We start from the raw sequence: 47,048 nt of genomic DNA on the forward strand, positions 1-47,048 counted from the left end.
ATGGTGACAGCATTTTCGAACGTTGCGGAACTGTATGGCATTGCCAATTTATATAGCGACCCTTCGCAATATATGCAGATATGGAATTACACCAATACCCATGCTCTTTCCGATGAAGAACAGACTGTTCCCGGCGTTGTTTTGGGCGGAACGCCGATATCAACCTGTGCAACGGGGTTTACAAATTACTGCGCAAGCAGAGGAAGTACTCTTATCGCCCGCACTGTCTCCTCTCCGGCTATCGCGAGCATTCAAAATGAGATTAACTCTAATAGACCGAATGTTTTACATGCGAGTTTGTACAACGGATCAGCCCATTCTGTAACAGCGGAGGCTTACGCCACACTTACTGGTAAGAAAACTGGAGAGACAAGGCAGATGATTGGCATAGCGGACGGCTGGAATTCATCTTTATCCTTCCTGAAGTATGATCAGAGCTATTATGCGTGGACTTATGGAACGACTTTTTCGAAGTAGGGCGATTCGTCTAGCTCTGTCTTTGGTGCTGATGGCTTCATTGGTGGGCTGTTCAACAAAGGAAGAGATATCGCGCGGAGGTTCCGGAGAAGTGACTGCGACAGACTCAGGTTCATTAGAAATAGCTGGCGGGCATGCCGATGTGATGTTACAAGGAAAAGGCGTGCTTAGGTCGATTGATGCTGAAGACGCTGTCTGCTCAATAGAGGATTTGAAGACAGGTGAAACTGCATCGTACCGAGTTTCAGATAATGCTGCGAATATGATTGAGTCGATACCGACTGGAGCGCAGGTTTCTTTTAGATACTTTGCTCCGCAACTTGAGGATGAGCTTGCTTCTCTGGTGTCTATATGCGCCGATGACAACTAAAAGGCCTGAATTCAAACGGCCTCGGATGGTCAATTGGCTATCCGAGGCCGTTTTTTACTCGACCGGGGCTTCGACCTTGTCGATGGCCCAGGTGGCTCCGAGGCCGCCGGTGGTGTTGCGGCGAATGCGTACGGTGACTTCGTGGCGTTTGCCGGCCTGTGTGTAGCGCAGGGGGAAGCTCGCGCGGTTACGGCCAGCCTCGATGGTACCGCGCTCGCGAGCGATCCAGTAGTACTCGCCGACGATGCCGAGGGTGTCGGCGCCGTAGGGGAGATAAGTCGACAGCTGGTGCAGCAGCGGACTAGGGCAGAAGACCTCGGTCGCGAAATCGATGGGGAAGTCCCCGGGGATGGTCGGTGCTGCGGGAGCGGGGGCCGGTGCTGAATTGGGGACCGGAGTCGGTGCAGGTGTGGGAGCCTGGTCACAGGCGGGTGCGGATGCGGACTCAATGACAGGTGCAGACTCAGATGCCGCTTCTGGCTTAGCTATGGAATCTGTCGGTTCCACGGAGATGGACGTGTCTTCGGTCCCGGTTTTGGCACCGGCCTGCGGAGTGTCCTCTGCCTCGACGTTCGGCTTGGCCTCGACCGGCGTGGATACCATGGTGGTGATGCCGGCGTTGGCGTTCTCGGGGTCATAGACAACCGTGAGCGAGATGGCGGGCTGCGGCGTCTCGGGTTCCGGCGTCGCCTCGGTAGCGTCTTGATTCGCGGGCTCGTCGGACTGGTCGTCCTCGGCGTTGTCGCCAAAGACATCGCTGTTTTGGAACGCAGGCGTCTCGGGTTGGCCGGCGGTTTCTTCGGCTTTCGACTTGGGAACCTCGTTGAGCTCAACGGCGGCTTCCTGCTCAGCCATGACTTCGGGCTCGGTCGTGGCAGCGATTTCAGTTTCGACCTCTGCCGTTACTTCAGCAGTGACTTCAGCCTCTACCTCGGGCTCGGGCTCCGGAGCGACTTCGGCCACGGACTCGGGCTCGGGACGCTTAACGTGCTTGGGACGCACGGCCTTCAGGTCCTTCTCGCCGCGCTTTTTCTTTTTGTAGGACTGCTTGGCGCCCTTGGCGGCCTTGGGCTTGTCCTCGCCCTTGGCAAGGGCAGCATCCCAGGCCTCATTGGCGATGACGGTGGCATACAGACGTCCGCCCTTAAAGACGGTCAGCTTAATGCAGTCGTCGAGTTCCTCGAGCAGCTCGCGCGTGGACTCGAAGCCCAGGTCATAAGCGGTCATATCGCCAGCGGCGAGTGTCTCCTCGACCTGTGTCATAAACGTTTGCTTGCCGCATCCAATCGCATCGCGCAGCAGGCGATACAGATAGATGTGGTTGCCCAGCGCAAGCGTGGGCCTAACTATTGTCTTGCTCATGGCAAATCTCCTCTTTACATATGTAAAGCATCTTACCATCGCAGAGCGTTCGCCATGGCGGCGCCCAAGGCAAACGGGCGCGAACCGCTGTCGATTCGTGCCCGTTGTACAGGTTGCCTATCTGGGGATGCAGTGCCTAGTTGCCCGATGTCGTGCCTTGGCTTGAGCTGTCAGATGCCGTGCCGGACGCGGTTCCGCTCGAGCTGTTGGTGTTGCTGTTGTCGGTAGATCCCGTACTCGGTGTATTGCCATTCGCCTGGTCGCCCGTGCTCGGTTGAGAGCCGTCAGTCGTTTGGCTTGAGTCGGCCGTGCCGGATGGCGTGCCGCTGTTGGCCGTAGAGGAATCGGTGCCCTGCGATTGGTCTTGGGTGTTCGAGGACGAATTGGCAGAGGTGGAACTGTCTTGCGTGTCGTCCGTCTGCGTCTGCTGATCTTGAGACTGGGTGTTGTCATTTGCATCGCTCTCGGTCGTGCGCGACGAAAGGATTGGCTCGGGGCGCTCGCCCAGACCCTCACCGGCGGTGGTTATAAGGATGGCGCCGGCGCAGGCGATAACCGCGACGATGGCGATGGCGATCGAGAAGATGATGACCTTCTTTTGCGTCTGGCTGCGCTCTTCCGCCGCCTTGGCGCGCAGGCTGTTGGGGGCGACGCGCGCCGTGGTCGCGCGTCCCGCGACCTGACGCATCTCCTGCGTAGTCGCGGCGCCGCCCAGGTGCTCCTCGGCATTAAGCTCAACGGGCTCATAGGCGCCGGCGGGGTAGTCGACGGCGGCGTGCGTACCTTTGAGGGCTTCGGCGCTGGCAGAGATAAAGTGGCGGTAGACCTGCGAGGACACAACGGTGATGACCGAGCTCACGGCGGCACCAATTACTGAACCAGCGATACCAATCTTGGAGGCAAGCGCCACGCTCGTGGCGGCAGCTGCGGCGCCGGCGATGATCTGGGGAATGGAAATGTCATCGAACAGGCCCTTTTTGGGCGCGATGGCCATGGTCTGTCCGATGGAATGGTTCTCGTGCACGCCGTTGTTGAGCGATGCCGGCGTCATGACGCGCGTGCGCGGCGCGTCGGTGTACTTGGTTGTCATACGGGGTCCTCCCGGTGTAAATCTGCTTCGTTTCGTGTAGCCATCAGGGTACCCACCAGATGTGAATCATACGTGACATTTAACAGATACCATCAACTCATCAAGGGGGCCTGCTGTCTTTGGTGCAATAGCTTGATGCTAAACTGGATTTATGTTTGCGAGGTGGTTTACGTGATGTACCCGTATATGACATTCGAAGATGGAACCGAGGTCATTCATTCTGACCTGATTACAGATGGCGATATTGAAAAGGTTATCGTGCATTTTGAGCGACCGACGGCAGAGGGCTTCGACTCCGCTCGTTGTGAGTTGCCTTCCTGTTCGTGGACTGACTGGGAAGGGCATTTTACTCAGAGTGAAAAACGAGCTTTCGAAGAGTGTCTGAGCAAATTATTTAGATTAGTTCGAATAAAGAAGCTGAATGCGATGACCTAAAGCGTATGCATTTTTAGTATTAGATGCGTATGAAATGGAGGATGTGAATGGATGAGCTAATAGACTTTAAAAAACGATTTCTCAAGAATGGCGAGCTGGTTTCAATTCCAAAAAAGGAAAGCTATAAAAGAATCATGCTGCTATGGGCCGTCTCTTTCTTTGAATTAAATACAAGTTATACGGAGCTTCAGGTTAATCGTGTGCTGTCACAGCTCTATCCTGATTATGCCGTGTTGAGGCGGTACTTGGTTGATTATGGATTCCTATTAAGGGATGAACGAGGCCTGAAATACGAGGTTAATCGTGATGTTCACGGTATTGAGAGCTAGCCGTCCGGTTCGGGTCCTATATATTGCTAGAGGGATAAGCGAAATAGGCAATTGGTGTGCGAATATTGCTTTGCCAATGCTGATTTACGAGGTAACTCACGATGTTTCTGCAACTGCTTTGATGGTCTGCTGCAGATTTGCCCCCTCTCTGTTTTCAGTTGCGCTCGCGCAGCTGCCTCAGAAGATGGGTATCGGGACACTGCAGGCCATGAGATTGGCAGACTTAATTCGCGCGGGATTATTCGTTTGCTATATTTTTGTTGATAGTAAATGGAGTATGTTTGCTATTACGTGCGCGGTATCGCTTTGCCGAACGGTAGAAATGCCCTGCTTTTACTCGTTGTTAAGAGCCAATACGAATAGTATCAATCGCGACGTAATTAATAATTCGTTTGGGTTCCTGCAGAATTTGATGATGGTTCTGGGGCCAGTTGCCGGCGGTTTTGTTGTCGCTCAATTTGGGGCGGAGGCTGTTCTTGCATTAGACGCGCTTTCTTTTGCCGCGTCGTTCTGGTTGCTGCGAGATGTTCCGTCGGTTATCGAGGTTAATGATAAAGAGGGAATAAGCAAAAATGAAAAAAACAGGACTGCATTTAGTGATCTTAGCGCGAAGCACTTGGCAATTGGTTTCCTATTAATCGATATTTCTAGTGGCGTGGCATTCGGCTCTCTGAATTCTCTTTTGCCAGCTATAGCGCAATTGCAATTTGACTCGTCATCGATACAATACGGATTCCTTCAGAGTAGTCTTACAATCGGACTGTTGTTCGGAAATACAATATATGGTCGTTTAATCAGTGGTTCCGATTGCGTTAAATCATATTGTTTTGTGACGTATCTTGCGCTCGGTGCGTATCTGGCGTTTGGCTATCGCTATGCGTCTGGGATATCGTTTATTTTCCTTTTTATCGTCGGTGCCGGAAACGCCATTCAAGATGTGCTTCTCATAACATCGCTGCAGGATTTGGCGAGAGACGGATCTGAATCGATAAGCCTGTTTTCAATTAGGGAGTCTTTGCAATCGGTTGCTGTTGTTATTTCAACACTTCTTGTTTCGCTGTTCACGAGCATCGCGATGTTCTCAATTCTCGTTACAGGACTTGGTGTATTTTCAATTATGATGGTAGTTGTGTTTCAATTGAATTATTTGCGAAAGATGTGACGTTGATATGCCTAAAACGCTTTTAGTATTTCCCCCAGGATGGAGTCCAGTGGGGCCGTATCTTGCCTTGCCTGTTTTGAAGTCATATCTTCAAGAGGTTGAACAATACAAAGTTGACATTGTTGACTTAAACGTGGAATTTTACGATGACCTCCTATCTTTTAGACATGTCGAAGAGTGCTGTAAAAGGTATCGGGAATCAAAGGATTCGTTTAGTTCGAATGTTCAATTAACAATCGAGTTGATACAAAAGTCGGCACTTAATGTTGACGAGGCAAAAGATATTTTCAGATCGAAGAGATACTTTAATCTAAAAGAAAGACAATATGCTGAAAACATTTTTAGAAATGCACTCTATATCATAAATCACGTCTCATATGGAGTTAAATACACGTTCAACTCCATAGATCTGCCCTATGATTATTATTCGACACCAGAAATAATGAAATCGCTTGCGGATACCTTGCATAATCCGTTTATTTCCTTCTATGAAACTGCCTTTCTTAAGCGTATTCAGAGGGAAAAATTCGAGTTTATTGGGATTTCGGTGAGCGGCTGTTTCCAATTGATTTCTGCAGTTACGTTAGCGAAACTGATTAAGGAAGAATGTCCATCTGTTAAACACGTCTCATTGGGCGGCAATTACATTACTCGTTTAGCAGATGACTGCATGAAAGAATGGCATCCCTTTTTTGAATACATTGATTCGATAATGATGTATGACGGCGAAGAGCCGCTTGCACGTCTTCTTGAGGCTCTTGACTCTGGTGATGACAATCTCGACTGTGTTCCAAACCTTTGCCATGCTAAAGGTGGAAAGATATATAAAAACCATCGGATTGAGCAAACATTTATCAACGATACAGTTCCCGATTTCGATGGCTTCGCCCTTTCTAAATACTTCATGCCTGAGTTAATATTGCCGGTTTATTCCTCTAGGCAGTGTTTTAATCATTGCGCCTTCTGCACCATTCCCGGTGCTACCGGTGGTTGTTACCGAAAGATGCCTATATCGAGAGTATTTGAAATAATGTGTCGGTTAAATGAAAAATACGGCACGAGAGTTTTCTCTTTTGTGGATGAAACATTCGAAGGCAAAAGAATGGAGCAACTCGCGGATGAAATAAACGCATCGGGAAAAACGTTTTTCTGGCATGGAGAAACGAGGTTCTCTCCAACCCTAAGTACAGAAGTTTTTAACAAGATATACCAAAGTGGATGTAGGCAGATTCAGTTTGGCCTCGAGTCATACAACCAAAGAGTTCTTGATCTAATGAAGAAGAACACGAGAGTTGATTGGATTGATCGCAATGTCCATGATTGTCTCAATGCGGGTATTCCTGTTCATCTATTTTTTATGATTGGCTTTCCGACCGAAACTAAAGAAGAGGCTCTGAACACCTTAGCTTATACAGAGAATGTTTTGAATTATTCAAAACAGGTATGTGGTGTTCCATATTCCACGAGAGGATTTACGAATTTTGGTCTCGTTATGGGGTCGGATGTTTGGAATCATCCCGATAAGTATGGTGTCTCTGTAATGCCGAAGTCCCAATATGAGGATTTGCGCCTCGAAGTGGATTATGTTTCAGGCACTGGTTTAACTTTAAATGAAGCAAAATCCTTATCTGATGAGCATCATATTGATTTTTATATGCAAGAGGTCATAAACGGTAGCGACACAATTGACTTGCCCCAGCGGCTTCATATTTCAGAGGTGACCTGGATCCTAGATTCTATTCACGCTGTCAGGTATAAGGGACATTTGACCAAAGTAAAGCGACGGCTAACTAGTCTAAATCCAGCCGATCGAATCTGGCTGGATTCCAAGACCTCTGTCGTGCTCGTTGAGCCATTTGCCTACTTCTATAATTCTGAATACCATCATGTCTATGCTGTTTCCCAGTTGGTATACCATAAGTTGGCCCGTTTATTGGAGGCCGATTGTAGCATTTCTCTTATTCTTGATCAGGGCGACCTCGAGCTGACAAGGGCGATAGAAGAACTGTTGCATTATGGATTGCTGAATACAAATATCGATGCCGATTATGTAATGCACGATAATGGTTTTCAATTGGTTAAAAGTTCGTTTGTTAAAGAAGTCGGACGCTCAAAAGAGGGGTTAAGAGTACTGCTGAGTTGTGCCACCCATAGAATGTGTGCGGTTAATGATTTTTCGTTCGCTTTGCTTTCGTTGTTTGAAAAGCCGATTACTAAGAACGAGGTGCGCGACATTTTGAAAAAAGAGGGACTATCGACAAGCGAGGAGCAATTAAACAAGTTGGTTGATAATTGCATGAAAGCAGATATACTACAACTGATTAGATAGAGGAGGTTTCTGCATGGACGTTATTAACAAAGATCTCTTGGAGCAACTGAAAGAGTCTCAGGAAGAGGGCGTCGTGGTAGAAGTGTTCGACTTTGAGGACTACATGGATAAATTCTGCCATTAGTTTCGGAATTTTCTTGCCTCGCTTAAAGGAGAAGTCGATTATCGATTTCTCCTTTTTTAATTAAAGATTTTTTTGGAATACATGCTCTTAGCACAGGTTAGCGTCTCAGTAAACTGGGAGGTTGCTTTGGCTAGTTAGAGATATGTGAACGTCCGTTAGACTGAATCTCAGGGTAGAAGGGGCCTCCAGTGTCCAGATCAACAAGGCAATGCTGCGTTTCGGCTAATAAGAACGACGGCTTTCTGCGGGTTGCGGCGGCATCGCCGCAGATTCGCGTCGCCGATGTCGAGGGCAATGTCGAGGTTGCGCTGGCGGCTGTTCGCGATGCTGCCGGGCGTGGCGTTCGCGCGTTGGTGTTGCCCGAGCTTAACCTGACCGGCTATACCGCGGCTGATCTGTTCCATAACCGCACGCTGCTGCATGCCTGTGAGGCTGCTCTGGTGCATATCCTCGACGAGACTCGTGAGCTGTCGATTGTCTTTACCATCGGTCTTCCCGTTGCGGTTGCCGAGAATATCTACAACTGCGCCGCCGTGTGCTGCGCGGGCGAGCTTTTGGGCCTCACGGCCAAGAAGTATCTGCCCAACTATGGCGAGTTCTACGAGTGCCGCTGGTTTGCTCCGGCGCCCGCAGATCCTGTGTGGGTCGAGTTTGCCGGTCAGGGTCCGGTTCCGCTGGGTTCGGGGCTTGTCTACCGCTGCTGTGATGAAGGCGCCGAGGATATGGTGCTGGGTGTCGAGGTGTGCGAGGACCTGTGGGTGCCGGCACCCCCTTCGACCGAGATGGCGCTTGCCGGTGCGACGGTGATTCTCAACCCGTCGGCCTCGGACGAGATTATCGGTAAGGCAGATTACCGCCGCAGCCTTATCTCCAACCAGAGCGCGCGCCTGTACTGCGCCTATGCCTACGCGGACGCGAGCGAGGGCGAGTCCACGACCGATATGGTCTTTGCGGGCGAGAACCTCGTCTACGAAAACGGATCCAAGCTCGCCGCGACCAAACTGCTTACCTGCGATATGGCCATCGCCGACGTTGATCTTGACCGCCTGGTTGCCGAGCGCCGTCGCTCGACGACGTGGACGCGCGCGGACGATGCGCCGGAGGCCACGACCGTTGAGTTTTCGTTTGAGGGCGTGCTTGCGAAGGATCCTGTTCTTCGCGATGCGCTTGATATCGACCGCGTTTTCCCTCGCGCGCCTTTTGTGCCGGCCGACCACGGTGATCTGGCCGAGCGCTGCGAGACCATCCTCGACCTGCAGACCGCCGGCCTCAAGACCCGCCTTGCCCATACGGGTACCAAGGCGGCTGTCATCGGTCTTTCGGGCGGCCTGGACTCCACGCTAGCACTGCTTGTGACCGTGCGCGCCTTCGATGCACTGGGGCTGCTGCGCACCGGTATCACGGCCGTGTCCATGCCCGGCTTTGGCACGACGCACCGCACCAAGTCCAATGCCGAGTCGCTTGCTCGCGACCTGGGTGTGAGTTTCCGCGAGGTTTCGATTCATGCGGCCGTGGAGCAGCACTTTAAGGATATCGAGCACGATCCGGCCGTACAGGACGTGACCTACGAGAACAGCCAGGCGCGCGAGCGTACGCAGATTCTGATGGACCTAGCCAACCAGGCCGGCGGTTTTGTCATCGGTACGGGCGATCTGTCGGAGCTGGCGCTCGGCTGGGCTACCTATAACGGCGACCACATGAGCATGTACGCCGTCAACGCGAGCGTGCCCAAGACGCTTGTGCGTCATCTGGTGCGCTATGCGGCTGATGTCTTTGGCGGGCGTATTGCCGAGGTCTTGCTCGATATCCTCGATACGCCGGTATCTCCCGAGCTTCTGCCGCCCACGGGCGACGGCGAGATTGCGCAGAAGACTGAGGATTTGGTGGGCCCGTACGAGCTGCACGACTACTTCCTCTACTACCTGCTACGTTTTGGCTTTGAGCCGGGCAAGATCTACCGCATGGCGCTCAAGAGCTTCGAGGGCGTCTACGACGCCAAGACCGTCCACACGTGGCTGCGTACGTTCTACCGCCGCTTCTTTGCCCAGCAGTTTAAGCGAAGCTGCCTGCCCGACGGTCCCAAGGTGGGCTCGGTGACGCTCAGCCCGCGTGGCGATTGGCGTATGCCGAGTGACGCCAGCTCGCGTCTGTGGCTTGCGCAGATCGATGCGCTCAATCCGATTGACTAAGGTTGGCTAAATTGAACCAGTACGGGGGTTGTAAGCGTTACACTTTTGCAATCTGATGGCCCGTATCGCGCGGCGCTCTTGTCGGAGCGCCGCGTTTTTTATATCGAAAGGTGGCACCATGCAGGCATCGCAGCGTCTCGACCGCTTTGGCGCGGAGGTCTTCGCCTCGCTCAACAACAAGCTTCTTGCGCTTAAGGCCCAGGGCAAGACCATTTACAACATGAGCGTGGGCACGCCCGACTTTAAGCCGTACGACCACGTGGTCGAGGCGCTCACGCAGGCGGCCCAGGACCCCGAGATGTGGAAGTACGCCCTGCGCGACCTGCCCGAGCTCAAGCAGGCCGTGTGCGATTACTATGAGCGTCGCTTTGGCGTTTCGGGCATTACGCCGTCCATGGTGCAGTCGTGCAACGGCACGCAGGAGGGCGTGGGCCATTTGGGCCTGGCCCTGCTCGATCCTGGTGACACCATCCTGGTTCCCGATCCGTGCTACCCGGTCTTTGAGGCGGGTGCCAAGATCGCCGATGCCAAGCTCGAGTACTATCCGTTGGTCGCCGAGCATAATTACCTGCCCTATGTGGCGGGTATCGATCCTGAGGTTGCCGATCGTGCCAAGTATATGATCGTGTCGCTGCCCGCGAACCCGGTCGGCTCGGTGGGCACGCCCGAGGTCTACGAGGAGATTATCGCCTTTGCTCGCGAGCACGACCTGCTCATCGTCCATGACAACGCGTACTCCGACATCGTGTTCGACGGCGAGCCGGGCGGAAGCTTTTTGCAGTATCCCGGCGCGCTCGAGGTGGGCGTTGAGTTCTTTTCGCTCTCTAAGTCGTTTAACGTCACCGGCGCGCGCATCGGCTTTTTGGTCGGTCGCGAGGATGTGGTCTCGGCTTTTGCCAAGCTGCGCGGCCAGATCGACTTCGGTATGTTCTTCCCGATCCAGAAGGCTGCCATCGCGTGCCTCAACGGTCCGCGCGATGAGGTCGAGGCGCAGCGTCTGAAGTACCAGGTGCGCCGCGATGCCCTGTGCGACGGTCTTGAGGGCTTGGGCTGGGAGCGTCCCAACGCGCATGGCTCCATGTTTGTGTGGGCCAAGCTTCCCGGTGGTCGCACCGATTCCATGGCGTTTTGCGAGGAGCTCATGGAGAAGGCCGGCGTTGTGGTGACGCCGGGCGCGAGCTTTGGTCCTTCGGGCGAGGGACACGTGCGCATGGCGCTGGTCCTGCCGCCCGATCAGATCGCTTTGGCTGTCGAGGCCATTCGCGAGGCGGGCCTGTATTAGAAACCTATTTCGGTGCGTCAATAGCTCGAAACCGATTTCGTGCAGTTATTTTACGAATCCTGCAAATAATTTCGGTAAACGGTCGATATTTGGCTGCGAATAGGAGCATAATCAAAGTCCCGATTGGATATATTGGGATTACGACAAGCCGCTCGGGGTCGTTCCCGGGCGGTTTGTTTGTGGAGCGAGATGGGAGTTTCTAATGGTTAATGAGAAGAAGGTCGCTATTGTCGGCTGCGGTTTCGTCGGCTCGTCTTCGGCGTTTGCGTTGATGCAGAGTGGTCTGTTCTCCGAGATGGTCCTCATCGACGTGGACAAGAACCGCGCCGAGGGTGAGGCCCTGGATATCGCGCACGGTATGACGTTTGCCGAGCCGATGAAGATCTACGCCGGCGATTATTCCGATGTCGCCGACGCTGCCATGATCGTCGTCACCGCTGGCGCTGCCCAGAAGCCCGGTGAGACCCGCCTGGACCTGGTCAACAAGAACGTCAGCATCTTTAAGTCCATTATTCCCGAGATTAAGAAGTCTGGCTTCGACGGCATTCTACTCATCGTCTCCAACCCGGTCGACGTTCTGACCTACGCCGCCATCAAGATGTCCGGCCTGCCCGAGGGTCACGTCATCGGTTCGGGCACTGTACTCGACACCGGCCGTCTGCAGCAGATGCTTGGTGCCCACGTCGAGGTTGACCCGCGCGATGTCCAGGCCTATGTCATGGGTGAGCACGGCGACTCCGAGTTTGTCGCTTGGTCCAGCGCTCAGGTTGCCGGCGTGCCGCTGAACACCTTCTGCGAGCTTCACGGCCATCTGGAGCATGAGGCTGCCGAGAAGCGCATCGCCGAGGACGTCAAGAACTCCGCTTACACCATCATTGAGAAGAAGCACGCCACCTACTACGGTGTCGCCATGGCCGTCAAGCGCATCTGCACCGCTGTCATGCGCGATGAGCAGACCGTTCTGCCCGTCTCCTCGCTCATGGTGGGCGAGTATGGCCTGTCCGACCTTGCCATCTCCATGCCGACCGTCGTTGGCCGTGACGGCGTTGTCTGCCGCGTTCCCGTGCCGCTGAACGATGACGAGCAGCATGAGCTTACCGCCTCCGCCAAGGCCCTCAAGGACATCATCGACAGCGTCGACTTCTCCTGCTAAATCGAGCTCGCCAGAGCGAAAAGCTACAATGAAGGCGTCTGGGTCCACACGGCCCGGGCGCCTTTTTGGTGCAAAGCAACCTGACCCCAACGCACCATCCCAATGCGCCATTGTTGATGGGAGAGCCATGTCGGATTCGCCTAATTTTTTGACCTATGCCCAGACGGCGTTTGATCCGTTTGAGGAACGGCCGTTCTGCGCGGTGGATAGCCTGGTCTTTGCGTGGTTGTCCTATTTGCGTTTGCCGGGTGATATGGCGGAGCTGACGAACTGGCAGGGCCTAGACGTACGCGAGCTGCTGCGTGCCGAGTGCTACCGGGACATGATTGGCGACCTGTGGGATCCGGAGGGGAGCAGGGCCTTGTTGGAGGCCGTGGCAGCAAGCCCTCGCTACCGTGGCGTTCGTGTTTGCGGCTATCGTACCGTGAGTGATGCCGAGACGACGGAACAATTTGCGGCTATGACGTTCCGATTTCCGGCGGGGTTTAGTTATCTTTCCTTCCGGGGGACCGACAGCACGATTGTGGGCTGGAAAGAGGACTTTAACATGGCGTTCCGGTGTCCCGTGCCGGCCCAGGAATCTGCGGCGCGTTATGTGGACGAGGCGGCGGATGCGATTGACGGGCCGCTTTTGTGCGGAGGTCATTCCAAGGGCGGAAACCTTGCGGTGTACGGTGCGGCGATGTGCTCCGACGTCGCCCGTGAGCGAATCGAACGGGTGTATTCCCATGATGGTCCGGGCTTCGTCGAGGAGTTTCTGAACGGCAACGCCTTTGCCGATCTTTCCGGTCGAATCGACAAGACGCTACCTCGGTCGTCGATCTTTGGCATGATGTTCGAGACACAGGAGGACTATGCCATCGTTGAGAGCACCGAGTTCAGCCTGCTGCAGCATAATCCCTTTAGCTGGGTGGTTGATGGTCGCGACTTCGTGTACTGTGAGCGCCTGTCCGCCGGTGCTCGATACGTTGATGGCTCTATTCGCGAGATGCTGCTTGCAGTGTCGCCTAGCGAGCGCGAGCGTTTTGTAGATGCGTTGTTCTCCGTGTTTGAGGCTACGGGTGCTGAGCGGTTTGCGGATATCGCTGGGAATCTGCGCGAGAGCCTGCCCGTGATGCTCCAGGCTGCGCAAGGCTTTGACAAGGATACGCGACGCTTTGTCTCGCAGACCATCGTGGCAATCCTTAAATGCGCGCTGTTGCCCAAGCGCCCCGAGCCCAGCGTACCCACGAGCGGCAAGAGCTTTGCCGAGCAGCTCGAGGCATGGCAGTCCGAGCTCCTGCGCTAGCCATTGGTGCAAAGCAACCTGACCCCGATGCACCAATCTTCGATGCGTCTGGGGCGGGATCGACCGCTATACTGGTTCGTGCCGAAATCGATCTAGAACGGAATGCCGTATATGAAAATCAATCACGCGATTCTGCATATCCTGGACTTTGACTCTGCCGTCAACGTCATGAGCCAGCGCGAGCTCGATATCGAGAGCCGTACCGTGCGCAACTTCGTGACCACGCATCTGCGCCGCGCACGTACCTCGGCCGACAATAAACGCGCCACGTTTGCCGAGAACTCTGCGTTTGGCGGCGAGCTCAAGGGCTATTTCTTTGGCGAGCGCGAGTTCGTGGACCTGTCGCAGCAGATTGCGGAGTTCATCTCTTCCGAACTCACCAAGGCCGAGAAAGCCGAGTCGACTGACGTGCTCGTGGCCGATTTTGACGACGATGAGGATGCCCGCTGGTTTGCCGTGATGCTGCTGGGCTCCAAGCAGGCTTTTATGCACGAGGTGGGCCGCGAGGAGGGGGAGGTGCGCAACGACATCGCGCGCCACTACGCCATTCTGCCGAACCCCTCGCAAAAGGTGCCGAGCTATGCCATCGTGCGCGCGAGCACCATGGAGATCGGCTATGTGGACAAGAAGCGCAAGATTGCCGGCGAGGACCGTATGCTTATCCCCGATGGCCTGCTGCAGTGCGACACGGGCGTATCGGGCAAGGAGGTCATCGACACCGTGACGCGTGTGGTCGAGGAAGTCGCCGAGGAGCACGGCGCCAACACGGCCGTGGCGCTCGCCAAGGTTAAGGCCGCTGTGGCCGAGAAGGTCGAGGATGACGAGGAGCTTCCGCCCTGGGATATCGTCGATGAGGTCTTTGAGGACGAGCCGGTCATCAAGGAAAGTGTGCGCGCGGCACTGACCGAGGAGAAGGTACCTGAGCGTGTGCCCGTGGAGCGCAAGCAGGTCGAACGCGCGGCGGTACGCAATCATAAGATTCGTACCGACACGGGTATCGAGATCAGCTTTCCGGCCGAGATGGGTTCGAACTCCGAGTACATCGAGTTTGTCAACGAACCCAACGGCCTCATCTCCATCGAGCTCAAGAATATCGGCAGCATCGAGAATCGATAAGTTGCGTTACGCCTGCAGCGAGAAAGCGAAGGCCGAAGCCTCGGATGAGGGCTTCGGCCTTTTTACTTGGGGCTTAATTACGCTACTGGTTGAGCATAGGTCAGCGAAAACGCCCCAGAGCGAGCAAGGTGACGTGAAAGAGGAGGGCATTGACCTTTTGGTCATGCCCGACGATTGAACGTCAGATTGCCGCTCTGGGGCGTTTGCAGCGTCGAGCCGTTACGCGGGTTGGTAAACCCGCGTAACTTCTACAGCCGGCGTAAGCCTTCCTCGAGTCCGGTCTTGCTGTCGGTCTTCTCGTCGCGCATCTTGATGACGCGGGCGGGGACGCCGGCCACGACGGCACCAGCGGGGACGTCCTCGACGCACACGGCGCCGGCGGCAACGACAGCGCCCTTGCCTACGTGCACGCCTTCCAGGACCACGGCGTTGGCGCCGATCATGACATCGTCCTCGATGATGACGGGCGTGGCGCTTGCGGGTTCAACGACGCCTGCCAACACGGTTCCAGCGCCGATGTGGCAGTTCTTGCCCACTGTGGCGCGGCCGCCCAGCACGGCGCCCATGTCGATCATGGAGCCCTCACCGATGACGGAGCCGATATTGATGATGGCACCCATCATGATGACGGCGCGATCGCCGATCTCGACGCGGTCACGGATGATCGCGCCCGGCTCGATGCGGGCGTTGATGCCCTTAAGGTCGAGCATGGGCACGGCGGAGTTGCGGCAATCGTTCTCCACATCGTAGTAATCGATGGAATCGGCATTGGCATCAAGGATGGCTTTGAGCTCATCCCAGTCACCAAAGACGGTCTTGCCACGACGACCGCCGTAGACGTGCGCATTGCCCCACTGGACCTTCATGCCGGGCTTCTCGCGCACGTACAGTTTGACGGGCGTCTTTTTGGGCGCTGTGGCGATGTAGTTGATAATCTCCTGGGCATCCATCTCGGCTGCATTGCTCATTTGCTGTCTCTCCTTTGGGTGGATCCGGTTGATACCTGGTTAGGCAAACATGACCTGGTCGAACGTATAGAAGCCGTGCTCGCGGGTGACGAGCTTCTGCGCGGCTGCCAGGGCGCCGTTGACGAAGATCTGACGGCTTGTGGCGCGATGCGTGAGCGTGACTTCTTCGTCCTGGCCAAAGAAACTCACTTCGTGCACGCCGGCGACAGTGCCACCGCGCAGCGAGTGCATGCCGATCTCCTTGGGGTCGCGCGCTCCGCACATGCCCTCGCGGCCATAGACGGGGTGGTAGCCTGCCTTGGGCTCGGCCTCGACTACGGCGTCGAGCAGCAGCTTTGCAGTGCCGCTGGGGGCATCGATCTTTTGGTTATGGTGCGTCTCGACGATTTCGCAGTCAAAGCCGGGCAGCTCGCGTGTGGCCTGTGCTACCAGATGACGCAGGGCTGCGATACCGATGGAGTAATTGCCGGAGTGCATGACGCGGGCGTTCTGACCCAGCTCGCGCAGGCGGTCCATCTGATCGGGTGTGTAGCCTGTAGTGCCCGAGACCAACGCCGCGCCCGTGCACTCGACATAGGCGACGACGGCATCGAAGGTCACGACGTTCGAGAAGTCGATGATGACGTCGGCTGCCGGGGCGCTCTCGAGCTCGGACAAGTCGAAGCCGATGTGGGCCACGATATCAAAAACGGGCTGCCCGGCGGCGTCGACAATGCCTTCGGCGGTAGTGCGGATGAGCGAGCCCATGCGGCCCGTTCCCATAATGACGGTCTTAATCAAGCAGACCAGCTCCCTTCAGAGCATCGGTAAGTGCGGCTCGCGTGTCGTTGGCCATGGGGCACAGCGGCATGCGGTAGTTTGCCTCGATCATACCCATCTGGGCGAGCGCTTCCTTAACTGGGATGGGGTTGACCTCGCTAAAGAGGGCATTGATGAGCGGCTGGCCGGCAATCTGGATATCGCGGGCGCGCGCTACGTCGCCGTCCAGATAGGCGCGGCACATGTCGTGCACGAGCTGCGGCTGAACATCGGCCCACACACTGATGGTGCCCGAGGCGCCCAGGCTCATGAGCGGCACGGTGAGGGCGTCCTCGCCCGAGTACATGCGGAAGTCATCGGACAGCAGGTGGGCGATCTTGGCCGCGTAGGCGACGTTGCCCGAGGCTTCTTTAATACCCATGATGTTGGGGTGCGCGGCCAAGCGCTCTACGTTGCGCTCGCTGATGCCGCAGCCGCAGCGGCCGGGGATGTTGTACAGGATGCAGGGGATATCTACGGCATCGGCAACGGTCTTAAAGTGCTGGTAGATGCCCTCCTCGTTGGACTTGTTGTAGTAGGGGGTAATGAGCAGCAGGCCGTCGGCGCCCAGGCCCTGATAGGTGAGCGACTTGGTGAGCATGGTCTGCGTGGAGTTGGAGCCCGAGCCGGCGATGACGGGGACACGGCCTGCAACCTGCTTGACCACCGCGGCGACAACGGAGTTGTCCTCATCGTCAGTCATCGTGGCGCTCTCGCCGGTGGTGCCCAGGGTGAGGATGGCGTCGGTACCGTTTTGCAGGTGGAAATCGATAAGGCGCTCGAGCGCGTCAAAGTCGACGCTTCCGTCCTTTTTAAACGGCGTGACGAGGGCGACGATCGAACCCTCGAGGTTGCGGATATCCATGTTCTTCTCCTTCGCTTCCGCGATCTGGATGCGTTTGTTCCACTGAGCGGCGACGGCCAGACGCTCGTCCTGGGCGCGACGGCGGGCACTTTCGGCGCGCGACTTGGCCAGCAGCTCTCGGCCGCTAGGCAGCACGTCGAGCGTGGCAAAGTAATCGCCCGGGCGCTCAGCACGGCGGATGAGGTCGGCCGAGCCATCGGGGCGCAGCAGCACCTCGGCGGAGCGCAGACGGCCGTTGTAGTTGTAGCCCATGGAGTAACCATGCGCGCCGGTATCGTGGATCACGAGCACATCACCCATGTCGACCCGCGGTAGCTCGCGGTCGATGGCGAACTTGTCGTTGTTCTCGCACAGATTGCCCGTAATGTCGTACGTGTTTGTGACAGGCGCCGCGGTCTTGTCGGAGCCACCCGGCTGGCCCATCACCGTAATGTGGTGGTAGGCGCCATACATGGCAGGGCGGATCAGATCGACGGCGCTTGCGTCGACACCGATATAGTCCTTGTAGATTTGCTTCTCGTGGATGGCCTTGGTGACCAGGCAGCCGTAGGGGCCCATCATAAAGCGGCCCATCTCGGTGCAGATTGCCACATCGCCCATGCCGGCGGGAACCAGAATCTCGTCGTAGGCCGCATGCACTCCTTCGCCGATGGCATGGATATCGTTGGCCTGCTGCTCGGGCAGGTAGGGGATGCCGACGCCGCCGGACAGATTGATAAAGGCGACGTGTGCGCCGGTCTCGCGCTCCAGGCGCACGGCAAGCTCAAAGAGGATGCGCGCGAGCTTGGGGTAGTAGTCGTTGGTGACGGTGTTGCTGGCAAGGAATGCGTGGATGCCAAAGTTTTCGGCGCCCTTGGCCTTGAGCGTGCGAAAGGCCTCGAAGAGCTGCTCGGTGGTCATGCCGTATTTGGAGTCGCCGGGGTTGTCCATGATGCCGTTGGAGAGCTGGAACAGACCGCCCGGATTAAAGCGGCAGCTGACCGTCTTGGGGATGGGGCCTGCGACGCGCTCAAAGAACTCGATGTGGCTGATGTCGTCAAAGTTGACGATGGCGCCCAGCTTGTCGGCGAGCTCAAAGTCCGCTGCCGGCGTGTCGTTGGATGAGAACATGATGTCGTGTCCCGTGATACCCAGCGAGCGGGCGATCATGAGCTCGGTATAGCTCGAGCAATCGCAGCCGCAGCCGTATTCGTTGAGAATGGAGATGAGCGCCGGGTTGGGATTGGCCTTGACGGCAAAGTATTCCTTAAAGCCCGGGTTCCATGCGAAGGCGTCGCGCACCTCTTGCATGTTGCGTCGGATGCCCGCCTCGTCATATAGATGAAATGGCGTGGGGAACTGCTCGACGATATGCTCGAGCGTCTTCTTGTCCACAAACGGCTGCTTGGCCGCATATGCCTCGTTGGGGGTTAATGCCATGTCCCGTAAACCTCGCTATCCAGACGGCGCCATCTGCGCATCGAATCCGCATAGCGTGGACCCAATGTCCGGATAGCGCTCCCGCATTGCTGCAGACAGTCCTGCGGGTGTTTCCCGCAGGCCCACCAGGTTGTTCGTGCCCGAAAAGCCCAGTTCGGCGGGTTTCGCCTCCCCACGGGGTCAAAGCCTGCCGGCTCACCCGCGGTTCTTCGTGCCCGCGCCTCTATCAAGTGGTAACGACCCTACCACGTTGCACTTTACCAAACAAGAGTATTCGTATATAACGTTTAAAAAATGCAGGGATATGCTGGAAATAAGGGTGTAGCAATCTTGCGGCACAATAGATAGCAGCCGACGCGCACCTACGAAAGGAACCAATATGGCCGAGCTCCAAGAACTCCGTCGCTACCGCCGCGACTTGCACAGGATCCCGGAGCTCGACTTCGATCTTCCGCAGACGATCGCCTATATCGAGGGCGTGTTGGCACCGCTCACCTGCGAGGTGACCCATCCGTGCCCCGGCTGCGTCTGCGCTTTCTTCGACGCTGGCGTTGGCGCCGCGCATGCCACGGCGATTCGCGCCGATATGGATGCGCTGCCCATTGCCGAGGCAACGGGGGCAGCGTTCGCTTCGACCCATCCCGGCAAGATGCATGCTTGCGGGCACGATGGACACATGGCCATGGCGCTTTCGGCGGCAACCTTTGTCGACCGTACGATCCGTGAGCAGCCGGGCGCCATTAAGCGCAATGTGCTCTTTGTGTTTCAGCCGGCCGAGGAGACGACTGGTGGTGCCAAGACGGTGTGCGAGAGCGGCGTGTTCGAGCGCTACGGGGTGGATCGCATCTTCGGCTTCCACGTGTGGCCCGATCTGCCCGCCGGCACGTTGGCGAGCTGCTCCGGTCCGTTGCTGGCGCGTTCGAGTGAGACACACATTCATATCCATGGCACGAGCATCCATATCGCTAAGACCTATGGCGTTCCGGTCGAGGAGTCGCACGATGCGGCGCTGGCGGCTGCCAAGTTCTTGGTTTCCGAGCGCGAGCTCATGGACGAGTTGGGTGTCGACGAGCCCTGCATTGGTAAGTTCGGCCTGCTGCAGGCCGGCACCGTCTGCAATGCGGTGGCGGGGGAGGCCCATGTTGCCGGCAGCCTACGTGTGTTTACGGACGACATGTTCGACCGTGCGCGTGAGGGCGTGCGCCGCGTGTTGGACGAGGCCTGCGCCGCAACAGGCTGTACGTACGACCTCGACTTTGCCGAGGGCTATCCGCCGGTCGATAACGACCCCGTGCTGTTCGCCCACATTGCGCCTGTCTTGTCCGAGCTGCAACTCGTGGATGAGCCTTTGCTGATTGCCGAGGACTTCGCTTTCTATCAGCGCCATCTGCCAGGTGTGTTCTTCCTCCTGGGTACGGGCGTGCCGGAGGGACAAGATAATCCGATCGATTCGGATGGCTGTCCCGCCTATGCCACGAGCGCCCTTCACACTGATACCATGCTCTTTGACGAGGAAATCCTACTCAAAGGCCTCGATGTCTACAAACGATTGCTTGGCTTGGAGTGACGATGGAACGACGCCGACAGTCTGCCGTATATAGTCCGGGTGGATGCGGATGCGGTTTGCTGCTGCTTCCGGTCATCGCTGTGAGCATTGGCGTGATGTTTGTGTTTGCTGGGCTGGCTGCGGCGGCACTCGTACTGTTTATCACCGCCATCGGCGTGACGGTCTGGCTGTGCCGTTCTCGCGAGCAGCGCCGCGCCGACGGTAAGACCAATGTCGGCTGGGTCGTCTTCCTGATCATTGCGTACCTATTGAGCATCAGCTACCTGGTGTTCTTTGTCCTAATGATGATCAGTGCCTTTACCGGGAAATCCGTCACGGTGGGTTGATGCGCTGCCAGCAGACGGTCACGCAAAGTGCGTTTGCTCGGCGTCTGGATAGCTGCATTGGCCGTTTACCGCAACCTTAGCCCTCAGCTAATGAATTCAAGTTCAATCCTTTCTACGATGTGCTGTGTGCCGGCACGGTAGCCGGATCGTAGGAAGGATGAATAATGGCAAAAGAGGGAAAGAAGCCGATCGGCAAGATTGTCCTAGGCGTCATCGTGGTGCTGGTTATCGTCGGTGCCGTGGGCTCCATGGGTGGCAATTCAACCGATTCGTCTGCGAGCGATTCGGCAAAACCTGCCGAGGCGACACAGCAGGCTGAGGAGCAAAAAGAATCGCAAGAACCGTATACCATTGCTGACGAGGCTGAAGACACCTCCAGTCAGTTTGCCTATAAGATCACGGGCACGCTTACCAATAACACGGACAAGGAAAAGAGCTACATTCAGATTGAGTATGTTCTGTATGATGCCGATGGCAACCAGGTTGGAACGGCTCTTGCAAACACCAATCATCTGAAGGCGGGCGGCTCCTGGAAGTTCGAGGCGCTGGGTACGGTGTCTCCCGACCAGGTTGCTAGCTGGGAGCGTTCGGACGTAAGCGGTTTCTAGCATGTTGCATGCACTGGGGGAGGTGAAGTCGTATGCCCGATAAAAAGCTGACCGAGGAGCTGCTCAATGAGCTTCTCGATGCGCCGAACATCGATGGCTATATCAGGGAGCACGACTTTGCTGCCCCGTCGCTTTCGGACTACCTGAAGCAGCTGCTGCAGGAAAAGGGCTTGGAGCGCTCGCGCGTGGTTCGTATGGCCGATCTCAATGAGACCTTTGGCTATCAGATCTTTACCGGTGCGCGTCACCCGAGTCGCAATAAGGTGCTGCAGATTGCCTTTGCGATGGCGCTGACGCTCAAAGAGGCCAACCGTGCACTGACGGCTGCCGGGGTAAGCGTCCTCAACTGCAAGGATCGCCGTGATGCGATTATCATCTTTTGCATCGATCGCGGGTGCAGCCTCCAAAAGGTCAACGAGGAGCTGTATCGCTTTGGCGAGGAGACGGTGAGTTAGCGGCTGATATCTGAGCCGGCGGAGCTGCCGAACAACGATGCAAACGAACGGGGCGCGGATGCCATGGGGTGTCTGCGCCCTGCGCTATGATGGAGGCTATGGATACTCAGACCACAACATATTCCGATGACGAGCTGACCGCAGCGCTTGCCGAACATCTGGCGTCGCTCGATCGCGACGACAGCTATCGCGTGGAGCGTGTACTTAAGCGCTCGTCCGTTGAAACAACCGAGCTCGTGTACTTTGAAGGAACCGGCGGTGGTTCGCTCGGCCCCTTTGTCCGTAAACGCATCGATGCTTCGGCTCAAATCGGCGGGGCATACGAGCGTCTGTTTGCCGCCCAGCGGGCAGGCAGGCGTTTTGAGCACCTGCCCAGAATCGTCGATTGTCGTCGTGTGGGCGACGAGCTCAACGTGGTTATGGAATACATCGAAGGGGAGACGCTCGGGGTGCTGGTGGACCGTCTGGGAGCCACCCCCGATTATGCGCGTGAATTGTATCCTGCCCTATGCGATGCCGTGGGCGAGCTCCACGCCGGTTTTGCAATGGCGGGGGAGACGTCGGCGCCGGTGATCCATCGCGACCTCAAGCCGTCGAATGTCATCGTGACGGGTGCGAACTGTACGCTCGATGAGGGCCTGACGTTTTCGTCGCTGGTGATTATCGACTTGGGGATCGCGCGCGTGTGGCGCGATGGCGCCGATGCAGACACCGTCAAGTTTGGCACGCGACCCTATGCGCCACCCGAGCAGTATGGGTTTGGGCAGACGAGTGTACGCAGCGACGTCTACGCACTTGGCGCCCTGTTGTTCTTCTGCTTGACGGGAGTCGACCCTAAACCAGGGCTCGACATGCACGAGCAATGCGAGGCGCGTGGCATTCCCACTCCACTTGCCGATGCCGTCTGCATGTCGATGGCGCTCGACCCGGCCAAGCGTTTTGCGAGTGCGGAAGCGTTGGGACGGGCGACGCGCTCGGCATACGATCTGAGCCGCCCCGTGCGGCCTCCTACACCTGCGCCTGTCCGTACTCCGGCCTCGGAGACGGTGTTGACGCTCCAAGGGCTCCAGAACCCCGCAGGGCTTCCTAGGCCTGCCGCCTCCGCTGCATGCGGTCTGCTCTCTCGCGTTCCGGAGTCTCTGGGGCGCATTTGGAATACGCTTGTCTGCTTCTCGCTACTTGTGCTCTTTGCCGGAAGTCACTTTGCCGTCTTTCACCCCACGGGAGCAAACCAAGGCTACCCGACGTGGCTTCTCATAATCGAGTATTTTTTCTTTGTCGATGGCCTTATGGTGCTTATGCATTTTGCGCTGCTCGATAAGCGCCGTCTTCGTCGGCGATTCACACTGCTCGACAGCTATCGCGGCAAGAAACTCGCGAAACTTTGGCTCAAGGCATTGGGTATGCTGCTCCTATGCATGATCGTCATAGTCGCGGTTGCCAATGCGACCGGCGTCGTCGATACCTCCGCTACCTAAAAGAAAAGGGCCCCATTGGGGCCCTTTGCAGTTGCACCTAGATGCGGTTCATCTGAGCGGCGACTTTGTTGTACCAGTCCTGCCACGTGGGCGGGCAGTACTTTTTGGCCGCTGCTGGGGTAAGGGTGGAGCCGTAGTTGGCGCCCAGATAGGCAACGTGAGCGGAGATGCCCTCGCTCCAGCTGCCAAAGCTGCGCCAACCGCCGCCACGGGCACTCCAGCCCCAGGCGTTGTAAGAATTGGCGCAATAAGCACCCTTGGTGCTCTCGATGCAGGCGATGGCGGGGGACCAACGGGGGTCGACACCGGTATTCCAAGCGGCGACGGCAAAGTTATAGCCCTGGCCTGCCATGGGGGAGCCGGCTAGATAATTGTCGATGCGGCTCGTCCACTCATTAATGAACGAATCGTAATCGGAGCTACCGGTATTGGCGTTGTTCACCGTGGTGCCGATGGTGGTGTTGGTGTTGGTGGCCTGGCTGCTGGAATTGCTGCCGCTTACGCCCTCGCCCGAGAGCTTCTCGGCGGCAGCGGCCTTATCGGCCTCAAGCTTGGCAAGCTCGGCGGCATTTTCCTGCTCGGCTTTTGCCTGTGCCTCGCTGCGGAGCTGCTGGGCCTGAGCCAACGCATTCTCGGCGTTTTTCTGCTCTGCCTCAAGCTGAGACTTGGCCTGCTGGAGCTCAGCCTTGTTCTGCTCGAGTTCGGTTTGCATGTTATTGAGCTGTTCGATCTCGTCGACGCTCGAGCTCGTGATCTGGTTGGTGTATTTGCAGGTCGTGATGAACTCACCCAGGCTCTGCGCGTTGACCAGGAAGCTCACGATGGGGTTGGTGCCCTTCTGATACTTGTACAGATCGCGCATGGCGGAGCTTGCCTTGGCCTGCTGCTCGGGAAGCTTAGCCTCGATTTCCTCGATGCTTGCCTCATTGGAGTCAATCTGCTTTTGCAGGTCATCGAGTTTGGTGCGGGCGTCGTTGTAGGCGCTCGTGGCGGCTTCGATCTTCTGCTGGGCTGCGGAAAGCTGGTCCTGCGTTGCCTGCGAGGCGGCATACGCCGCAACGGGGGAGAGCATCGGCGTGGCCGTCAGCGCAACGGCGAGTGCGGCGCTCGTGATGATACGAGCCGGCTTCGACGCAATGAGCGCTGCGGCGCGATGATTCGAATGCTGCATCCAGTCCCTCTGCAATCAATCGTAGGTTATGGTTCGAACGGTATTCTACTACTGCTTTCGACCTCAACTTGAACCTTAAAGGTTCCAAAGGGTCAAGTTGAACTTGAGGCTTTGGCTTTGACCTGCAGTTATGATGAATTGTTGAGAAACCATAGAGTTCAACTTTAACGTTACGGGGGCCTGTTTGCGGACGGGCTTTCGGTCGTGAAAGCTATCTCAACAGGGGGTTTGCGGCTACAAGGCCCCATCGCGGTGAGTGCGGCTTTATGCTGGACGATCACGTCGATTGCCATAGATACGGTGGAGCTTTGGGCGCCGGCGGCTTGGCACGCTAGAATAAATCAGTTGCGCAAAGACCGCCCGTTGTGTGGGCAGTTCATGATAGGAAGTTTCCATGGCATTGCAGTTTACAGAGCGCGAGTTCATTCCCGTGCTGCTCGGTGGCGACATCAACGCCTATTCGGTGGCGCGCGCCTTCTACGAGGAGTACCAGGTCAAGAGTCTGGTCTTTGGCAAGTATCAGACGGGTCCCGCGTACCGCAGCCAGATTATCGACTACACGCCCAACGTGGATATCGATACCATGCCCGTGATGCTCAGGACCGTCAACGGCATTGCCCAAGCGCATGCCGATAAGACGATTGTCCTTGTGGGCTGTGGCGATAACTATGTTGCCCTCGTGGCTCAGGCCAAGGATGCCCATGAGTTGGCGGATAACATCGTCGCGCCTTACGCTCCCTATAGCATGCTTGAACAGTGTCAGAAGAAGGAGATCTTCTACGAGCTGTGCGAGAAGCATGGCGTGCCCTATCCGCATACCTTTACCTTCACCATGGCGATGCTGAACGCCCAAGGCGAGGCGCCTGCCGAAGTGCTCGACCAGATCGATTTTCCCTACCCGATGATTCTGAAGCCTTCTGACGGCATCATGTGGTGGCAGCACGAGTTCGAGGGCCAGAAAAAGGCCTATGAGATTGCCGACCGTGCCGAGCTGGAACAGGTCATTCGCGACTCGTATGCCAGCGGCTACACCGACGACCTGATCTTGCAGGATCGCGTGCCCGGCAATGACGAGTACATGCGCGTACTCACCAGTTATTCCGACCGCAACGGCAAGGTGCGCATGATGTGCCTGGGTCACGTGCTGCTCGAGGAGCATCAGCCTCACGGTGTCGGCAACCACGCCTGTATCATCACCGAGCCCAATGACGAGCTCATGGGCGGCGTGCGCAAGTTGCTCGAGGACCTTCACTTTGTGGGCTATTCCAACTTTGACGTTAAGTACGACGAGCGCGACGGCTCGTTTAAGTTCTTCGATTTCAACACGCGCCAAGGTCGCAGCAACTACTACGTCACTAACAGCGGCTTTAACGTTGCCAAGTATGTGGTGGACGAGTATGTGTTCAACCGCCCGTTTGAGCCGGAGTTTGTGACGGCGCAGGACGAGGCGCTGTGGATGGTCGTTCCCATGGGCGTCGTCGACAAGTACGTCAAGGATCCCGAGCTGCGCGCTAAGGTGCATCGCCTGGACAAGGAAGGCAAGGGCGCCGACCCTTCGTTTATGAAGGGCGACTTTGTCTTTAACCGCTGGCTGCGCATGTGGCACACCAAGCTGCGCCACTTTAAGCTGTTCAAGACGTATTACAAGTAGATGAGTGCGGCGCCCGTCCGGTTTACATCGGGCGGGCGCGGGTATGATACGCGCAATTGCGCAAGCGTCACCAAGGAGGCGGCGATGGAAAAGCTGGGAGTTATCGGCGGCATGGGCGCCGAGGCCACGTCGTATTACTACGACCAGGTGGTGCGCCATACGGCTGCTGCCTGCGATCAGGAACATATCGACATGGTGGTGCTCTCCAAGTCGACCATGCCCGACCGCACGCTTGCCATTAAGACCGGCGAGCATGCCAAGCTGCTGGCGACCATGAAAGAGTGTGCCCAGGCACTCGAGTCGCTGGGCTGTGCGCACATTGCCATTCCCTGCAACACGTCGCACTACTTCTACGACCAGATCCAGTCGTTTACGAAGGTGCCGATTATTCACATGCCGCGTGAGTCGGTGCGCTATGCCCTTGCGGGTGCGGTGATGGGGGAGTGCGAGTTCGACCCCAACCTGAGTATGCCGGCCGAGCCAGTGCACAAGATTGGCATTATGGGCACCGACGGAACCGTGGGCGCGGGCGTCTACGGCTGCGAATGCGAGGCTGCGGGTGTTGAGGTTGTCTATCCCAGCGAGAAACGTCAGAACGATGTGATGTCGCTTATCTACGATGATGTGAAAGCCGGACGTGAGCCCGATATGGATAAGTTCGACCGCGTGATGTGGGAGTTCGCCCGTAGCGGCTGCGACCGTGTCATTCTGGCCTGCACCGAGCTATCGGTGCTGCAGAAGTATCGAGAGATGCCCGAGATCACCCTCGATGCCATGGATGTCCTGGTGCGCGAATCCATCATCCGCAGCGGCGTCCCCTACCGCCTCTAGCTTCCGACCCGTCAAAAAGGGACAGGTTAATTTTGGTAGGTTTTATCTGGTGAAACAATAAAGGCCTCGGCTCGTTTGGTGCGAGCCGAGGCCTTTTGCGTTGGGCGGTTGCTGTCGGTGGCGAACTAGAACAGGAAGCCGATGGCGATGAGGGCGATGCTGACGATGAGTACGGCGATGTCCAGGCCCTTGATGGGGTAGCGCTTGTACGAGCTGGCGCGCGTGCGCAGATAGAAGCCGCGCTGTTCTGCCGCCAAGGCCGTGGCATCGGTCTTGCCCACGCTCGAGATGAGCAGCGGCACACACAGTGGCAGCATGAGCTTAAGCTTCTTGATAGGGTTCTTGGTGTCGTACTCGACGCCGCGCGCGGTCTGCGCTTCCATGATGGCGTTCATCTCCTGACCAAACACCGGCACAAAGCGCAGCGCCGTGGTAAAGGTGAAGGCATAGCGATACGGTACGTGCAGCACCTCGACGCAGGCGTTGGCAAGGTCGTTGAGCTTGGTCACCATGAGCATGAGGATGAGCGGTAACGCCACACCCAGCAGGCGCAGACAGGCCTTCGATCCTGTGATGAGGCCCGTGTCGGTGATAAAGCCCCACACAACGTTGCCATCGCGCATAAAGGCAAGCTGGAGCACCAGCATGATAAGCGCGAGCGGAATCAGCAACTTGAGCAGCGAGAACAGACGGTCGACGACGCCGGCATAGGCACCCAGCGCAAGGGTGAGCACCAAAAAGCCCAGCAGCGCCACGTAGGTGTCGGACAAGAAGATGCCGACGATGATGGCGGCGGCGAGGCCCAATTTGACGACGGGGTTCAGGCGATGCAGCAGCGTATCGCCTGGCATGTAGTCGATGACGTTAACCACGGCGGACCATCTCCTTGGTAATGCGAACGACATCGCTGACCTCGCTCACCTGTGCAAAAGCGGGCGAGACGGAAGATGCCAGACGGCGCGAGAGTTCAATAACCTGGGGCGGCTCAACATAGGCACGCTGCATGAGATCGATGTTCGAGAATAGCTCGTGCGTGCGGCCGCGGTCGAGGATGCTACCGTCGGCCATTACCACAATGCGCTCGGCAAAATCCGAGACGACTTCCATATCGTGGCAGACCATGATAACGGCGCAGCCGCGCTCGGCCATGGTGCGCACCGTTTCCATGACGGTCATGCACTCGCGGTAATCAAGGCCGCTCGTGGGCTCGTCGAGCACGACGATCTTGGGCTCAACCACTACGACGGAGGCAAGCGCCACCATTTGTCGCTGGCCGCGCGAAAGCGAGAAAGGTGCCTCATCGGCAGGCAGGCCAAAGCGGTCGATAACGAGTCGAGCGCGACGCAGAGCCTCGGCACGGTCGATGCCGGCAAGCTCCAGGCCAAAAGCGACCTCGTCGAGTACGGTATCCTTGCAGATCTGGCGGTCGGGGTTTTGGAAGAGGGTTGCGACTTCGCGGGCGATGCGGCTCGTGGGAACGGCCGCGGTATCCAGTCCCGTGACGCGCACGCTGCCCGAGGCGGGCTTGAGCAGGCCTGTGAGCAGCTTGGTGAGCGTGGTCTTGCCGGCACCGTTTTGGCCGACGATGCCCACGAGCTCGCCGGGATAGAGCGTCAGGCTAAGGTCGTGTACGGCGGCGCCGCCATTGGGATAGGCAAACTCAACATGGTCGAAGGTGAGTACGGGTTCGGCGTCCTTGGCATGAGGGCGCAACGACGGTGCGTGCGGTGAGCCGGCGGGCGCCTGGGCTTCGCTGGCCGCGTGTGCGGGGTCGACGATGCCCGAAATCAGGCGCTCGGCCTCATCGACATCCAAGCAAGGGGTACCGCTTACCAGGCCATCGGCCTCGAGGCTATTGAAGATACGCGTGACGCGAGGGCAGTCGACGCCGATGGCACGGAGCTCGTCGGTATGCGCGAAGACCTCGTGTGGTTCGCCCTGCAGCGCGATTTCGCCATGGTTGAGCACGAGCACGCGGTTGCAGTACTCCGAGAGCAGGGCGACCTTTTGCTCAACGACGACGATGGTGATTCCAAGTGCGCGGTTTGCCTCACGCAGCGTCTCGAAGACCAGCGTGGAGCTGGCAGGGTCGAGTGCCGCGGTGGGCTCGTCGAGAACCAAGACGCGCGGACGCATAGCGAGAATGGCGGCGATGGCTACCTTTTGCTTCTGTCCGCCCGAGAGGGTGGCAATCTCGCGGTCGCGCAGGTCGCTGATGCCGACGGTCTCGAGCGTTTCGCTCACGCGCTGCTCGATCTGGTCATGGGGGACGCCAAAGTTCTCGAGGCCAAAGAGCATCTCGTCCTCGACGACCGAGGCGACCATTTGCGTGTCGATATCCTGCAGCACGCTGCCGACGATTTGCGACACGTCGGTCAACGAGACCTCGCAGGTGTCGTGGCCGTCAACCATGACGGACCCAAAGAACGTGCCGGTGTAGTGGTGGGGCACGGCGCCCGACAGGCGGGCGGCAAGCGTGGACTTGCCGGCGCCCGAGGGCCCGATGATGCCGATGAAATCTCCCTTGTTCACGCTGAGTGAGATGTGGCTGAGCGCCTGCTCGGTCTGCGTGCCATAGGAGAACGAGACATCGTCGACGTTGATGATCGTTTCCATGGATACCTTTCATAGTCATCGGGGACGTTCTTTAATGACTAGTCGTTTAAGAACGTCCCCAAGAGCTAGTTGTTTGGGACAGTCTTTGTTGGTGGAGTGCGGAGACGGCTTTACGAGGGGCCCCAGGTTGGCGCGAAAGAGGAGCGAAGCGTACTTGGGTACGCGAGCGACGAATGAACGCCAAGATGGGGTGGCTCATAAAGCCGAGCGGGTTAGTTGAGCTTCAGGGCCTTCTGAATGGGCAGATAGAGGGCGCCGACCAGAATGGCGTTAAAGACGGCGGTCATGGCGACGACGGGCAGCATAGCGGCGGCGAGCTCGCCGACCACGCCAAGCATGGCCATCTTGATGACCATGAAGATGACGCCCGAGACAAAGGTGGTCACGAACGTTGCGGCGATGGCGACGGCAGGCTTAACCTGGCCTCCCTTGGCGGCGGCGTTGACGATGAGGGCCATGAGCATGGCGGCGATGCCCTCGGCGGCAAAATCGACAAACGGCGAGGTGGTGGTGATCTGGATCACGGCGGCCGAGATGAGGCCGATGACGAGCGCCTGACCAATGTTGGGGCGAATGACCAGAATGGTGAGGCAGAAGGCCGAGATGATGAACTCGGGGCTAATCATGCCGCCCGAGATGCCCGAGATTGCCTTGCCGACGGTGAAGTTGAGAATGAAGCCGGCAGCAAGCAGGATGGCGAGCAAGACAAGTGCGCGGATATCGAGTTTGCCACGGTCGGCGGTCTGGACGGTGCGGGGCTGGGCGGTGGTGGTGTTCTGAGACATGGTGAAAGTCCTTTCAAAAAGGGGAGTGCAAGAAAAAACGGAGGCGCGTGATGCGAATGCGATCGGGCTCGAGATGGAAAAAGGCCCCCGGTCGAAACCGGAGGCCTTCCAATCACCTAGAGCGCAAAAACAGGCGTGAGGGACTCACTGTCGACCGATCGTATTCGCATCACGCCACCACCAGTTGTTGAGAGACTTCATCGTGTTCTTCATGTTGGTGGCTCCTTTCGTGATGCCGTGGCGCGGTCACACCTAGTTGCTGTTGCGCTGCACTATAGCACAGCGATATATGTGCAGGGAAATCTTTTTTGAAAAGATTTCAGCGGCGTTTCCCGCCGGTCAGATGACGGGCTAGGAGGGCAAGGCCGCTCACGCTGTCTCGCCCTCCTTTAGAACGTGAGGGTCTTAGGCCTTCTTGCGACGATAGAGCACGAAGCCGCAGACACCGATGATGACGACGGCACCAACAGCCATGGCGGCCATGTTGTTGCCCTCGGACTTCTCCTCGGTTGCCTCTTCCTTAACCTCGGGCTCGGCAACGTCTTCATCGGAGAGGGCCTCGTCGGCGTAGGTGATGGACTCGACCAGGCAGTCGTTGTCGGCATCGTAGTCACTCGGGACGAACTTTTCGGAGAAGTCGCCCTTCTTGAGGTAATCACGCATCTCCTCGAGCATGGCCTTGCACTTGACGTAGGTGTTCTTGGTCGCGGCCTTGCCAGCCTTGTTGGCCAGGGCGGTGCGGGCCTCGGTGCCCTCGGCAGCCTGCATGGCCTCGTCGACGGTCAGGTTCTGCTCGATGAGCTCCTTCTGCAGGGCGTCGAGATAGGCGCGGACGCCGGTGGCGCAGTGGTCGCGGTTCTCCTCGGCGAGCGTGTTGATGTCCATGAGGACGTAATTGATGGAGTTCTTGGGCTCCTCGTTGTTCACGACGTCTTCCTCTTCACAGTGATCGAAGGAGACATCCTGATCGCTGAAGTAGGGGCTGACCTCGGTGAGCAGTGCGGAGTAGAAGGGAATAGCGACGGAGAACTCGGCGTTGGAGAGCATCTCCCACTGGATGGTCGCGATCTCGGGGTCCATGCCCTGACGGATCTGGAAGGTGTGGATCTCGGTGTTGCGGTTGGAGCCGATGGCATAGGCACCGTCGGTGTTGGCGTTGAGTCCGGCGACATTCTCGCCACGAGTGGCAAAGCTGCGGATCATCTCAAAGGTGTTCCAGTCGGACTTGCCAGGCTGGAAGAACAGCGGCTGCATCTCGTGGACCAGGGCGCCAGTCGTGGCGCGAGCATCTTCGCGCTCGTCCTTAACGATCTCGTAGTCGGTGCCCTCGGCAAGCGGAGCCATGAAGTAATCGCGGCCCTGGATATAGCGAGACCAAGAATGCATGGCCTGCTCGCTAATTTCCTCACCGTAGGTCTGGGCAACGTCGAACTGGCCGTCCTCGAAGTACTTGGCAAAGCCCTTTTCTTCGGGCATGGTCTGAATGTCCTTGGAGTGGAGGCAGTTCTCGGTATCGTCGAGGTTGACCTTGTAGTTAAGGTTGCCGATGTTGGGGTTGACCGAGGCGATGTCGTCGGTGAGCTTCATGGCAATCCACTGATGGCCAGAAAGTCCGGCGAACAGCCAGGTCTCGTTGTTGTCGGCGATGATGACCTGGTCGTTGGTGCAGATGCCCTGCTCGTCGACCAGGCTACCGAGGAGCTCGACGCCCTCGCGGGCCGTGGCGCTCTCGCCCAGGATAACGCTGGCGTAATTGTACTCACCGATGCCGGTCTCCTCGGTAATGGGGTCGGCCTCCTCAGCCTTCTCGTTGTAGGAGGTGCTCAGCGTGGCAGAGCAGGAGACACCCTTCTCGTTGATGCCAGCCTCGGAATAAGCGTCATAGCGATCTTCCCACTGAGAGGGGTTGTCGCGAACGAAGGCGTAGCGGTAGGTCGCGCCCTTGGACTTGTACTCAAAGCCTGATTCGAGCGAGCTATACTCGCTGCCGTCCTTGTGCGCAGGCTCAATGCCAAAGTGCTTGATATAGCGCGGGCTAAAGTCCTCTGCGCGGCCGTAGTACGTGTTGCCGTCCGCCGTGAGTTTGCTGCCCATGTAGATCTGGGTGCAAGCGAGCGCCGAGGTCGGCATGGCCATGATAGCCGCTGCTCCAAACGCAAGGCCGCAGCCGAGCTTCTTGAGCGTGTTGACAGGATGAGTAAACCTCATAATCCCTCCCAACTGTTGAAACCCCGCGAAACCGTACGGAGTTTCAGCTAATAAATACATCTACTAGCCTAAAGGAAGTGTAAAGAGTATTCACTCGACAACAGCCTTTGCTCGATGAGCGTGAAGAAATATACGATGAACGGATAATAATACTCATTTTATGGCTTTAGTTAAATAAAGGCGCCCTGCATTTACTGTAGCTGAATAAAGCATTAGACGGCGGTCAAAAAGAAAACTCTCCCGCTGTTTAGGATTTGCATAAACAGCGGGAGAGTCGATAACTGGATGAATATCATACCAATGTGGATTTACTTCTTTCGGCGGTGAATCACGTTGATGGCGTAACCGACGAGCATGGCCAAGACGATGACAATAAAGCCGATCAGGGGATTGTCGTTCATGGGGTCCTCCTATTTTCCGAGTGGGGAGAATTCGTCGACGATGAGGTCGAGGCATTGCGGAAGTGCGCGGGCTCCAAAGACGCCCGAGTTGCTGGAGATGATTTCGCCATCGAACTGCATGCCCAGCGACGGGGTGCAGGTGATCTTGGCTTCTTTGGTCTGGATGATCTTGAACTGCGGACGGCCGAGCACCTTGCCGGCGGGGTCAAGCGCAGCGGTGATCACAGTAGGCAGCAGCTGAACGGTGCGCACGGGTTCGATGACCGCGATGTCGACCATGCCGTCGTTCATGCGGCAATCGGGGAACAGGTTGATGTCGTTTTGGATAACCGAGGTGTTGCCGGCCATGCAGCAGATGCCATCGAGCTCCTCGACAATGCCGTCATGCTCGATGGTAAAGTGCGCCACCGTGGGGTTGGGTGTGGCGAGCGCCGACAGGAAATAGGCGATCTCGCCGATATCGTTTTTGGTGGGGGCGGCCTTCATCATGATCTCGGCGTCGAAGCCCGAGCCGGCGATGATGATAAAGCCGTGGCGCTTCTCGTTGCCGTTCTCGTCGAGCCAAAAGAGTTCGCCCATGTCCACTTTGACCGTGCGACCGGCGCGGCAAGCCTTGGCAAGCGCCGCTGCCTCGGGGGCATTACCGATGTTGTTAAAGAACAGGCAGGCCGTGCCGGAGGGGAAGACGAGCGTGGGGACACCGCATCCGCGCATCTGGTCGAGCACGTTGGAGACGGTACCGTCGCCGCCCGAAATCACCACGCGATCAAACTCGCGCACGTCTGCCACGGCGTCCTCGGGCTCCATGCCATCGCCGATAAAACGCATCACGACCTCGTCGCCGCCTTGCGCGAGGGCGTGCGTGAACGCGTAGATTTCATCTGAGCTGGGGCCCGATGCCGGGTTGTGGATGATAAGGCAGCGCATACTTACGTTCCCGTTCTGTGACTAACCGAGTATAGTTGTAAGGCAATGCCGATATCCTACCCGTGTTTTTCGGGCCTAACCTTATTCGATGGGTTGATATGTACATTTCCACACATCAGGCTCTACTCGACTTTTGTCAGCGCGCCCGTGAGTTTGACGCGATTGCCGTCGATACCGAGTTTTTGCGCGAGCGCACGTTCCATCCGCGCCTGTGCCTGGTCCAGATTGCCACTCCTGCCGAGAGCGTCGCGGTTGATCCGCTGGTGATCGACGACCTGTCTCCCTTGGCCGAACTCATGGCCGACGAGAGCGTGACCAAGGTGTTCCATGCTTGCTCGCAGGACATGGAAGTTATGCTTCATACCGTAGGCGTGCTGCCGCGTCCGATTTTTGACACGCAGGTGGCCGCCGCCTTTTTGGGCGAGCGCCAGCAGATTTCCTACGGCGCGCTCGTGCAGACGTTTTGCGGCGTCTCGCTGCCCAAGACCGAGTCGCTGACCGACTGGTCGCGTCGCCCGCTGACCGATAAGCAGATTGAGTACGCGATCGATGACGTCAAGTACCTGATCGTCGCCTATACCGAGATGATGAGCCGCCTGCGCGAGCTGGGCCGCGTGGACTGGGTGCTCGACGAGCTTCGCCCGCTGGCTGACGAGTCGCACTATCGCGCCGATCGCCACGAGGCGTTCCGTAAGGTCAAACGCATCAATTCGTGCAGCCGTCACCAGTTGGGCATCGCGCGCGAGCTCGCCGCCTGGCGCGAGGATCGCGCCGAGCGCCGTAACATCCCGCGCAAGTGGGTCATGTCCGATGACACGCTGCTTGCACTCGTTAAGCGCAATCCCGTGCGCGTTGAGGAGTTCCGTAGCATTCGCGGTACCGATCAGCTGGGGGAGCGCGACGTGGACGGTGCGCTCATGGCCATCAAGCGCGGTGCGAGCTGCCCGCACGATCGCCTGCCGCTCATGTTGCGTGGGCATCGCCAGATTTCGCCGGAGCTGGAGAGCGTGACCGACCTCATGTACGCGCTCATCCGCCTGGTTGCCGAACGCTCGGGAGTGGCGACCTCGGTCATTGCCTCGCGCGATGACCTGGCTGACTACATTGAGCATCCCGAGCAGAGCCCCCTGCGTGAAGGCTGGCGTTTTGAGCTTGTGGGCTCGCGTCTGGACGATCTGCTTTCCGGCAATATGGGGCTCACCGTGAAGGACGGAAAGATTGAGTTGTTATAGGTATATAGTTACGCGGTTTTACCAAACCGCGTAACAGCTCGACGCTGCAAACGGCCGAGAGCGGCAATCTGACGTTCAATCGTCGCTCGCGTACCAAAGTACGCGTCGCTTCTCTTTCACGTCACCTTGCTCGCTCTCGGCCGTTTTCGCTGACATTGCCAAAACATCGATGTTGATTTGCCTGCTGGGCGAGTGGGTAGAATGCCTCCAACGTGTAACTCGATTTGGAGGAATTCGCATGCCCTATTACTATGGATATGGCTTTGGCATCGACCCGCTGTACCTGCTGGTTGTTCTTGTCTGCACGGTGCTTGGCCTTGCTGCGCAGAGCTATATCAATTCGACGTACAAGACGTGGTCCAAGGTTCGCTCGGACGGCGACACGGGTGCCACGGTCGCTCGCCGCATGCTCGACGCCAACGGTTGCAACGCCGTGGGTATCAAGGGCGTCGCCGGTGAGCTCACCGACCATTACAACCCGCAGGACAATAACCTGTATCTGTCGGATTCCAACCGTTCGGGCGGCTCGGTCGCAAGCGTTGCTGTCGCTTGTCACGAGGCAGGCCATGCCGCGCAGCGTCAAAGCGGCTATGCCATGATGAAGGTACGCACCGCCCTCGTGCCGGTCGTCAACTTTACCCAGAACACTTGGACCATCGTGCTGCTCATGGGCCTGTTTATGAACATCGCGGGACTCACGACCCTCGCACTGATCTTCTTCTCGTTTAGCGTGCTGTTCCAACTGGTTACGCTACCGGTCGAGATTGATGCTAGTCGGCGCGCCGTGGCGTATATTGAGCAGTCGGGTATGAGCTCCCAGCAGGTCAACGGTGCCAAGAAGGTGCTGACGGCCGCCGCGCTTACCTATGTGGCTGCGGCGCTCACCTCGATTATTCAGCTGCTCTATCTTATGGCTCGATACAACAGAAACTCCAACCGATAACAAATGGGACAGGCAGGCGCCGCGGGGATTCGTGTCCTCGCGGCGCTGTACTATGTGTTGGACTTGAATTTGCGCAGGGCCGGAGCCCTTGTGCACGATGACGAAAGGAGGCTGCGTGGCAGGCTGGAATCTAACCGGCAATGCCGTTTCCGCCGAGTTCGACGGTTCGGACGAGCAGGAGCGTAAGGAGCTCAGCGTGAGCCAGGCGGTAGAGATCGCCGCCGGTGCGCTCGATGCCATTCCGCAGCTGAGTGTCCTGGGCGAGGTCACGGGTTTCCGTGGTCCCAACGCCCGAAGCGGCCACTGCTACTTCCAGATTAAAGACGACTCGGCCGCCGTCGACTGCATCATCTGGAAGGGCGCCTATCTCAAGCGCACCTTCGATTTGCGCGACGGCATGCAGGTGAGCTTTAAGGGCAGCTTCAATCTCTATAAGGCCACGGGCCGCATGAGCTTTGTTGCCCGCTCGTTTTCGTTGGCGGGGGAGGGCCTGCTGCGTCAACAAGTGGCGCAACTGGCCGAAAAGCTACGCCGCGAGGGCCTGATGGACGAAGCGCGCAAGCGCCGCATCCCGGTGTTCTGCTCCTGCGTGGCGGTCGTCACCTCGCTTTCGGGTGCCGTAATCGACGACGTCAAGCGCACGTTGCGTCGTCGCAACCCGCTCGTCGAGCTCGTTTGCGTGGGCGCCAAGGTTCAAGGCGAGGGTGCGCCGGCCGAGCTCATTGAGGGCTTGCGCCGCGCCGCTTCCATTACGCCGGCGCCCGACTGTATTTTGCTGGTGCGCGGCGGCGGTTCCTTTGAGGACCTCATGACCTTTAATGACGAGGAGCTTGCCCGCGCGGTGGCGGCTTGTCCTGTGCCCGTGGTGACCGGCATTGGCCATGAGCCCGATACCTCGATTTGCGACATGGTGAGCGACCGACGCGCCTCCACGCCCACGGCGGCGGCAGAATCGGTGGCGCCGGCTATGACGGAGTTGGCCGATGTGCTCGAGGCGCGCCATCAGCGTCTGGGTGCCGCGATGGCATCGATGATTGGGTCGGCCCAGGTCGACCTGGAGATGCTCGATCAGCGCGGTCGCCGTGCCTGGGATACCTATACGGCTCGCTTGGGTGATGCGCTCGATGCCGCTGCGTGTCGCCCGTGCCTCAACGACCCCACATTTATGGTCGAGCGTCGCGAATCGGAGCTTGCGCTGACTGCCGATCGCCTGTCGGGCGCCATAGTACGCTCGGTCGGGACATTCCGCTCCAACTTTGAGCGCTTGCCCGAGCGTCTGATTACAAGCACCTCGGGGCTCGATGGTAAGCGCCATGCGCTCACGCTTGCGAGTTCCCGCCTAGAGCATCAAGGGCGCACGATGCTCAGCAAGCCAGCGTCCGACCTGAGCCGTGCGGCAGCGTCGCTCGATGCCCTGTCGCCGCTCAAAGTGCTTGCTCGCGGCTATTCCATCGCGTACAGCGATGATGGTGTGGCTACGAGTGCCAAGACCTTTAAGCCTGGCGACGCCATTCGCGTGCGCATGGCAGACGGCAACGTGGCAGCAACGGTCGATACGGTCGAGTAGACCGCGTTTCGCAGTGATAGACCCTTAGGAAAGGAAACAGATATGGCAGAGAAGACCCCGGTAGAGCAGCTTACGTACAAGCAGGCCTCGCAGGAGCTGGAGCTCATCATCCGCAGCCTGGAGTCGGGCGATATGGAGCTCGAGGAGTCGCTCGAGAGCTACACCCGCGGCGTCGAGCTCCTCAAAAGCCTGCGCACCCGCCTGTCCGATGCCGAGCAGAAGGTCTCGGTGCTCCTTAAGGACGTCGACGGCAACGACGTGCTCGCCGACGGCGAGGCCGCCAACACCGATGATAACCTTTCGTTCTAAGCATCTCGACCAAATATAATTACCTTGGTCTGTAAGAAAGGAACCAGCTATGTGCGATTGCATCTTCTGTAAAATTGCCAACCACGAGATCCCCTCGACCGTTGTCTATGAGGACGACCAGGTCATCGCCTTCGACGACCTCAACCCGCAGGCGCCGGTCCACACGCTCGTGATCCCCAAGAAGCACTACAGCGACATCGCCGACAACGTGCCTGCCGAGACCATGGGCGCCATGGCTCACGCCATCCAGGAGGTCGCCAAGGCCAAGGGACTGGAGGACGGTTTCCGCGTCATTTCCAACAAGGGTGTCAACGCCGGCCAGACCGTCATGCACTTCCATATGCACGTCCTCGGCGGCAAAAACCTGGACGAGAACCTCATCTGAGGGCGCGTAGCCCGTCGACTTGGCTGCCTTTGGAGTAATCTATGCAGCTTTCTCAACTCGAATACCTTCAAGCGGTAGCGAACTATGGCGGCGTGCGCAAAGCAGCTCGCGCCGTTCATGTGAGTCCGCAGGCTGTTTCGTCGGCAATCAAAAAGTTGGAATCTGAGTATCAGATTGTTTTGCTCGACCGATCGGCGGGGGAGGCTGTTTTGTCTTCGGCGGGCAGAGAATTTGCGCGTCGTGCACGCGTGATCCTGGCACAAGTCGACGATCTCAAAAAGTACGCTCAATCGGGGAGCGACGGCGTTTCGCCCGATGGCCACTTTCGTCTTTACGCCCCCTGCCTTCATGGGCGGGGGCGCCTTTTTGCCGAAAACTGGTATGACTCGTTTGAACGCTCGCATCCTCAGATTCACCTTGATGTGTGGCATCAGCCAACGGCTACATGCTTTGAATCACTTGTGCTTGGTATTTCGGATGCGGCCATCTCATTTGAGGAACCAAGGGACAGTGTCCTTTCTTCGAAATACTTGGGTGAAAAGGAGCTCAAGGTTCTTTCATGCCCAGCGGGTCATCAATCTGTGGGCGCCATGACCATTCGCGAGTTACTGGGCGGCCGGCTCGCTGTTCCCATTAATTTGTCACCCTGTCTCAATGCAATCAATCAATGTCCCGAAGCCCAGCTCGTCAATTTTCGCTTCCGTGATGTTGAATACGGAAGCAGGGCTCAGACTGAGTTTCTTCAAGCCGGGGGATTGATATTGAGTTTGTCTGGGTCCTCTCTCGCATCGGATGGGTCAGAAGTGAGTGAGTGCTCCATTGAAGGTTCGCGTGATGTAACCTTGCCTATCTACTTTTGCTATCGGCAAAATTCCTGGACTGATCGACACCAGACGGTTTTTCTGCACCTATTGCGTCATCTTGCTTCGTGAGATTAATTGGCTTCGAGGCATCAAGTGATTATTGACGCCTTGTAACACATAGCTGACAGCTTTGCCCTCATGCTTTTCCAAGATTCCGATTTAGATTGCTGACTCTTGGAGGGCGGAGCATGAAAAACCGTACGGTTTTGCTTTATATGACGTTCGTTTTTCTGTCGAACTTCAGCACCATCTTGTATTTTCTAACTGTCTACCTTGAGTTCGTCGGACTTTCGATGGTGGCGATTTCTAACATGATGATTGCATATCAAGTGAGCAAGTTCATCCTTGAAGTTCCCACTGGCTATATTGCTGATAGGTTTGGACGAAAGACAAGCGGTCTCGTTGGCGTCGTGGGAATGCTTGGATACTACGCCGCCCTGCTTCTCGTCCGTTCTCCCCTGCTTTTAATCGGTGCGTTCGCTCTCAAGGGTTTTGCCGTTGCGTGTGTGAGCGGATCCATCGAAGCGATTTACATTGACAGCGTCTCTCAGGACCAGCTCGTAAGACTTAATGTCGTTGAGCGATTTGTTTTCTATGCCTCTTATGCCATCTCCGCTTGCGTGGGCGGTTTCATTTCGTCTGTCGGTGCATATCTCATTGGTCTTTCGGCAGATATCATCGCAATGGTGTTGACGTTGCTTGTCGTTGTCTGCATTCCTGAGATGCGAAGAGGGGGCACTGCGACGACACCTGAACATGGGATTAGCCCGAAGATGATCGGTGCCGCTATTGCGGGTAATGGCATTCTTCGTTCAGCGTTCATCATGGACTGTTCTCAGGCATTTGCTTTTGTCGCCCTGGAAGACTTTTTCTCACTGCTGCTTGCGGGTCGCGGAATGAATGCCGTCGCTTCGGGTGTGACCATTGCGGTCCAGCTCCTTGTCTCGGCCTCCATGGGACTTATTGTGCCCTGTGCGATTGCTCATGTCGACAAGGGCCGCTTTGCGCGTATTTGCGGCATCGTGCGCCTTTTCCTGACAGCTTTGTTTTTGATTCCCCTTACTCCGGCTAATTTGCTGCCCGTGTTCTATGTGCTGCAGACGGTTGCGTACTCGTTATTTGCTCCAATTAAATACTCAATTTTTCAAAAGGCAGCCGATTCTTCGATGCGCTGTTCACTGATTTCGGTTCAAAGCCAGATGGTGGCGGTGGGTGCCGTTCTTTTCTATCTGCTCAACGCTGTGTTGAGTAGCGTTGCGGGCATTCGAGTCGTATTGCTTGTCGCGCTCGGGATTTCTTCCCTTGTGTATATCCCCGCGCTCTTTCGTCTTACACGCCAAAGGTCATGAGTATTTGGGCACCGATAACTTATATATCAACGCAATAAACCCGAGCGCGAGGGCGTTTGGGTTTATTATTGAAGCGTATGTAACCTGGCGGCGCCACACCGCCTGTTAGTAGGGAGACACATGAACGTTCTGGTCGTCAACGCAGGATCTTCGACCCTTAAGTATCAGGTCATCGATACCAAGTCCCACAAGGTGTCCGCAAAGGGCTCCTGCGAGCGCGTCTGCTTTACCGGCGGCACCTTCACCCACGCTGCCAACGGCTCCAAGAAGGTGACCGAGAACATCGAGTTCCCCGACCACAAGGTCGCCATCGAGGTCGTCCTGAAGGACCTTGAGGCCAACGGCGTCAAGATCGAGGGTATCGGCCACCGTATCGTTCAGGGCGGTTGGTACTTCGGTGATTCCTCCCTCGTCGACGAGGACGTCCTCGCCAAGATCCGCGAGGTTGCTCCGCTCGCCCCGCTGCACAATAACCCCGAGGCCAACGTTATCGAGTACTGCCTGGAGCAGTATCCCGACCTGCCCAACGTCACGGTCTATGACACCGCTTTCCACTTCAACATGCCCGAGGTCGCCAAGACTTACGCTCTGCCCAAGGATGTTTGCGACAAGCTGCACATCCGTAAGTACGGCGCCCACGGCACCAGCTACCGCTACATCTCCAAGAAGGTCGCCGAGATGACCAACGGCGGGGCCCGCAAGGTCGTCGTGTGCCATATCGGCTCCGGCGCTTCCCTGTGCGCCATCGAGGACGGCAAGTGCATGGACACCACCATGGGCTTGACGCCGCTCGACGGCGTCATGATGGGCACCCGCTGCGGCTCCATCGACCCGGCTACCGTGTGCTACCTGCAGCGCGAGGGCGGCTACACCTTCGACGAGGTCGACGAGATGATGAACAAGAAGTCCGGCCTTTTGGCTGTGACCGGCGGCAAGACCAACGACTGCCGCAACGTCGAGGAGCTCGCTGCCGCTGGCGACCCCGAGGCTCAGCTCGCCTTCGACATGTTTGTCTACAAGATTGCCGCCAAGGCTGCCGAGATGGCCACTTCTATGTGCGGTATGGACACCCTGGTCTTTACCGCCGGCATCGGCGAGCACGCTCCGGCCGTCCGCGCCGGCGTTGCCGACCGTCTGGCCTTTATGGGCGTCAAGATGGATCATGCCCGCAACGCCCTGCGTGGTGACGGCGCTTGGTGCCTGTCTGCCAAGGATTCCAAGGTTAAGATTTTCGTTATCCCCACGGACGAGGAGTTCATGATCGCTTCCGACGTCGAGCGCATCGTCAACGGCAAGTAATTGCAAAAGGGGAGGGGCTGGACGACCGAGCGCCGTTCGGCCCCTCTTTTGTGCTCGTTGGGCGATATGCCTGATAGTTATTTATTAAGTTGTGATAACTTCTTATTAACATGCGGCCGCCTTAAGGGGTCTGCGCCGACCGTATCGCACTGCAAAGGAGTCTCATGAACGTACTTGTTGTCAACGCCGGTAGCTCAAGCCTTAAATATCAGCTTTTGGATACCGATACCCGCGAGGTTTTCGCCAAGGGCAACTGCGAACGTATCGGTTCGGACGTGGGCATCTTTGGCCACTCCGAGAACGGTGGCGCCAAGCAAACCGAGGAGGCCCCCTTCCCGGATCACCGTTCGGCTATCGCACGCGTGCTCGAAGAGCTCGAGAAGACCGACTTTACGATCGATGGCATTGGGCATCGTATTGTTCAGGGTGGCTGGTACTTTGACGATTCCGCGGTCGTTGACGATGAGGTCATGGCTAAGATCCTCGAGGTGGCACCGCTTGCCCCGCTACACAACTACGGCGAGGCAGCGGCAATCGAGTATTGTCGCGAGAAGTATCCGGAGCTGCCCAACGTGGCCGTCTTCGACACCTCGTTCCACATGACTATGCCCGAGGTCGCCTACACCTACGCCCTGCCCAAGGACGTGCGTGACAAGTATCACGTGCGCAAGTACGGCGCCCACGGCACAAGCCACCGCTATGAGTGGATGATGGCCAAGGAGATCCTGGGTTCGCGCTGCCACCGTCTGCTTTCGTGTCATCTGGGCAACGGCGCTTCGCTCGCCGCCATCGAGGACGGTGTATGCCGCGATACCACGATGGGTCTCACGCCGCTCGACGGCCTGATGATGGGCACCCGTTGTGGTTCCATTGACCCGGCTACCGTGTGCTACCTGCAGCGCGAGGGCGGCTACAGCTACCAGGAAGTCGATGACATGATGAACAAGCAGTCTGGTCTGCTTGCCATCTCGGGCATCTCCAACGACGCCCGTGACATCCGTACGCGCGCCTCCGAGGGCGACGAGCGCTGCCTGCTCGCCTTCGATATGTTCGCCTACAAGGCCATGCAGCAGGCCGGCTCCATGATTGCCTCCATGGCGGGCGTGGACACCATTACCTTTACCGCCGGCATTGGCGAGAACGACTGGTCGATCCGCAAGGCTTTCTGCGACTGCTTCGAGTGGCTGGGCGTGCGCATCGACAACAACAAGAACCGCGAGGCCGTGGGTAACGGCCCGCAGGTCATCAGCGCCGCCGGCTCTTCCGTCACGGTCATGGTCATCCCCACCGACGAGGAATACATGATCGCCCACGACGTCGAGCGTCTGACCGCGAATAACTAGTGCGTTCGCTTGCGATTGAACGAAAGGCCTCCTGAGCAGCAGCTCAGGAGGCCTTTTTGCTAGCAGGCGGAAATTCCAGTCCCAAAGTGATCATCACCAGTAACGCCTGCGCTCCCAGCAATGACACCCATCCATTCAGATCCTCAGCCCCAGCTCGTAGCCAAGCCGCCGTCCACTCCAGATGCTCTGAATGCTTCGTAGCAGTAGAAGGCCGTACGGGCTAACCCCTGAAAACATTCCGCAGACCAGAAACGCCCCCGTTCGTAGCTCCGAAGGAGCAGAACGGGGGCGTTTCATTGGTCGAGGACGTTTTCAGGGGTTAGCCCGTACGGCCTTCGGGCGAGTGCGTCCGCTACTCAGCCATCTGAGCCTGGACGGCGGTGATGGCCACGACACCCACGATGTCGTCGGCAGAGCAGCCGCGCGAAAGGTCATTGACCGGCTTGGCGATGCCCTGCAGGATGGGGCCGTAAGCGTCGGCGCCAGCGAAGCGCTGAACCAGCTTGTAGCCGATGTTGCCGGCCTCGAGGTCGGGGAACACGAGCACGTTGGCCTTGCCGGCAACGGAGGAGCCGGGAGCCTTGAGCTGGGCGACGGTGGGGACGATAGCGGCATCGAGCTGCAGGTCGCCGTCGATGGCGAGCTCGGGAGCCTTCTCTTTGCAGAACTTCACGGCCTCTTGGACCTTCTTGGCGACCTCGCCGCCGGCGGAGCCCATGGTGGAGTAGGAGAGCATGGCCACGTGCGGCTCAACGTTGCCCATGAAGGTGGACCAGGAGTGAGCGGAGGCGATGGCGATCTCGGAGAGCTCGTCGGAGGACGGGTTGATGTTGAGGCCGCAGTCGGCGAAGATCAGCGTACCGTCAGTGCCGAACTGCGGGGTGTCGGTGCACATCACGAAGAAGGCCGAGACCAGCTTGGTGCCCGGGGCGGTCTTGAGGATCTGCAGCGCGGGGCGCAGGGTGTCGGCGGTGGAGTGGCAGGCGCCGGAGACCAGGCCGTCGGCGTCGCCCATCTTGACCATCATGGTGCCAAAGTAGGTGGCGTCCATCACCTGGGCGCGAGCCTGCTCGATGGTGACACCCTTCTTGGCACGGAGCTCGGCAAACTTCTGCGCGTACTCCTCGTGCTTCTCGGCATTGCGCGGATCGATGACGGTGGCGCCGGGAACGTTGATCTCGTTGGGATCGCCCAGGATGACGATGTTGGCCAGGCCTTCTTCGATGATCTTGTTGGCCGCGACGATGGTACGCGGATCCTCGCCCTCGGGCAGGACGATGGTCTTAAGGTCGGCCTTGGCGGCAGACTTCATACGGTTTAGGAAATCGCTCATGTTACTCCTTGCAAGCGTTTCGCTAAGCTCCAGGCGCCCGGCTGTTTACGAATAAACCCGCTGCTTGCGGGTTTACCTTTCAATTATGTACGCCGCGGTGCTTGAGCTTTCCTTGTGTGGCAAGCTCATTATAGGACGCATTAGCGCTATAATCGCTCTGATAAATATGTCTCGAAGAATGTTCGAGAAAAGCCCAGCTAACGAGCCCGTGGCTTTTGACAAGGAGTATCGATGCAGATTACCTCAGGCCTGCCTGAAGGCTTTAACGCCGGCGCGTACGACATGATTGTCGTCGGTGCTGGATATGCCGGTGCCGTTTGCGCCCGCCGTCTTGCCGAGACCATCGGCTATCGTGTTGCCGTTTTGGAGCGCCGTAGCCACATTGCGGGCAATGCCTATGATTGCACTGACGAGGCCGGAATCCTGGTCCACGAGTACGGTCCGCATATCTATCACACCTTTAACGAGCGCGTGCACAATTTCCTGTCGCGCTTTACCAAGTGGATGGATTATCAGCACAAGGTGCTCGCCAACATCAACGGCACCCTTATGCCCGTGCCTTTTAACCATGCGAGTCTCAAGCTCGCCTTTGGTGACGAGCGCGGCGAGGAGCTGTATCAGAAGCTCGTGGAGACCTTTGGCAAGGATGTCAAGGTGCCCATCATGGAGCTGCGTAAGAAGAACGACCCGGATCTTGCCGAGGTCGCCGATTACGTCTACGAGAACGTCTTTTTGCATTACACCATGAAGCAGTGGGGCCAGACGCCCGATCAGATCGACCCCTCGATCACCGGCCGCGTTCCCATCTTTGTGGGCGATGATGACCGCTACTTCCCGCAGGCTCCCTTCCAGGGTATGCCGCAGGACGGCTACACGGCGTTGTTCGAGCATATGCTCGACCACGACCTGATCGACGTGTTCTGCGACGTGGACGCCCGCGATCTCTTTGAGATCGACGAGACCACCGTCAAGATCGGTGGCAAGGTCTACGGCGGCGAGATCGTTTATACCGGTCCGCTCGATGAGCTGTTCAACCTCGACCTGGGCGCTCTTCCGTACCGTACGCTCGACATGAAGTTCGAGACGCTCGATATGGATCAGTTCCAGCCCGTGGGCACCGTCAACTACACCACGAGCGAGGACTACACCCGCATTACCGAGTTCAAGAACATGACTGGTCAGGTCCTGCCCGGCAAGACCACCATCATGAAGGAGTACTCCAAGGCCTATACGCCCGGCTCGGGCGAGACGCCGTATTACGCCATTCTTGAGCCCGAGAACCGTGAGCTCTATGAGCGCTATCTTGAGCGCGTCCAGAACCTGACAAACTTCCACCCGGTGGGTCGTCTGGCCGAGTATCGTTACTACGATATGGATGCCGTGACCAATTCCGCCCTCGATCTTTCGGATGAGATTATCGCCTGCCATGCATAAAGTCATAACATTCGGTATTCCCTCGTATAACGCCGCCAAGGACATGGACCATTGCCTCACCTCCATCTTGGAGGGGAGCAATTACGCCACCGATATCGAGATTATCGTGGTGGACGACGGCTCCAAGGATGAGACGGCCGCCAAGGCCGACGAGTGGGAGGCCCGTTATCCTGGAATCATCCGCGCGGTGCACCAGGAGAATGGCGGCCACGGTATTGCCGTCCTTTCGGGTCTGCGCGAGGCGCAGGGCACCTACTACAAGGTCGTCGACTCGGACGACTGGCTTGACGGCGCTGCCCTTTCGACCATGCTGTCGATTCTGCGCGGCTTTGAAGAGCGCGACCAGCGCGTTGACCTGTTTATCTCGAACTACGTGTACGAGAAGGTTTACGAGGGTACGCATACGGCCATTGGTTACAAGTTTGCCCTGCCTCGAAAAAAGATCTTTACCTGGGACCAGATCGGCCATTTCCGTTTGGACCAGAATCTGCTCATGCACAGCCTGTGCTATCGCACGGATGTGCTGCGCGAGTCCAGCCTGCCCATGCCGCCGCACACGTTCTATGTGGACAACATCTACGCCTACGTGCCGCTGCCGCGTTGTAAGACCATGTACTACGCCGACATCGACCTCTATCGCTACTTTATCGGTCGCGAGGGCCAGAGTGTCAACGAGGCCACGATGGTCAAGCGTCTGGACCAGCAGTTCCGTGTTACGCGTATCATGATGGAGTCGTACCACCTGTACAGCGATGTCGAGTCGTCGCGTCTGCGTTCGTACATGATGGGCTACTTCACCATGATGATGGCGATCTGCTCGGTGCTCACCAAGCTTTCCGACGAGGATTGTGCCGATGAGCGCCTGAAGACGCTGTGGAATGATTTGAAGGCCTATGACGAGCGTATGTATCGTCGTGCACGTTACGGTGTGGTCGGCTTCTTCACTAACCTCCGCGGTCGTGCCGGAGACAAAACCACACTCGGCCTATACCGTCTTGCCTCAAAGATCTTCAAATTCAACTAACTGCCGAGTAATCGCTGCTGTTAGGTTGACTGGGCCCCTTGGCCTTTAGTTTGCTACTGCGAACAGTCCTGCTCGCACGGAAAGCACATTAAGTGCTTTCCGGCTCGTGCGGAACTTGTATCAAACTAAAGGCCAAGGGGCCTCTGCTATAAGAATCGATTGTCAGGTTAGTTGAATTTGAAGACCT

General features: G+C 57.5%; 41 protein-coding genes and 1 riboswitch (1 of these 42 running past the window's edge). Of the genes, 29 read left to right on the top strand and 12 right to left on the bottom strand.

The window, feature by feature from the left end; translation table 11 throughout:
* Together DXC67_RS10290 and DXC67_RS10295 are read left to right on the top strand one after the other, a co-directional pair.
* A protein-coding gene (locus DXC67_RS10290; protein WP_147327747.1) for a hypothetical protein crosses the window boundary here: on the top strand, window positions 1-477 show its 3' end. 651 nt of this gene lie to the left of the window's left edge; 477 of the gene's 1,128 nt are visible here — the last part of the coding sequence; its start codon lies off the left edge, out of view; the stop codon is at window positions 475-477.
* A 31-nt stretch (window positions 478-508) separates the two neighbouring features.
* Window positions 509-847, top strand: coding sequence for a hypothetical protein (locus DXC67_RS10295; RefSeq protein ID WP_147346212.1), 339 nt, complete (start codon window positions 509-511; stop codon window positions 845-847).
* 54 nt (window positions 848-901) lie between these two features.
* Here DXC67_RS10295 and DXC67_RS04280 read toward each other — a convergent pair whose 3' ends face one another.
* Together DXC67_RS04280 and DXC67_RS04285 are read right to left on the bottom strand one after the other, a co-directional pair.
* On the bottom strand, window positions 902-2,209 hold the full coding sequence (locus DXC67_RS04280; protein WP_117637484.1) for a hypothetical protein: 1,308 nt from the start codon (window positions 2,207-2,209) through the stop codon (window positions 902-904).
* Window positions 2,210-2,345: 136 nt separating this feature from the next.
* Complete coding sequence (locus DXC67_RS04285; protein ID WP_117637485.1) at window positions 2,346-3,299, bottom strand: hypothetical protein; 954 nt, start codon at window positions 3,297-3,299, stop codon at window positions 2,346-2,348.
* Between the two features lie 174 nt (window positions 3,300-3,473).
* Between DXC67_RS04285 and DXC67_RS04290 the strand changes: the two genes are divergently transcribed.
* The 9 genes from DXC67_RS04290 (at window position 3,474) to DXC67_RS04330 (ending at window position 14,706) form a co-directional block, all read left to right on the top strand.
* On the top strand, window positions 3,474-3,734 hold the full coding sequence (locus DXC67_RS04290; protein WP_117637512.1) for a hypothetical protein: 261 nt from the start codon (window positions 3,474-3,476) through the stop codon (window positions 3,732-3,734).
* A gap of 47 nt (window positions 3,735-3,781) precedes the next feature.
* Window positions 3,782-4,063 carry a DUF2087 domain-containing protein gene (locus DXC67_RS04295; protein ID WP_055251466.1) on the top strand — a complete coding sequence of 94 codons (282 nt, stop codon included), beginning with the start codon at window positions 3,782-3,784 and terminating at the stop codon, window positions 4,061-4,063.
* The gene (locus DXC67_RS04300) at window positions 4,041-5,225 is read left to right on the top strand and encodes an MFS transporter (RefSeq protein ID WP_082435530.1); all 1,185 of its coding nucleotides are present in this window, start codon (window positions 4,041-4,043) and stop codon (window positions 5,223-5,225) included. The genes DXC67_RS04295 and DXC67_RS04300 overlap by 23 nt, the downstream gene beginning before the upstream one ends.
* A 7-nt stretch (window positions 5,226-5,232) precedes the next feature.
* Window positions 5,233-7,554 carry a radical SAM protein gene (locus DXC67_RS04305; RefSeq protein WP_117637486.1) on the top strand — a complete coding sequence of 774 codons (2,322 nt, stop codon included), beginning with the start codon at window positions 5,233-5,235 and terminating at the stop codon, window positions 7,552-7,554.
* Window positions 7,555-7,866: 312 nt separating this feature from the next.
* A complete protein-coding gene (locus DXC67_RS04310; protein WP_117637487.1) occupies window positions 7,867-9,867 on the top strand; it encodes an NAD(+) synthase in 2,001 nt (666 codons plus the stop codon).
* 118 nt (window positions 9,868-9,985) lie between these two features.
* Entirely contained in the window at window positions 9,986-11,149 is a 1,164-nt protein-coding gene (locus DXC67_RS04315; RefSeq protein WP_117637488.1) for a pyridoxal phosphate-dependent aminotransferase, read from the top strand.
* 202 nt (window positions 11,150-11,351) lie between these two features.
* Window positions 11,352-12,302 (top strand): L-lactate dehydrogenase, encoded by a 951-nt coding sequence (locus tag DXC67_RS04320; RefSeq protein WP_089573042.1) that lies wholly within the window; start codon window positions 11,352-11,354, stop codon window positions 12,300-12,302.
* Window positions 12,303-12,429: 127 nt separating this feature from the next.
* Window positions 12,430-13,590: a DUF2974 domain-containing protein gene (locus tag DXC67_RS04325; protein WP_117637489.1), complete on the top strand. Its 1,161-nt coding sequence runs from the start codon at window positions 12,430-12,432 to the stop codon at window positions 13,588-13,590.
* 111 nt (window positions 13,591-13,701) lie between these two features.
* Window positions 13,702-14,706, top strand: a complete 1,005-nt coding sequence (locus DXC67_RS04330; RefSeq protein WP_022094136.1) for a nucleoid-associated protein — start codon at window positions 13,702-13,704, stop codon at window positions 14,704-14,706.
* A gap of 248 nt (window positions 14,707-14,954) precedes the next feature.
* Here DXC67_RS04330 and dapD read toward each other — a convergent pair whose 3' ends face one another.
* The 3 genes from dapD to dapA are packed head-to-tail and all read right to left on the bottom strand — an operon-like array spanning window position 14,955 to window position 18,756.
* Window positions 14,955-15,674, bottom strand: coding sequence for a 2,3,4,5-tetrahydropyridine-2,6-dicarboxylate N-acetyltransferase (dapD, locus tag DXC67_RS04335; RefSeq protein ID WP_117637490.1), 720 nt, complete (start codon window positions 15,672-15,674; stop codon window positions 14,955-14,957).
* 39 nt (window positions 15,675-15,713) lie between these two features.
* Window positions 15,714-16,454 carry a 4-hydroxy-tetrahydrodipicolinate reductase gene (gene dapB / locus DXC67_RS04340; RefSeq protein WP_199410604.1) on the bottom strand — a complete coding sequence of 247 codons (741 nt, stop codon included), beginning with the start codon at window positions 16,452-16,454 and terminating at the stop codon, window positions 15,714-15,716.
* Window positions 16,447-18,756 carry a 4-hydroxy-tetrahydrodipicolinate synthase gene (gene dapA, locus DXC67_RS10575; RefSeq protein WP_117637491.1) on the bottom strand — a complete coding sequence of 770 codons (2,310 nt, stop codon included), beginning with the start codon at window positions 18,754-18,756 and terminating at the stop codon, window positions 16,447-16,449. Before dapA ends, dapB begins: the two co-directional genes overlap by 8 nt.
* 65 nt (window positions 18,757-18,821) lie before the next feature.
* Window positions 18,822-18,990, bottom strand: a riboswitch (Lysine riboswitch).
* Window positions 18,991-19,135: 145 nt separating this feature from the next.
* Here dapA and DXC67_RS04350 point away from each other — a divergent pair.
* The 5 genes from DXC67_RS04350 to DXC67_RS04370 all read left to right on the top strand — a co-directional run bounded on the left by DXC67_RS04350 (window position 19,136) and on the right by DXC67_RS04370 (window position 23,190).
* Complete coding sequence (locus DXC67_RS04350; protein ID WP_117637492.1) at window positions 19,136-20,323, top strand: N-acetyldiaminopimelate deacetylase; 1,188 nt, start codon at window positions 19,136-19,138, stop codon at window positions 20,321-20,323.
* A 2-nt stretch (window positions 20,324-20,325) separates the two neighbouring features.
* On the top strand, window positions 20,326-20,649 hold the full coding sequence (locus DXC67_RS04355) for a hypothetical protein (RefSeq protein WP_143759215.1): 324 nt from the start codon (window positions 20,326-20,328) through the stop codon (window positions 20,647-20,649).
* 164 nt (window positions 20,650-20,813) lie between these two features.
* A complete protein-coding gene (locus DXC67_RS04360) occupies window positions 20,814-21,257 on the top strand; it encodes an FxLYD domain-containing protein (RefSeq protein WP_117637493.1) in 444 nt (147 codons plus the stop codon).
* 32 nt (window positions 21,258-21,289) lie between these two features.
* Complete coding sequence (locus DXC67_RS04365) at window positions 21,290-21,712, top strand: XRE family transcriptional regulator (protein ID WP_117637494.1); 423 nt, start codon at window positions 21,290-21,292, stop codon at window positions 21,710-21,712.
* Window positions 21,713-21,810: 98 nt separating this feature from the next.
* Window positions 21,811-23,190 (top strand): protein kinase, encoded by a 1,380-nt coding sequence (locus tag DXC67_RS04370; protein ID WP_158551286.1) that lies wholly within the window; start codon window positions 21,811-21,813, stop codon window positions 23,188-23,190.
* 37 nt (window positions 23,191-23,227) lie between these two features.
* Here the strand turns inward: DXC67_RS04370 and DXC67_RS04375 are convergent, their stop codons facing one another.
* Window positions 23,228-24,361, bottom strand: a complete 1,134-nt coding sequence (locus DXC67_RS04375) for a glucosaminidase domain-containing protein (protein WP_117637496.1) — start codon at window positions 24,359-24,361, stop codon at window positions 23,228-23,230.
* Between the two features lie 394 nt (window positions 24,362-24,755).
* Here DXC67_RS04375 and DXC67_RS04380 point away from each other — a divergent pair, with 394 nt between their 5' ends.
* Window positions 24,756-26,012 (top strand): ATP-grasp domain-containing protein, encoded by a 1,257-nt coding sequence (locus tag DXC67_RS04380; protein WP_099431498.1) that lies wholly within the window; start codon window positions 24,756-24,758, stop codon window positions 26,010-26,012.
* An 84-nt stretch (window positions 26,013-26,096) separates the two neighbouring features.
* Window positions 26,097-26,843, top strand: coding sequence for an aspartate/glutamate racemase family protein (locus DXC67_RS04385; RefSeq protein ID WP_233503157.1), 747 nt, complete (start codon window positions 26,097-26,099; stop codon window positions 26,841-26,843).
* 125 nt (window positions 26,844-26,968) lie between these two features.
* Here DXC67_RS04385 and DXC67_RS04390 read toward each other — a convergent pair whose 3' ends face one another.
* From DXC67_RS04390 to DXC67_RS04410, 5 genes are all read right to left on the bottom strand, one after another.
* Entirely contained in the window at window positions 26,969-27,715 is a 747-nt protein-coding gene (locus DXC67_RS04390) for an energy-coupling factor transporter transmembrane protein EcfT (protein WP_117637498.1), read from the bottom strand.
* Window positions 27,708-29,459 carry an ABC transporter ATP-binding protein gene (locus DXC67_RS04395; protein WP_117637499.1) on the bottom strand — a complete coding sequence of 584 codons (1,752 nt, stop codon included), beginning with the start codon at window positions 29,457-29,459 and terminating at the stop codon, window positions 27,708-27,710. The genes DXC67_RS04390 and DXC67_RS04395 overlap by 8 nt, the downstream gene beginning before the upstream one ends.
* Window positions 29,460-29,671: 212 nt before the next feature.
* Entirely contained in the window at window positions 29,672-30,244 is a 573-nt protein-coding gene (locus DXC67_RS04400; protein ID WP_117637500.1) for a hypothetical protein, read from the bottom strand.
* A gap of 405 nt (window positions 30,245-30,649) precedes the next feature.
* Entirely contained in the window at window positions 30,650-32,452 is a 1,803-nt protein-coding gene (locus tag DXC67_RS04405; RefSeq protein ID WP_158551287.1) for a C69 family dipeptidase, read from the bottom strand.
* Window positions 32,453-32,862: 410 nt separating this feature from the next.
* Window positions 32,863-33,780 carry a diacylglycerol kinase family protein gene (locus tag DXC67_RS04410; protein ID WP_117637502.1) on the bottom strand — a complete coding sequence of 306 codons (918 nt, stop codon included), beginning with the start codon at window positions 33,778-33,780 and terminating at the stop codon, window positions 32,863-32,865.
* Window positions 33,781-33,878: 98 nt separating this feature from the next.
* On the opposite strand from DXC67_RS04410, the gene rnd reads away from it, so the two are divergent.
* From rnd to DXC67_RS04455, 9 genes are all read left to right on the top strand, one after another.
* Entirely contained in the window at window positions 33,879-35,012 is a 1,134-nt protein-coding gene (gene rnd, locus DXC67_RS04415; RefSeq protein ID WP_117637503.1) for a ribonuclease D, read from the top strand.
* Window positions 35,013-35,250: 238 nt separating this feature from the next.
* Window positions 35,251-35,955 (top strand): zinc metallopeptidase, encoded by a 705-nt coding sequence (locus DXC67_RS04420; RefSeq protein WP_117564390.1) that lies wholly within the window; start codon window positions 35,251-35,253, stop codon window positions 35,953-35,955.
* Between the two features lie 115 nt (window positions 35,956-36,070).
* Window positions 36,071-37,522 carry an exodeoxyribonuclease VII large subunit gene (gene xseA, locus DXC67_RS04425; protein ID WP_316242815.1) on the top strand — a complete coding sequence of 484 codons (1,452 nt, stop codon included), beginning with the start codon at window positions 36,071-36,073 and terminating at the stop codon, window positions 37,520-37,522.
* A gap of 42 nt (window positions 37,523-37,564) precedes the next feature.
* Window positions 37,565-37,831 (top strand): exodeoxyribonuclease VII small subunit, encoded by a 267-nt coding sequence (gene xseB, locus DXC67_RS04430; protein ID WP_006234311.1) that lies wholly within the window; start codon window positions 37,565-37,567, stop codon window positions 37,829-37,831.
* A gap of 49 nt (window positions 37,832-37,880) precedes the next feature.
* Entirely contained in the window at window positions 37,881-38,216 is a 336-nt protein-coding gene (locus DXC67_RS04435) for a histidine triad nucleotide-binding protein (protein WP_117637504.1), read from the top strand.
* 41 nt (window positions 38,217-38,257) lie between these two features.
* Window positions 38,258-39,148, top strand: coding sequence for a LysR family transcriptional regulator (locus DXC67_RS04440; RefSeq protein ID WP_117637505.1), 891 nt, complete (start codon window positions 38,258-38,260; stop codon window positions 39,146-39,148).
* A gap of 119 nt (window positions 39,149-39,267) precedes the next feature.
* Window positions 39,268-40,428, top strand: a complete 1,161-nt coding sequence (locus DXC67_RS04445) for an MFS transporter (RefSeq protein ID WP_117637506.1) — start codon at window positions 39,268-39,270, stop codon at window positions 40,426-40,428.
* Between the two features lie 120 nt (window positions 40,429-40,548).
* Window positions 40,549-41,727: an acetate/propionate family kinase gene (locus DXC67_RS04450; RefSeq protein WP_117583927.1), complete on the top strand. Its 1,179-nt coding sequence runs from the start codon at window positions 40,549-40,551 to the stop codon at window positions 41,725-41,727.
* A gap of 164 nt (window positions 41,728-41,891) precedes the next feature.
* Window positions 41,892-43,070 (top strand): acetate/propionate family kinase, encoded by a 1,179-nt coding sequence (locus tag DXC67_RS04455; protein ID WP_117637507.1) that lies wholly within the window; start codon window positions 41,892-41,894, stop codon window positions 43,068-43,070.
* A gap of 352 nt (window positions 43,071-43,422) precedes the next feature.
* On the opposite strand, the gene pta is transcribed toward DXC67_RS04455, so the two are convergent.
* A complete protein-coding gene (gene pta / locus DXC67_RS04460; protein ID WP_089573084.1) occupies window positions 43,423-44,403 on the bottom strand; it encodes a phosphate acetyltransferase in 981 nt (326 codons plus the stop codon).
* 231 nt (window positions 44,404-44,634) lie between these two features.
* On the opposite strand from pta, the gene glf reads away from it, so the two are divergent.
* Window positions 44,635-45,837 (top strand): UDP-galactopyranose mutase, encoded by a 1,203-nt coding sequence (gene glf, locus DXC67_RS04465; RefSeq protein ID WP_117637508.1) that lies wholly within the window; start codon window positions 44,635-44,637, stop codon window positions 45,835-45,837.
* The gene (locus DXC67_RS04470; protein WP_117637509.1) at window positions 45,830-46,861 is read left to right on the top strand and encodes a glycosyltransferase family 2 protein; all 1,032 of its coding nucleotides are present in this window, start codon (window positions 45,830-45,832) and stop codon (window positions 46,859-46,861) included. The genes glf and DXC67_RS04470 overlap by 8 nt, the downstream gene beginning before the upstream one ends.
* Window positions 46,862-47,048: the final 187 nt, after the last annotated feature.

Source organism: Collinsella sp. TF07-1, from assembly GCF_003437235.1.
GTDB lineage: Bacteria > Actinomycetota > Coriobacteriia > Coriobacteriales > Coriobacteriaceae > Collinsella.

What these genes read in the sequence shown, in the direction of transcription:
- dapD (WP_117637490.1), bottom strand. Translation starts at nt 15,674, where the DNA reads ATGAGCAATGCAGCCGAGATGGATGCCCAGGAGATTATCAACTACATC.
- DXC67_RS04320 (WP_089573042.1), top strand. Translation starts at nt 11,352, where the DNA reads ATGGTTAATGAGAAGAAGGTCGCTATTGTCGGCTGCGGTTTCGTCGGC.
- DXC67_RS04450 (WP_117583927.1), top strand. Translation starts at nt 40,549, where the DNA reads ATGAACGTTCTGGTCGTCAACGCAGGATCTTCGACCCTTAAGTATCAG.
- DXC67_RS04290 (WP_117637512.1), top strand. Translation starts at nt 3,474, where the DNA reads ATGTACCCGTATATGACATTCGAAGATGGAACCGAGGTCATTCATTCT.
- dapA (WP_117637491.1), bottom strand. Translation starts at nt 18,756, where the DNA reads ATGGCATTAACCCCCAACGAGGCATATGCGGCCAAGCAGCCGTTTGTG.
- DXC67_RS04380 (WP_099431498.1), top strand. Translation starts at nt 24,756, where the DNA reads ATGGCATTGCAGTTTACAGAGCGCGAGTTCATTCCCGTGCTGCTCGGT.
- DXC67_RS04370 (WP_158551286.1), top strand. Translation starts at nt 21,811, where the DNA reads ATGGATACTCAGACCACAACATATTCCGATGACGAGCTGACCGCAGCG.
- DXC67_RS04410 (WP_117637502.1), bottom strand. Translation starts at nt 33,780, where the DNA reads ATGCGCTGCCTTATCATCCACAACCCGGCATCGGGCCCCAGCTCAGAT.
- DXC67_RS10295 (WP_147346212.1), top strand. Translation starts at nt 509, where the DNA reads ATGGCTTCATTGGTGGGCTGTTCAACAAAGGAAGAGATATCGCGCGGA.
- DXC67_RS04395 (WP_117637499.1), bottom strand. Translation starts at nt 29,459, where the DNA reads ATGGAAACGATCATCAACGTCGACGATGTCTCGTTCTCCTATGGCACG.
- DXC67_RS04325 (WP_117637489.1), top strand. Translation starts at nt 12,430, where the DNA reads ATGTCGGATTCGCCTAATTTTTTGACCTATGCCCAGACGGCGTTTGAT.
- DXC67_RS04315 (WP_117637488.1), top strand. Translation starts at nt 9,986, where the DNA reads ATGCAGGCATCGCAGCGTCTCGACCGCTTTGGCGCGGAGGTCTTCGCC.
- DXC67_RS04280 (WP_117637484.1), bottom strand. Translation starts at nt 2,209, where the DNA reads ATGAGCAAGACAATAGTTAGGCCCACGCTTGCGCTGGGCAACCACATC.
- DXC67_RS04405 (WP_158551287.1), bottom strand. Translation starts at nt 32,452, where the DNA reads ATGAGGTTTACTCATCCTGTCAACACGCTCAAGAAGCTCGGCTGCGGC.
- DXC67_RS04435 (WP_117637504.1), top strand. Translation starts at nt 37,881, where the DNA reads ATGTGCGATTGCATCTTCTGTAAAATTGCCAACCACGAGATCCCCTCG.
- xseB (WP_006234311.1), top strand. Translation starts at nt 37,565, where the DNA reads ATGGCAGAGAAGACCCCGGTAGAGCAGCTTACGTACAAGCAGGCCTCG.
- DXC67_RS04360 (WP_117637493.1), top strand. Translation starts at nt 20,814, where the DNA reads ATGGCAAAAGAGGGAAAGAAGCCGATCGGCAAGATTGTCCTAGGCGTC.
- rnd (WP_117637503.1), top strand. Translation starts at nt 33,879, where the DNA reads ATGTACATTTCCACACATCAGGCTCTACTCGACTTTTGTCAGCGCGCC.
- DXC67_RS04350 (WP_117637492.1), top strand. Translation starts at nt 19,136, where the DNA reads ATGGCCGAGCTCCAAGAACTCCGTCGCTACCGCCGCGACTTGCACAGG.
- DXC67_RS04300 (WP_082435530.1), top strand. Translation starts at nt 4,041, where the DNA reads ATGTTCACGGTATTGAGAGCTAGCCGTCCGGTTCGGGTCCTATATATT.
- DXC67_RS04440 (WP_117637505.1), top strand. Translation starts at nt 38,258, where the DNA reads ATGCAGCTTTCTCAACTCGAATACCTTCAAGCGGTAGCGAACTATGGC.
- DXC67_RS04420 (WP_117564390.1), top strand. Translation starts at nt 35,251, where the DNA reads ATGCCCTATTACTATGGATATGGCTTTGGCATCGACCCGCTGTACCTG.
- DXC67_RS04400 (WP_117637500.1), bottom strand. Translation starts at nt 30,244, where the DNA reads ATGTCTCAGAACACCACCACCGCCCAGCCCCGCACCGTCCAGACCGCC.
- DXC67_RS04445 (WP_117637506.1), top strand. Translation starts at nt 39,268, where the DNA reads ATGAAAAACCGTACGGTTTTGCTTTATATGACGTTCGTTTTTCTGTCG.
- DXC67_RS04355 (WP_143759215.1), top strand. Translation starts at nt 20,326, where the DNA reads ATGGAACGACGCCGACAGTCTGCCGTATATAGTCCGGGTGGATGCGGA.
- DXC67_RS04385 (WP_233503157.1), top strand. Translation starts at nt 26,097, where the DNA reads ATGGAAAAGCTGGGAGTTATCGGCGGCATGGGCGCCGAGGCCACGTCG.
- DXC67_RS04305 (WP_117637486.1), top strand. Translation starts at nt 5,233, where the DNA reads ATGCCTAAAACGCTTTTAGTATTTCCCCCAGGATGGAGTCCAGTGGGG.
- DXC67_RS04365 (WP_117637494.1), top strand. Translation starts at nt 21,290, where the DNA reads ATGCCCGATAAAAAGCTGACCGAGGAGCTGCTCAATGAGCTTCTCGAT.
- glf (WP_117637508.1), top strand. Translation starts at nt 44,635, where the DNA reads ATGCAGATTACCTCAGGCCTGCCTGAAGGCTTTAACGCCGGCGCGTAC.
- DXC67_RS04285 (WP_117637485.1), bottom strand. Translation starts at nt 3,299, where the DNA reads ATGACAACCAAGTACACCGACGCGCCGCGCACGCGCGTCATGACGCCG.
- DXC67_RS04330 (WP_022094136.1), top strand. Translation starts at nt 13,702, where the DNA reads ATGAAAATCAATCACGCGATTCTGCATATCCTGGACTTTGACTCTGCC.
- pta (WP_089573084.1), bottom strand. Translation starts at nt 44,403, where the DNA reads ATGAGCGATTTCCTAAACCGTATGAAGTCTGCCGCCAAGGCCGACCTT.
- DXC67_RS04470 (WP_117637509.1), top strand. Translation starts at nt 45,830, where the DNA reads ATGCATAAAGTCATAACATTCGGTATTCCCTCGTATAACGCCGCCAAG.
- DXC67_RS04375 (WP_117637496.1), bottom strand. Translation starts at nt 24,361, where the DNA reads ATGCAGCATTCGAATCATCGCGCCGCAGCGCTCATTGCGTCGAAGCCG.
- DXC67_RS04295 (WP_055251466.1), top strand. Translation starts at nt 3,782, where the DNA reads ATGGATGAGCTAATAGACTTTAAAAAACGATTTCTCAAGAATGGCGAG.
- DXC67_RS04455 (WP_117637507.1), top strand. Translation starts at nt 41,892, where the DNA reads ATGAACGTACTTGTTGTCAACGCCGGTAGCTCAAGCCTTAAATATCAG.